This window comes from Streptomyces sp. NPDC052721, assembly GCF_040678315.1.
In the GTDB taxonomy this organism is placed as follows: domain Bacteria; phylum Actinomycetota; class Actinomycetes; order Streptomycetales; family Streptomycetaceae; genus Streptomyces.
On record NZ_JBFATL010000026.1, the window covers coordinates 1 to 57,671 of the forward strand.

Below are 57,671 nucleotides of genomic sequence, written 5' to 3' on the forward strand. Positions count from 1 at the left end.
GCCGTCGGCGGAGCCGGCCCCGGCGACGTCGAGGCACTTGCCGGCGAGGCCGGTGATCGTGCCGGTGGCGGCCTGCGCGGGGGAGGCGGCGAACAGCCCGGTGGACAGGGTGAGAGCGGCGACCGCCAGCGCGGCGGACGCGGACGCGGGGAAGGTCCTGGCTCTGGGCATGGTGGGGGCACCCTTTCGTGGGGTGGGGTGGTCGCCCGGCGAAACTAGAGGTACAGACCACTTCCGTCAAGGTGTGAAGTAAGAAGTGAGGGAAGGGAGTTGCCGCACCCGCGACCGGCGCGGACGCTGGCCGGAAGTCGGCACCCGCCGCAGCGGTGGGTCCTAAGCTCGGTAGCGCTTGACGATCTCGGTGATTCTCGGTGATCTCGGTGAAGGGGCCTGAACTGCAGTGGAGGACAAGCGCGTTGTCGTCGTGACCGGCGGCGGCTCGGGCATCGGGCAGGCCACGGCCCGGCTGCTGGCGGAGGCGGGTCACCAGGTGGTCGTCTCCGGCCGCCGGGCCGAACCCCTGGAGCGCCTCGCGCGGGAGACGGGCGCGCTGGCGCATCCGTCCGACGTCGGGGACCCCGACGCGGCCGAGGGACTGGTCCAGACGGCCCTGGCCGCGTACGGCCGGCTCGACGGGCTGGTGCTGAACGCGGGCATCGGGCGCGGCGGAGCCGTGGGCGACATGTCGCTGCGGGACTGGGACGAGGTGATGCGCACCAACGTGACCGGTCCGCTCCTCCTGCTGCGCGCCGCGATCCCGCACCTGCTGGAGTCCCGGGGAGCGGTGGTCGCCGTCGCTTCGGTGTCCGCGCTGCGCAACGGCACGAGCAACGCGCCGTACGCCACCTCCAAGGCCGCCCTGCTCCAGCTGTGCCGTTCCGTCGCCGTCGACTACGGGCGTCAGGGGGTGCGGGCCAACATCGTGTGCCCCGGGTGGGTGCGCACCGAGATGGCCGACCGGCGCATGGCGCGCTTCGCCGCGGAGGCGGGACTGCCGGGCGGCGGGGTGGAGGCCGCCTACGCGGAGGCCACCAGGCTGCTGCCGCAGGGGCGCCCGGGTGAGCCGCGGGAGGTGGCCGAGGCGATCGGCTGGCTGCTGTCCCCGGCGGCGTCGTACGTCAACGGCGCGGTGCTCACCGTGGACGGCGGCGCGACGGCCCTCGATCCCGGAACACTCGCCTTCGACTACCGGATCGCACCCCGCAGCGGCGAGACCGGCTCCGACGCTCCCCACTGACCAGGCTTCGGAACGGCTGGGGCCGGTCTTCAGCGCGGGTACGGGGCACGGAGACCGATCTCGTCCAGGGGTTCGCGGACACCGTACGGGAGCTCGTCGCGGACACCGCGCCGGAATGCCGAGGAGACCACCCCTGAGGCCGCCGGCCGGCAGGGTAGCGGTTGCCCCCTTCGGGACCGCCTACCCTTGACGCATGACCAGCAGCAGCGACCGGAGCCCGGCAGTGGACGTTCAAGGATCCAAGAGTTACGAAATCCGCACCTACGGGTGCCAGATGAACGTCCACGATTCCGAGCGATTGGCCGGGCTGCTCGAAGAGGCCGGGTACGTGCGGGCCCCCGAGGGCTCGGACGGCGACGCCGACGTTGTCGTCTTCAACACCTGCGCGGTCCGCGAGAACGCCGACAACCGGCTCTACGGCAACCTCGGCCGGCTCGCGCCGAAGAAGGCCTCGCGCCCCGGGATGCAGATCGCGGTCGGTGGCTGTCTCGCGCAGAAGGACCGGGACACCATCGTGAAGAAGGCGCCCTGGGTGGACGTCGTCTTCGGCACGCACAACATCGGCAAGCTGCCCGTCCTGCTGGAGCGCGCCCGCGTCCAGGAGGAGGCGCAGGTCGAGATCGCCGAGTCCCTGGAGGCCTTCCCCTCCACGCTGCCGACCCGCCGCGAGAGCGCCTACGCGGCCTGGGTGTCGATCTCCGTCGGCTGCAACAACACCTGCACCTTCTGCATCGTCCCGGCCCTGCGCGGCAAGGAGAAGGACCGCCGCCCCGGCGACATCCTCGCGGAGATCGAGGCGCTGGTCGGCGAGGGTGTCTCCGAGATCACACTGCTCGGCCAGAACGTCAACGCCTACGGATCCGACATCGGCGACCGCGAGGCCTTCAGCAAGCTGCTGCGCGCCTGCGGCACCATCGAGGGCCTGGAGCGGGTCCGCTTCACCTCCCCCCACCCGCGCGACTTCACCGACGACGTCATCGCCGCCATGGCCGAGACGCCGAACGTGATGCCGCAGCTGCACATGCCGCTCCAGTCCGGCTCGGACACGGTCCTGAAGGCGATGCGCCGCTCGTACCGCCAGGAGCGCTACCTGGGGATCATCGAGAAGGTGCGGGCCGCCATCCCGCACGCGGCGATCACCACCGACATCATCGTGGGCTTCCCCGGCGAGACCGAGGAGGACTTCGAGCAGACGCTGCACGTCGTCCGTGAGGCCCGCTTCGCGCAGGCCTTCACCTTCCAGTACTCCAAGCGTCCCGGCACCCCGGCCGCGACCATGGAGAACCAGATCCCCAAGGAGGTCGTCCAGGAGCGCTACGAGCGGCTGGTCGCCCTCCAGGAGGAGATCTCCTGGGAGGAGAACAAGAAGCAGGTCGGCCGCACGCTGGAGCTGATGGTCGCGGAAGGCGAGGGCCGCAAGGACGGCGCCACCCACCGTCTCTCCGGCCGCGCCCCCGACAACCGCCTCGTCCACTTCACCAAGCCGGACCAGGAGGTGCGCCCCGGCGACGTCGTCACCGTCGAGGTCACGTACGCCGCCCCGCACCACCTCCTCGCCGAGGGGCCCGTCCTCGGCGTGCGCCGCACGCGCGCGGGGGACGCCTGGGAGAAGCGCACCGCCGCGGCGGCCGCCAAGCCGGCCGGCGTCATGCTCGGTCTGCCGAAGATCGGCGTCCCGGCGCCGCTGCCGGCGACCACCGGAAGCGCCTGCGGCTGCGACTGAGGTCCTGGCACACTGCGGGGCGGGAAGGAGCACCACGTGTTGCCGTACAGCGTCGAGTTCACCGAGCGGGCCGCCCGCGTACGTGACAGCCTGCCCGCCGACCGGCGGGACGTGCTGGAGCGGGGACTGGCCATCCTGGTGACCGACCCCCGGCACAAGCTCTCCCACCCCGTCGGTGGCGACGAGGCGACCCGGGAGATCGCGCTCTCCCGCAACCTCTTCGTCGAGTACGTGATCAGCGACGGCAAGCTGGTGGTGCTCGTCCTGACGGTGATCGACCTGACGGACGTGCTGATCGAGGAGTGACACGCGCCCCGCTCGCGGGGTTACGCTGCCGATCATGCTTGTCGCCGCCGCAATCTGCCCCTGCCCACCACTGCTCGTGCCCGAGGTCGCCGCGGGTGCCGCACCGGAACTGGACGCCGCCCGCGCGGCCTGCACGGACGCGCTCGGCGTGCTCGCCGCCGCCCGCCCCGACCTGCTGGTGGTCGTCGGCACCGCCGAGGAGAGCGGACGCGGCCCGTTCCCGCAGGGCACCCCGGGCACCTTCCGCGGATTCGGGGTCGACCTGGACGTACGCCTGGGGCCGGCCGGTCACCCCGCCCCGGAGCGCCGGCTGCCGGCCTCGCTGGCCGTCGGCGCCTGGCTGCTGGAGCGGACCGGCTGGTCCGATGCCCCCATCGAGGGACTCGGCGTCGCGGACACGCTGGAGCCGGAGCGGTGCGCCGAGACCGGACGGGAGCTGGCCGGCCGGGCCGGCCGGGTGGCCCTGCTGGTGATGGGGGACGGCAGCGCCTGCCGCACGCTCAAGGCGCCGGGCTACCTGGACGAGCGGGCGGCCCCCTTCGACGCGGACGCCGCCCGGGCACTCGGCGCGGCGGACCTGGCCGCCCTGCGGGCACTGGACCCCGCCCTGGCCCACGAACTGAAGGCCGCCGGCCGCGCGCCCTGGCAGATCCTGGCCGGCGCGGCCGAGAACGCGAACCTCAGCGGAGCACTGCTGTACGAGGACGCGCCGTACGGCGTGGGGTACATGGTCGCGACCTGGTCCTGAGCCCGGGCCGAGGGGGCTGGGCGGCCGTACGACTGCTGCACGCGCGCCTGCGGGCGCTGGGCGTGCTGGGTGCGCGGGTCACGGCCCCGCCTCCTGCGCGCTGACGTACGGTCCGCTTGCGCGGGAGCGGGGCTGATCCAGGGCGCCGTCACCGCGCGGGCAGGCGGAACCCCGGCTCTCGGGGGACACCGCACGCCGCCGGGGCGCCCCGCAGGTCACGGGACGCCCCGGGCGCGTAGTCACCAGGAACGACCGTCGGCTCCTCATGAAGCCGGTGGCGGGCCCTCCGGGTGGGTCGGACGGGTCGGGGTCATCGGGTCGTGGGGCGCCGCCTCGGGGCCGCTCTTGTGCGCGAGGCGGTCCATCGCCTCCTTGGCCTTGCCCGTGCCCGCCTGGATCTTGTCGCTGTACTTGCCCTTGGTCCGCTCGTCGACGGCTTTCGCGGCCTTGTCGATCCCGTGCTGGACCTTGTCCCCGTGCTGCCGCGCGAGGTCCGACACCTTGTCCTTGGCCGGGCCCAGCTTGGCCTTCATGTTGTCCAACAGACCCATGGTCCACCTTCCCTCGCGGGACAGTTACCTGCGGGCGTCCTCGCCGGCCTCGCTGTCGGCGGCCTCGCCTGCGGACTGCTGCCGGGGGATCCCGGCACCCTCGGACGCGTCGTCCGTACCGGAGTCCGAGCGCACGGTCACGTCCTCGTGTCCGTCACCGGACGCGTCCTTCGCCTCCGCCGAACCGGTTCCCCTCGACTCCGCCGTCTCCGCCTGCTCCGCCTCGGTTTCGTCCGGCTCCGTGTCGGCGCTCACCGCCGTGGCCGGCGCCTCCGGAGTCGCCTTCGATCGGCCGAGAAGCCGTGCAAACACGCCCATATCCACTCCATACGGTACTCGTGCGGGCGAATTCCCGCGTCACCCGGTGCGTAAGGTTGCTCCGCCCGGGTCACCGCCCCCGGCGGCCCGGCGTGCGGTACCTCGCACGGGCAACGACCCGGGACGTACACCGTCACGTAACTCGTTCGAGACCTCACCGGGAGGTTTGCGAGACTGGTGCGGTGAGCAGTGCACCCCCCGCCCCCCGCGTCATCGCCGTCGTCGGACCCACCGCGGCCGGAAAGTCCGATCTCGGCGTCTTCCTGGCCCAGCAGCTCGGCGGCGAGATCGTCAACGCCGACTCCATGCAGCTGTACCGAGGGATGGACATCGGTACCGCCAAGCTGACGCGCGAGGAGCGCGGCGGCATCCCGCACCATCTGCTGGACATCTGGGACGTGACGGTCACCGCGTCGGTCGCCGAGTACCAGAAGCTGGCCCGCGCGCGGATCGACGCACTGCTCGCCGAGGGCCGCTGGCCCATCCTGGTCGGCGGATCCGGTCTGTACGTCCGGGGCGCCGTCGACAACCTGGAGTTCCCCGGCACCGACCCGGAGGTCCGGGCCCGCCTGGAGGAGGAGCTGGCGCTGCGCGGCTCGGGTGCGCTGCACGCCCGTCTGGCCGCCGCCGACCCCGAGGCCGCCCGCGCGATCCTGCCGAGCAACGGCCGCCGTATCGTCCGCGCCCTGGAAGTGATCGAGATCACCGGCCAGCCCTTCACGGCCAACCTGCCCGGTCACGACTCCGTCTACGACACCGTCCAGATCGGGGTCGACGTGGCTCGTCCGGAACTGGACGACCGCATCGCGCGTCGGGTCGACCGCATGTGGGAGGCGGGCCTCGTGGAGGAGGTGCGCACACTGGAGGCGCAGGGCCTGCGCGAGGGGCGCACGGCGTCGCGCGCGCTCGGCTACCAGCAGGTGCTCGCGGCACTCGCCGGGGAGTGCACCGAAGCGGAAGCGCGGGCCGAGACCGTCCGTGCCACCAAGCGCTTCGCGCGCCGTCAGGATTCATGGTTCAGGCGCGATCCCCGGGTGCACTGGTTGAGTGGGGCCGCGGAGGATCGCCGGGAACTTCCGCAGCAGGCCCTGGCGTTGGTCGAACGACCGGTTACAGCCTGATCACGTCATGGCATCGGGATGCGCCGCCGGTCATCGCGGCCTCGGGCGCCGTGCCATCATCGAGCTTCGATCGACCAAGTGGAGCCTAGTTGGGAGGGCGCGTGGCGATGGAGGCCGGCCCTCGCGACACCGCACGAAGCACCGAGCACGTCACCACAGAGGGTGACGATCCCCGCCGGGGCGGCCCGCGTCCTGACGGGGACCGCCCACGGGTGAACGGACTCGCCGACAGCCGTCCGCGCGAGAACGGCGTGCTCGACGCCGCTGTCCCCGACGACGGCCTCTGCGAGGACCGTCTGACGGAAACCGGTCTGTCGGGCGACCGGCTCGCCGAGGACCGGCTCTCTGGCGATCACCTTGCCGGGGAGCGTCGCACCAAGGTCCGCCTGTCCGAGGCCGGCCAGTACGACGACCGCGTGTCCGAGGCCGACCTCCCCGGTGACCGTCGCTCCGAGACCGGCCTGTCCGGCGACGGTCTCTCCGGGGACCGCCGCACCGAGGACCGCTCGACCGGAAAAGGCCTCTCCGACGACCGTCCGTCCGAGACCGGCCTCTCCGAGGACCGCTTCTCCGAGGACCCTCTCGCCGATGACGGCCCCGACGACCCCGTGGGCGGTGTGACCGCCGACGGACCGGCGCCCGAGGAGATGTACCCGAGCGGGCCGGAGGTCGAGGTCGAACTGCGCCCGCAGCGCCGGCTGCGCATCTGGCAGCTCGCCCCCATCGTGGGCCTGGCCGCCATCGGCTCCCTGATGTTCGCCTTCCCGCTCGCCTTCGACTTCGGCGACAGCGGCGCGGTCATCGCCATGCTCGGCCTGCTGATCTGCTCCTGCGCGGCGGGCTGGGGCATGATGGCCGCCCGCCGGGTGGGCTACACCTGGCCGGGACTGCCCCCGCGCGGCTCCGGCCGCCGCCCCGACTGGCGGGTGGTGCTCGGGTACGTGCTCCTGGTGGTCGTGGTCGTCGTGCTCGCGGTGTGGCGCGTCGCGCGCCTGCGCTAGACCCGCGGAGGCGGGCACTGTCGTACCCACCCCGTACGATCGAGGAATGAGCACACGGATCGCCTTCCTCAAGGGGCATGGCACCGAGAACGACTTCGTGATCGTCCCGGACCCCGAGAACGCCCTCGACCTGTCCCCGGCCGCCGTCGCCGCCCTGTGCGACCGCCGGGCGGGCATCGGAGGCGACGGCGTGCTGCACGTCGTACGGTCCGCGGCTCACCCGGAGGCCCAGGGGATGGCCGCCGAGGCCGAGTGGTTCATGGACTACCGCAACGGCGACGGCTCGGTCGCCGAGATGTGCGGCAACGGCGTCCGTGTGTTCGCGCGCTACCTCCAGCACGCCGGGCATGTGGCCGAAGGCGACCTCGCGATCGCCACGCGCGCGGGCGTGAAGACCGTCCACATCGCGAAGGACGGTGACATCACCGTCGGCATGGGCCGCGCCCGCCTCCCCGAGGGGCAGGTCACGGTCACCGTCGGTGAGCGCAGCTGGCCCGCGCGCAACGTGAACATGGGTAACCCGCACGCGGTGGCCTTCGTGGCCGACCTGGCGCACGCCGGCGACCTGTACACCGCGCCGCCGGTCAGCCCGGCGGCCACCTATCCGGACGGTGTGAACGTCGAGTTCGTGGTCGACCGCGGCGCCCGCCACGTCGCCATGCGCGTGCACGAGCGCGGCTCCGGCGAGACCCGCTCGTGCGGCACGGGCGCGTGCGCCGTCGCCGTGGCCACCGCCCGGCGGGACGGCACCGACCCGGCCGTCACCGGCACCCCGGCGACGTACACCGTCGACGTGCCCGGAGGCCGTCTCGTCATCACCGAGCGGCCCGACGGCGAGATCGAGATGACCGGCCCCGCCGTGATCGTCGCCGAGGGCGAGATCGACGCCGAGTGGCTGGCTCACGCGTTCGGCTGACCCGCGACGCTAAACCTCGTTTCCGTCGCTCGAATGGGTGATCCGTTTCACGCTCGGCGAGAGGCGGTCTGTCGCACGTGGTGGCCTCGATAGCATCAAGCACCGGCACGGACGGGGGAACGTCGCCAACCCTGAGCCGCGTACGCCCTGGGGCCCCGTCCGCCGGTCCACGAGCCGGAGGTGCCCATGAGTGCGGAGGCCACGAATCCTGCGACCGCTGGCCCGGTAGCGCCCCCAGCGCCACAAGCGCTCACAGCGTCCGTGGCGCCCGCGGCGGCGCGCAGAAAGTCCCGGCCCCGGATCGATCTGCGCCGACTGGGCCGGGCCGCGCTGCTCGGCCCAGCCGCCCGCGGCAAACTGCCCGACGCGATCAGCCATGTCGTGGAGGCGCACCGCGCCCACCACCCCGACGCCGACCTCGAACCCCTGCGCCGCGCCTACGTCCTGGCGGAGTCCTCGCACCGCGGTCAGATGCGCAAGAGCGGTGAGCCGTACATCACGCACCCCCTCGCCGTGACCCTCATCCTCGCCGAACTCGGCGCAGAGACCACCACGTTGACGGCCTCTCTGCTGCACGACACGGTCGAGGACACCGAGGTGACGCTGGACCAGGTACGGGAACAGTTCGGCGAGGAGGTTCGTTATCTGGTCGACGGCGTCACGAAACTGGAGAAGGTCGACTACGGAGCCGCCGCCGAGCCGGAGACCTTCCGCAAAATGCTCGTCGCCACCGGCAACGACGTGCGCGTGATGTCGATCAAACTCGCCGACCGCCTGCACAACATGCGCACCCTCGGGGTGATGCGCCCCGAGAAACAGGAGCGGATCGCCAAGGTCACCCGTGACGTTCTCATCCCGCTCGCCGAACGCCTCGGCGTGCAGGCCCTGAAGACCGAGCTGGAGGACCTGGTCTTCGCGATCCTCCACCCCGAGGAGTACGAGCACACCAGAGAACTCATCGCCGAGAACGCCGCCCGCCCCGGCGACCCCCTCGCCGAGGTCGCCGACGAGGTGCGCGGGGTGCTGCGCGAGTCCGGGATCCCGGCCGAAGTCCTCATCCGCCCCCGGCACTTCGTCTCCGTCCACCGCGTGGCCCGCAAACGCGGACAGCTGCGCGGCACCGACTTCGGCCGCCTGCTGGTGCTGGTGAACGAGGACGCGGACTGTTACGGCGTCCTCGGTGAACTGCACACGTGCATGACGCCGGTGGTCTCGGAGTTCAAGGACTTCATCGCCGTACCGAAGTTCAACCTCTACCAGTCCCTGCACACCGCCGTCGCCCGACCCGACGGCCAGGTGGTCGAAGTCCTCATCCGCACCCACCAGATGCACAAGGTCGCGGAGGCCGGTGTCGTGGCCCTCGGCAACCCGTACGCGCCTGCCGCCGACACCCCCCCGTCCGACGCCTCCACGGGGAACGCTTCCACGGCCCACGGCGCCGCCTCCGACGCACCGGCCGACGGTGAGCGCGTCGACCCCACCCGCCCCGGCTGGCTCTCCCGCCTCCTCGACTGGCAGCAGGCCGCCCCCGACCCCGACACCTTCTGGTCCACCCTGCGCGAGGACCTCGCCCAGGACCGCGAGATCACCGTCTACCGCCCCGACGGCGGCGCGCTCGGCCTGCCCGAGGGCGCCACCTGCGTGGACGCCGCCTACGCGCAGTACGGCGAGGACGCGCACGCCTGCATCGGCGCCCGCGTCAACGGCCGGCTGGCCACCCTCAGCACGGTCCTGCGCGACGGCGACACGGTCCAGCTCCTGATGGGCCAGGACCCGGCCTCCGAACCCTCCCGCGAGTGGCTGGAGCACGCGCACACCCCGGCCGCCCGCATCGCCATCCAGCGCTGGCTGGCGACCCACCCCGCCGGCGGCACCGACCCGGCGGACCCGGACACGCCGGGCGACAGCCGCGCCGAGGCCGTGCGGGCCGCCGCCGGGCCCACCGCCGAGCCCCGCACGGCGTCGGCACGGGCCGGGGAGGCCCTTCCGGCCGGCCCCGAGGCCACCACCGGCCGCTCCGCAGCCGCCACCACCGCCCGCCCCGCAGATCCCTCCGCCCCCCGCCCCCCGGCTGCCCCGGGCGCTGCGCCGGCGTCTCCCGCCGACGGCGCCCCCGCCGCGCGCCTCCGGCGCGCCGACGTCCTCGTGGACCGGCCCGGTGCCGCCGTACGGCTCGCCGGGTGCTGCACGCCCGTACCGCCGGACGAGATCACCGGGTTCGCGGTGCGCGGGGGAGTGGTGACCGTGCACCGCGTGGAGTGCACGGCGGTGGCGCACATGAAGAGCAGGGGGCGCGCGGAGATCGACGTGCGCTGGGGGGACACCGCCGAGTGCCGGGTCACCCTGGTCGCTGAATCGTTCGGCCGCCCCCATCTCCTCGCCGACCTCACCGAGGCGATCGCCCTGCAAGGCGTTGAGATCGTCTCCGCCACGGTCGAACCGCCCAGCCAGCAGCGGGTGCGCCACACCTACACCCTCCAGCTGCCCGACGCGGCCCACCTCCCGGCCCTGATGCGCGCCATGCGGGACGTACCGGGGGTGTACGACGTGAGGAGGGCGCAGCACCAGCCACGGGCGTCCTGACGACGGCGTCCACGGGCGTCCTGACGACGGCGTCCGGCTTACCCGTTCGGGTGGGCCGGTCGCGCGTCGCCGCCGCGGAGCGGGCAGCCACTGGTAGCGGTGGTCCATGCTGCTCACCCCCCGCTCCCGGCCCCGGACCGCCGGTCCCCGGACCACGCCCAAGGTGTCCCGGCACCGGAAGGCGGCCCTGCTCGCCTCCGCCGTCTCCGTCTGCCTCCTGGCCGCCGCGGCTCCGCCCGAACCGCTCGGCGTCGGCGACCGGCTGTTCCCGTACCTGGGCAACCCGGGCTACGACGTCACCTCGTACGACCTGTCCCTGACCTACCCCGGTACCAACGACAAGCCGCTCCAGGCCGTCACCACCATCGACGCCCGGACCACCGACGACCTGGAGCGCCTCAACCTCGACTTCGCGCACGGCACCGTGCGGTCGGTCGAGGTCGACGGACGTCCCGCGGACTTCACCAGCGCCGGCGAGGACCTGGTCGTCACCCCGGAGCAGCCCCTGGCCGAGGGCAGTCCGGTCCGGATCACCGTGCGCCACACCAGTGACCCCGTCTACGGCAAGGACCAGCAGGGCGGCTGGGTGCGCACCTCCGACGGCCTCGCCATGGCGAACCAGGCCGACGCCGCCCACCTGGTCTTCCCGTGCAACGACCACCCGTCCGACAAGGCGATGTTCACCTTCCGGATCACCGCGCCGAAGGGCTACACCGCCGTCGCCAACGGCCTGCCCGCCGGCGCCGACCGGGTCGGCACCACCACCACCTGGACCTACCGCACCCGGCACCCCATGGCCACCGAACTCGCCCAGGTCTCGATCGGCCGCTCGGCCGTGCTGCACCGCGAGGGACCCCATGGACTGCCCGTGCGTGACGTCGTACCCGCGAGCGACCGCAAGGCCCTCGAACCCTGGCTCGCGAAGACGCCCGACCAGATCGCCTGGATGGAGAGCAAGGTCGGCCGGTACCCGTTCGAGACGTACGGCCTGCTCATGGCCCAGGCCTCCACGGGCTTCGAACTGGAGACACAGACCCTCTCGCTCTTCGAGAAAGAGCTGTTCACCGAGCCCGCCTACCGCCGGTGGTACATCGAGTCGATCATGGTGCACGAGCTGTCCCACCAGTGGTTCGGGGACAGCGTCACCCCCCGCAGCTGGTCCGACGTCTGGCTCAACGAGGGCCACGCCACCTGGTACGAGGCGCTGTACGCCGAGGAGACGGCGCACCGGCCGCTGGAGGACCGGATGAAGACCGCCTACGGCTCCTCCGACCGCTGGCGCCGGGACGGCGGCCCGCCCGCCCGGCCCAAGCCGCCCGTCCCCGGCCAGAAGATCAGCATCTTCAGGCCCAGCGTCTACGAGGGCGCCGCCCTCGTGCTCTACGCCCTGAGGCAGGAGATCGGCCGGCCGGCCTTCGAGCGGCTGGAGCGGATCTGGGTCCGGGAGCACCGGGACGACACCGCCACCACCGCCGACTTCGTCCGGCTGGCCTCGGCCACCGCCGGCCGCGACCTGAGCGGCTTCTTCAAGGCCTGGCTGTACGGCGAGAAGACCCCGCCGATGCCCGGCCACCCGCACTGGAAGCGGTCTGCACCGGCCCAGCCCGCCCCGCCCCGTGTCCGGCGATGACCCCGTGACGCCCGGCGATAACCCGGTGACGAGACGTGCCGTACCGTGCGACCATCAAGGGGTGGGCGCGCACGGGACACGGGAATCTCCCGGGGTGGTCGTGCGTTGGACATCATGAGCGGTGCGGGCGACCGCCCGTCGTGCCGAGGCCGTGACGCCGACGCCGTGACGGCAGTCCCACCGACGTATCTCATCGACGTAAGGATCCAATGACCTCCTCTTCTTCCCCTTCCCAGGACACCAAGCGCCTCGCGCACGCCTATCCCGAGGGTCTTCGGGCCGATGCCCTGATGGAAGAGGACGTCGCCTGGAGCTACGAGATCGACGGCGATCGGGACGGCGACCAGTTCGACCGCTCCGAGCGCGCGGCCCTGCGCCGCGTGGTGGGCCTGTCCACCGAGCTGGAGGACGTCACCGAGGTCGAGTACCGCCAGCTCCGCCTGGAGCGGGTCGTGCTCGTCGGCGTGTGGACCACCGGCACGGCGCAGGACGCCGACAACTCCCTCGCGGAGCTGGCAGCTCTCGCGGAGACCGCGGGCGCGCTCGTGCTCGACGGCGTCATCCAGCGCCGCGACAAGCCCGACGCGGCCACCTACATCGGCTCCGGCAAGGCCGCCGAGCTGCGCGACATCGTCATCGAGACGGGCGCGGACACCGTCATCTGCGACGGTGAGCTGAGCCCCGGCCAGCTGATCCAGCTGGAGGACGTCGTCAAGGTCAAGGTCATCGACCGTACGGCCCTGATCCTGGACATCTTCGCCCAGCACGCCAAGTCCCGTGAGGGCAAGGCGCAGGTCGCGCTCGCGCAGATGCAGTACATGCTGCCGCGGCTGCGCGGCTGGGGCCAGTCGCTGTCCCGGCAGATGGGTGGCGGTCGCGGCGGCCTCGCCACGCGTGGCCCCGGTGAGACCAAGATCGAGACGGACCGGCGCCGGATCCGCGAGAAGATGGCCAAGATGCGCCGGGAGATCGCGGAGATGAAGACCGGCCGCGAGATCAAGCGCCAGGAGCGCCGGCGCAACAAGGTGCCCTCCGTCGCCATCGCCGGCTACACCAACGCCGGCAAGTCCTCCCTGCTCAACCGCCTCACGGGCGCCGGTGTCCTGGTCGAGAACGCGCTGTTCGCGACCCTGGACCCGACCGTCCGCCGGGCCGAGACCCCGAGCGGCCGGCTGTACACCCTGGCGGACACCGTCGGCTTCGTCCGGCACCTGCCGCACCACCTGGTCGAGGCGTTCCGCTCCACCATGGAGGAGGTCGGCGACTCCGACCTGATCCTGCACGTGGTGGACGGCTCGCACCCGAACCCGGAGGAGCAGCTCGCCGCCGTACGCGAGGTGATCCGGGACGTCGGCGCCACCGACGTGCCCGAGATCGTCGTGATCAACAAGGCGGACGCGGCCGACCCGCTGACCCTCCAGCGGCTGCTGCGGGTCGAGAAGCGCTCGATCGCCGTCTCGGCACGCACCGGCCAGGGCATCGAGGAGCTGCTCGGCCTGATCGACAACGAGCTGCCCCGCCCCTCGGTCGAGATCGAGGCGCTCGTGCCGTACACCCATGGCAAGCTGGTCGCCCGCGCCCACACCGAGGGCGAGGTGATCTCCGAGGAGCACACCGCGGAGGGCACCCTGCTCAAGGTCCGGGTGCACGAGGAGCTGGCGGCGGACCTCGCGCCGTACGTACCGGTCTCCGCGGCCTGACCACACCCCGTCACAAGGGCCCGCCACCCCACTGGGGTGACGGGCCCTCGTCATGCCCACCGCCTGCTCACCGTCCGGCGAACTGCTTGCTCACCGACTCGTACACGCTCTTGGCCACCTCACCCAGCCGGGGACCGGCCAGCCAGCCGGAACGCACCGGGCCGATGGACGTGTTCGACACCAGCGCGGGCTTGCCGTCCGCGCCCGCCTCCACCCAGCCGCCACCGGAGGAGCCACCGGTCATCGTGCAGCCGATCCGGTACATCGTCGGGTCGGACTGCTCGATGGAGAGCCGGCCCGGCTTGTCCTGGCACTGGTACAGCAGCTGACCGTCGTAGGGCGCCGCCGCCGGGTAGCCGGACGCCGTGATGCTCTTCACCTGGGGCACGGCAGGCGCGTCGAAGTTCACCGGCAGCGCCCCGCCGACGGTCTCCTCCAGCGACTTGCCGCCGCTGCCCTGCTCGGGCGTCACATGGATGACGGCGAAGTCGTACGACGCGCCGTCACCGCCCGTCTCGCCCCCCTTGCTGATCCACTGCTGCGAGGTCTTCGCCGCGTCGGCCCACCACACGCCGTACGGCGCGATCTCGGACCGGCTGGCGCTCTCCAGCTCGGCCGCCGACCTGCCCTGGTCGTTGTACGACGGCACGAAGGCGATGTTGCGGTACCAGCCGCCCTTCTTGCCGGCGTGCACACAGTGACCCGCCGTCCAGATGAGGTTGGACTTGCCCGGGTGCGCCGGGTCCGTCACCACCGTGGCGGAGCAGACCATGGTGCCGTCGGGGGCGTCGAAGAGCAGCTTGCCCGAGGTGGCCGCGCTGGTGTGGTACGGCGGGGTGACCGCGCGTGCCCGCACCGGCTGCGGCGTCGGGTCCGTCACGCCCTGGTCACCGGAGATGTCGTTGTCGTCGACGCCCTGGTCCGGGTCGTCGGCGTCACGCATCCGGTCCGGGTCCCACAGGCCCTTGATGATCGGGTTGATGAAGTCGTTGGCCTCGCGCAGCCAGTCGTCCCGGTTCCAGTTCTTCCAGGCGCCGTTCTTCCACTTGTCGATGTCGATCCCGTGTTCCTTGAGCCTCTGCCTCAGGTCGCCCGGGATCGTTATCTTGCCGTCGCCGGTACTCACCGCGGACGGCTTGCCGTCGGCGCTGTCGTCACCGTCGGCGCCGCATGCGGTGGCGGTCAGCGCCAGCACCGACACGAGGGCGACCGCCGTCAGCGAGGTGGAGGTTCGGCGACCGCTCCTCCCTCGCCGAGCGGTGAACGACGGCCGTATGGATCGCATGTTCTTGACTCCCCCTGCTGTGAAAGGAACTCGGCGCTTCGGCCCCGACACCGGCGGCGAACTCATGGAAGGTTCATGCCGGTCTCACGACCTTCTGGGAACGGCATCACACACTATGCCGTCGCCGTGGGGGAGTTCTGACGGGAGGGCAACGGTTCCGTCACAGGCTGCCTGAACAGGGAACGAGCGTCGGCCGGTCCGAGACCCGCCTCCTGGTCCACGGTGATCCGAGCCGGCCGATGGCCTGTCACCCGACGCCCTCCGCCGATCCGTCCACGGGTGGCTCCTGCCCACTGCGGCCGTGCGGCGGGACGCGCTGTCCGGTGTGGGGGCGGAGGGGCTCGTCCCCGTGCCGCCCGGCCAAGGATCTCCAGGCGAGCCCGTAACCGCCCGAACGGTCCGCTGTTGTAGCCGGTGGGGCCTGCTGCCAGTGTCCGGTCCCCGAGGATCAACTCGCCTTTGAGCAGCGGGGAGGACAGCGCGCCGTGGCCGTTACGGAGTCGATGGCTGGAGGCACGTCCGGCGAAGCGCGGGCCGTGCACGAGGGAATCCTCAGGCGCCAGTCGGCGCGTGAGTCCTCGGCACGCACCTATGCCCGGGCCCTGCCCATCGTGCCCGTCCGGGCGCGAGGACTCACCATCGAGGGCGCCGACGGCCGCCGTTACCTGGACTGCCTCTCCGGCGCCGGCACCCTCGCCCTCGGCCACAACCACCCGGTCGTGCTGGAAGCCATCCGCCGGGTCCTCGACTCGGGCGCCCCCCTCTCCGTCCTCGACCTCGCGACCCCCGTCAAGGACGCCTTCGTCACCGAGCTGTTCCGCACACTCCCGCCCGGCCTGGCCGACCGAGCCCGCGTCCAGTTCTGCGGACCGGCCGGCACCGACGCCGTCGAGGCCGCCCTCAAACTGGTCAGGACCGCGACCGGCCGCACCGGCATCCTCGCCTTCACCGGCGCCTACCACGGCATGACCGCCGGCGCCCTGGCCGCCTCCGGCGGTGCCCCCGACGTCCAGGTCGCCCGCCTGCCCTACCCGCAGGACTACCGCTGCCCCTTCGGCATCGGCGGCCCGCACGGCGCCGAACTCGCCGCCCGCTGGACCGAGTCCCTCCTCGACGACCCCCGATCCGGTGTCCCACTGCCGGCCGGGATGATCCTCGAACCCATCCAGGGCGAAGGCGGAGTGATCCCCGCTCCGGACGACTGGCTGCGCCGTATGCGCCGGCTCACGGCGGACCGGTCCATCCCGCTGATCGCCGACGAGGTCCAGACGGGAGTCGGCCGCACCGGCGCCTTCTGGGCGGTCGACCACAGCGGCGTCACCCCCGACGTCATGGTCCTGTCCAAGGCCATCGGCGGCAGCCTCCCGCTGGCCGTGATCGTCTACCGTGACGATCTCGACGTCTGGCAACCCGGCGCCCATGCCGGCACCTTCCGCGGCAACCAGCTCGCCATGGCCGCGGGCACCGCCACCCTCGCCTACGTCCGCGAGAACGCCCTCGCCGAACGCGCCGCCGCCCTCGGCTCCCGCATGCTGAACCAACTCGCCGAACTCACCCGCGCCTTCCCCTGCGTGGGAGACGTCCGAGGGCGCGGCCTCATGATCGGGGTCGAGCTGGTGAACCCGGACGCCGACCACACCGCTTCTCGCCCGGCACCCCTTGCCGGTGACGTCGGTGCCGTCGGTGACGCGGGTGGCGTTCCTGACGTCGGTGACAGTGGCATGGGCGGCATCAGTGGCACGGCGGCCCGGCCGGAGCCCACCCGCACGCCGCGCCCGGCCGCCCCCGAACTCGCCGCCGCAGTGCAGCGGGAGTGCCTCCAGCGCGGACTGATCGTCGAACTCGGCGGCCGGCACGCGTCCGTGGTCCGGCTGCTTCCGCCCCTCACGATCAGCGACGAACAGGCGACGGCCGTACTCGACCGGCTGACCGACGCGGTGGCGGCGGCCGCCCGCCACCACCCATCCCAACGCCCACACCAGCAACGCAAGCCCTGCCCGGCCCAGGGCGCGGGCTGAACACCACCCGCGCCGGACCCGGCCCCCGGCGCCGGCCTTCGCGCGCACACCGCTTTCCATCCTCGTTCAGCCCCCTTTCCGGGCATCCAGGCCGATGCCCACCGCCGACCACAACCGCAGAGCCATCCCGCCCCCACCGACCGCCGACCACGAAGGAACGGCGCCCGAGCGGACGACGGAACGAGCCCGCACCCCCTCACTCCAGCCTCAGAGGAGCGTCATGAACGCCACCCCCACCCCCGACGACCGGGGAGGCTCCGGCGCCCCGTCCTTCGCCGCACCGCTCACCGAGTCGGTCCCGCAGCAGAAGAACCGCGACACGCATCCCGTCCGGCGGACTGCTCCCGGAGCCGATCCGCTGGAGGACCCCGATCCCCGCGCCGCGGCCCAGGCCGCCGCCGTCGAGAACCTCCTGCGGTGCTGGGCCCGCGAGACCGGCCTCACCGCTCCCACAACCGGCAGCCTGCGCATTCCGCTGCCCGCCAGCGGCGCCACCCTGATCGCGCCGGTCCACCACTGGTCCCCGACGGGCTGGCACCGGTTCGGTCTCCCGCGCCTGGCCGACGCGCCCAGCACGGCGCCACCGATCGACGCCGTCGCCCTCGCGGCGCTCCTGGCGAGGGAATCCGCCACCGGGCCGGCCGACACCGACGCCCTCCCGCCCCGCACCGCCCCGGGCTCCGGTGACGGCACCAGTCCCACCAGCAGCACCAGTCCCACATGCACCGGCCCGCGTTCTGGCACCAGCGTCGGCGACCCAGCCGACGGCCCCGACCTCGTGGCCAGAGTCGCCGACTCCGTCCGCCGCACCGCGGCCTTCCTCCAGCACCGGCGCGAACACCCCGCCGACACCCCCGACCTCTTCCTCAGCGCCGAACAGGCCCTCCTGCTCGGACACCCGCTGCACCCGACCCCGAAGAGCCGGGAAGGCCTGACGGAAGCGGAAGCCGAGCGGTACTCACCGGAGGTGCGTGGCTCCTTCGCCCTGCACTGGCTGGCCGTCGCCCCCTCTCTCCTCGCGACCGAATCGGCCTGGACCGAGCGCGGCCGTCCCGTGCCCGCCGGCCATCTCGTCCGTCGCCTCGCCGGCACCGGGCTGCCGCTGCCCGACGGTTACACCGCCCTGCCACTGCACCCGTGGCAGGCCCGCGAGGTCCGACACCGTGCGCCCGTGGCCGCGCTGCTCGACTCCGGACTCCTCCGCGACCTCGGTCCCCTAGGTACTCCCTGGTATCCCACCTCCTCCGTACGCACCGTGCACCGGTCCGGTGCCCCCGCGATGCTCAAGCTCTCGCTGGCCCTGCGCATCACCAACTCCCGCCGCGAGAACCTCCGCAAGGAACTCCACCGCGGGGTCGAGGTGCACCGGCTCCTGCGTACCGGTCTCGCCCGCCAGTGGCACACCGCGCACCCCGGCTTCGACATCGTCCGCGACCCGGCCTGGCTCGCCGTCGACGGCCCGGACGGCCTGCCCGTGCCGGGACTCGACGTGGTGATCCGGCACAACCCGTTCACCCCGGCCGACGACGTCGGCTGCGTCGCCGGACTCGTCGCCCCTCGCCCGTTCCCCGAGCCGCCCGCCGGCACCGCGCCGCACCACCCCACGCGGCCCATGCGGTCCCGCCTGGCCCAACTCGTCGCACGCCTCGCCGCACGCACCGGCCGACCCGTCGGCGCCGTCGCCGTCGAGTGGTTCCTGCGCTACCTGGACCAGGTCGTTGGGCCCGTTCTCTGGCTGGACAGCGAGGCCGGCATCGCCCTCGAAGCGCACCAGCAGAACACGCTGGTCCTGCTGGACGGCGAAGGCTGGCCCGCCGGCGGCCGTTACCGCGACAACCAGGGGTACTACTTCCGCGAGTCGCGGCGAGCCGAACTGACCGCCCGGTTGCCCGGTATCGGCGAGCACAGTGACACCTTCGTCCCGGACGAGGTCACCGACGAACGCTTCGCCTACTACCTCGCCGTCAACAACGTGCTCGGTCTGATCGGTGCCTTCGGCTCCCAGCGCCTCGCCGACGAGCGGCTGCTGCTCGCGGCCTTCCGCCGCTTCCTCACCCGCCTCGCCTCGGGGCCCGCCCCGCTGCGCACCTCCCTGCCCGGCCGCCTGCTCGACTCACCCGTCCTGCGCTGCAAGGCCAACCTGCTGACCCGGCTGCACGGTCTCGACGAACTCGTCGGCCCGGTCGAGACCCAGTCCGTCTACGTCACCATCGCCAACCCCCTTCATTCGTGAGCGAAGTACCTCTGCGCACCACCTGAGCGGACCGCCCTCAGCGAGCCGCACACCGTCTCCCGCACATCCGAGGAACATGACCCACCTCGTTTCCTGAGAGGAGCGCGCCGTGCCCCCCACCGACGCGAGCGCCGGAACCGGCCCCGTCCCCGCCCACCCGGACAGCCCCGCCCCCCGCACGGCCACCGCGGGGCTCCGGAACTCTCCCTTCGGGCGGTTCACCGTCGAGGACGACGACCCGGACGGCGAGGACACGCTGGAGCTGTGCCTGCCCGCGGAGTACGTCGCCCTCTGCGCCGGGGCGACGACCGGCCTCCTCGGCCGACTCGCCACGTGGGGCCCGGTGGCGATCCCCGCCGGCTCCTTCCAGCTCATGCCTGTACGCCTTGATCAGGACCTCCCGCTCGTCCACCGCTGGATGAACGACCCCGCCGTCGCCGAGTTCTGGGAGCTGGCCGGGCCCCGGAACCGGACGGAGGACCACCTACGGGCGCAACTCCACGGCGACGGGCGCAGCGTGCCGTGCCTCGGCGTACTCGACGGCACCCCGATGAGCTACTGGGAGATCTACCGTGCGGACCTGGATCCACTGGCCCGTCACTATGCGGTCCGTCCGCACGACACCGGGATCCACCTCCTCGTCGGCGAGGCCGCCGACCGAGGGCGAGGGCTGGGATCCGCCCTGCTCCGAGCCGTGGCCGACCTCATTCTGGACCGGCGTCCCACGTGCGCACGTATCGTGGCGGAACCCGATCTTCGCAACACCCCCTCCATCGCCGCGTTCCTGAGCGCGGGCTTCCGGTTCGCGGCGGAGGTCGACCTGCCCGGCAAGCGGGCCGCCCTCATGATCCGGGACCGAGTCCTGCGCGATGTGCTGTAGCGCCTCGTGACCGTGCGCTCACAGATGGATACGAGTGGCGGATCCGTGGTGTTCCCGCGTCGAAGTAAAAGTTCGTGGGCGACCGCACCGCCCCGACGCCGGGACCGTTGCGACCCGGTGCCGACCATCAGCCCCCGTCCGCCCCAGCCCCGACGCAGAAGCCCCGGACCCGCTCCCCACCCCACCCAAGGAGCCCCGCTCGTGAGCCCTCCCTCGACCCTCGCCACGACCCCCCGTTTGTCAGTGCAGGGTCGTAGGGTGGTCGGGCTATGACGAAGCCCTCCCTCCCCGAACTCCTGCATGCCGCCGTCGCAGCCGTCGGCGGCACGGAGCGCCCCGGCCAGGTGACCATGGCCGAAGCGGTCGCCGAGGCGATCGACGACGGATCCCATCTGCTGGTCCAGGCCGGCACCGGCACCGGAAAGTCGCTCGGCTATCTCGTGCCCGCACTCGCGCACGGGGAACGGGTGGTCGTCGCGACGGCCACGCTCGCCCTGCAGCGCCAGCTCGTCGAACGGGATCTGCCGCGCACGGTCGACGCCCTGCACCCGCTGCTGCGCCGCCGCCCGGAGTTCGCGATGCTCAAGGGCAGGTCGAACTACCTGTGCCTGCACCGCTTGCACGAGGGCATGCCGCAGGACGAGGAGGAGGGGCTCTTCGACCAGTTCGAGGCCGCAGCGCCCACCAGCAAGCTGGGCCAGGATCTGCTGAGACTGCGGGACTGGGCCGACGAGACGGAGAACGGCGACCGGGACGATCTCACGCCGGGCGTCTCGGACCGTGCCTGGGCTCAGGTCTCCGTGTCGTCGCGGGAGTGCCTGGGCGCGTCGAAGTGCGCGTACGGCGCCGAGTGCTTCGCGGAGATGGCCCGTGAGCGGGCCAAGCTCGCCGAGGTGGTGGTCACGAATCACGCGCTGCTGGCCATCGACGCCATCGAGGGTGCCCCGGTGTTGCCCCAGCACGAGGTGCTGATCGTGGACGAGGCGCATGAACTTGTCTCCCGTGTCACCGGCGTCGCCACCGGCGAACTCACGCCCGGCCAGGTCAACCGCGCGGTGCGCCGTGCCGCCAAGCTGGTCAACGAGAAGGCCGCCGATCAGCTCCAGACCGCCGCCGAAGGCTTCGAGCGGCTTATGGAACTCGCGCTGCCGGGCCGCCTGGAGGAGATCCCGGAAGATCTCGCCTATGCGCTGATGGCGCTGCGGGACGCCGCCCGCACGGTGATCTCCGCGATCGGTGCGACGCGCGACAAGTCCGTCCAGGACGAGGACGCGGTCCGCAAGCAGGCGCTGGCTTCGGTGGAGACGGTGCACGACGTGGCGGAGCGGGTCGTGAACGGCTCGGAGTGGGACGTCGTCTGGTACGAGCGGCACGACCGCTTCGGCGCGTCCCTCCGTGTCGCCCCGATGTCGGTCTCCGGTCTGCTCAGGGAGAAGCTGTTCGCCGACCGGACCGTGGTCCTCACCTCGGCGACGCTCAAGCTGGGCGGCGACTTCAACGGCGTCGGCGCCTCCCTGGGGCTCGGCCCGGAGGGCGTGGAGGGCGAGGACCTGCCGAAGTGGAAGGGCGTCGACGTCGGCTCGCCCTTCGACTACCGCAAACAGGGCATCCTGTACGTCGCCAAGCATCTGGCGCGCCCCGCGCGTGACGGCGAGCGCTCCGACATGCTGGACGAGCTGACCGAGCTGATCCAGGCGGCCGGCGGGCGCACCCTCGGCCTGTTCTCGTCCATGCGGGCCGCTCAGCTCGCCGCGGAGGAGCTGCGTTCCCGGATCCCCGAGTTCCCGATCCTGCTCCAGGGCGAGGAGACGCTCGGCGAACTGATCAAGAACTTCGCGGCCGACCCGAAGACGTGTCTCTTCGGCACGCTGTCGCTGTGGCAGGGCGTCGACGTACCGGGCACCAGCTGCCAGCTGGTCGTCATGGACAAGATCCCGTTCCCGCGCCCCGACGATCCGCTGATGAGCGCACGCCAGAAGGCGGTGGAGGAGGCGGGAGGCAACGGTTTCATGGCGGTGGCCGCGACCCACGCGGCGCTGCTCATGGCCCAGGGCGCCGGCCGTCTCGTCCGGGCGTCCGGCGACCGGGGCGTGGTTGCCGTACTGGACCAGCGGCTGGCCACCGCGCGCTACGGCGGCTATCTGAAGGCGTCACTGCCGGACTTCTGGTACACCACGGACCGCAATCAGGTTCGCAAGTCGCTCGCGGCGATCGACGCGGTGGCGAAGCAGGCGGAGGCGCAGCCGGCGGCGGCCAAGTGATCGCGGGGTATCCCGACCGTCGCCGGTCGGGGTACCCCGCGATGCAATCCGGCCCCCACGTCGCCCGGAGACGTACATAAGGCCGCCGGGCATACGCAGGGCCCCGGAACCGGCGCAGGGGTTCCGGGGCCCGGTCAGGGAGCGGGCCGGCCGGCCCGCCCGCCGCGGCCGTCACACGCGGCGCAGCACGGCGACGACCTTGCCGAGGATGGTCGCGTCGTCGCCGGGGATCGGCTCGTAGGCCGCGTTGTGCGGGAGGAGCCATACGTGGCCGTCCTCGCGCTTGAAGCGCTTGACGGTGGCTTCGCCGTCGAGCATGGCGGCGACGATGTCGCCGTTCTCGGCGACCGGTTGGCGGCGGACGGTGACCCAGTCACCGTCGCAGATCGCGGCCTCGATCATCGAGTCGCCGACGACCTTGAGGACGAACAGTTCGCCGTCACCGACGAGCTGGCGGGGGAGGGGGAAGACGTCCTCGACGGACTCCTCCGCGAGGATCGGGCCACCGGCGGCGATGCGGCCGACCAGCGGGACGTACGACGCGGCGGGCTTGCCGGCGGTGTCCGTGGGCTGCACGCTGACGGCCTGGTCGGATCCGCGCACCTCGTACGCGCGCGGGCGGTGCGGGTCACGGCGCAGGAAGCCCTTGCGCTCCAGTGCCATCAGCTGATGGGCGACCGATGAGGTGCTGGAGAGGCCGACGGCCTGGCCGATCTCCCGCATCGACGGCGGGTAACCGCGCCGCTGTACGGAGTCCCTGATGACCTCGATCACCCGGCGCTGCCGGTCGGTGAGTCCGGAGCTGTCCGCCCGGATGCCTGGAGGTCGGCCCGGCAGGGAGCGCTTGTGTCCCTCGGGATTCGTGGCTTCGTTCATCGCGTGTACCGGCTCGACTCGGCCCATGGAGCGGTCCTGGGCGGTGATGGTGGCACTGTCTGCGGTGGTGGTCACGTCGGCCCCTCTCGATGGTCTCCCTGCTGGACAACGGTAGTTGCTTTCGAAAGGTTGCGCCAAACACACGTTCGAGTGAAAAAGTGCGTTTCGCCTGACGCGATCACGTGTCTGGGTGTATTGCTAACGCGACACTTGGCGGACAAAAGCGCCCATTGTTGTACTCTTCACCGCCGAGGCGTGCCGGCCTCGTGGGCCGTGCCCCAGTCTGCCATCCGGAACCCCGTAGTCCGGGATGCGGGGCCCTTTCTGTGCGGGAGTGCCACGCCTTCTCCCTGTGGCGCCCACGGTATCCCCGCAGGCGTCGCGGCGACACTGCTCGGCGCCCGCGTGTCCTCGCAGGCCGGCGGCGGCGCTCCGGGCCGCTCTTCCGGCGCGACACGCGTATCTGCCTCGCTGTGTGACCCAATCCCCACATCTAGTGGTTGGATGGCTACCGCAGCCCAGAAGTTGTGGTCCCCCGGTCTGAGACGCCTCGACGATCCCCTATGCTTAGGGCTGCTTCGCGGGGCCTGTGGGTCCTGTGATGCCGATGAGTCTGCTGTGAGGAGGGTTGGAGAACATGCACTGCCCCTTCTGCAGGCATCCCGACAGCCGTGTGGTCGACAGTCGTACGACCGACGACGGCACGTCCATCCGCAGGCGCCGCCAGTGCCCCGACTGCTCCCGTCGTTTCACGACCGTGGAGACGTGCTCGCTCATGGTGGTCAAGCGGTCCGGAGTCACCGAGCCCTTCAGTCGCACCAAGATCATCAACGGGGTGCGCAAGGCGTGCCAGGGGCGGCCGGTCACCGAGGACGCGCTCGCCCAGCTCGGCCAGCGGGTCGAGGAGGCGGTGCGTGCGACCGGAAGTGCCGAGCTGACCACCCACGACGTGGGTCTGGCCATACTCGGCCCGTTGCAGGAGCTCGACCTCGTCGCCTATCTGCGGTTCGCCTCCGTCTACCGGGCGTTCGACTCGCTCGAGGACTTCGAGGCCGCCATCGCGGAGCTGAGGGAGGCGACGGGAGACCCCGCCGCGGACGAGGAAGACGCGGGAGCGGGGAGCCAGGAAGACGAGCGCGGGCCCGGCAGGACCACTCAGGTCCCCGTGCCCGCCCGCGCCGCCGACTGACCGAAGGGCCGGAAGCCGGGAGGAGACCCGGGTTCCGGCCGGCAGGCGGCGAACGAAGACCTGTTGCGGGTGGCAGCTGAGGGCGCCCGCAACGCAAGACGGAAACACGTGCCCATGGGAACAAATGGGCACTTCAGGGCGTTTTTGCCCGTACAGGGAGGCGGCATGACAGAGACGGCGAGTGGTCCGGCACGAGGTTCCCGAGCCAAGGGCGCCAAGGCCACCAAGGGACTGCGTATCGAGCGCATCCACACCACCCCCGGAGTGCACCCGTACGACGAGGTGTCGTGGGAGCGCCGTGACGTCGTCATGACCAACTGGCGCGACGGCTCGGTCAACTTCGAGCAGCGTGGCGTCGAGTTCCCCGACTTCTGGTCGGTGAACGCGGTCAACATCGTCACCAGCAAGTACTTCCGGGGCGCCGTCGGCACCCCGCAGCGCGAGACCAGCCTCAAGCAGCTGATCGACCGCATCGTGAAGACGTACCGGAAGGCCGGTGAGGACTACAAGTACTTCGCCTCGCCCGCCGACGCCGAGATCTTCGAGCACGAGCTGGCGTACGCCCTCCTGCACCAGATCTTCAGCTTCAACAGCCCCGTCTGGTTCAACGTCGGCACCCCGCAGCCCCAGCAGGTCTCCGCCTGCTTCATCCTGTCCGTCGACGACTCCATGGAGTCGATCCTCGACTGGTACAAGGAAGAGGGCATGATCTTCAAGGGCGGCTCCGGCGCCGGCCTGAACCTCTCCCGCATCCGCTCCTCCAAGGAGCTGCTCTCCTCCGGCGGCAACGCCTCCGGCCCGGTCTCCTTCATGCGCGGCGCCGACGCCTCCGCCGGCACCATCAAGTCCGGTGGTGCCACCCGCCGCGCCGCCAAGATGGTCGTTCTCGACGTCGACCACCCCGACATCGAGGACTTCATCGAGACCAAGGTCAAGGAAGAGGAGAAGATCCGCGTCCTGCGTGACGCGGGCTTCGACATGGACCTGGGCGGCGACGACATCACGTCCGTCCAGTACCAGAACGCCAACAACTCGGTCCGTGTGAACGACGAGTTCATGAAGGCGGTCGAGAACGGCGGCAAGTTCGGCCTGCGCGCCCGTATGACCGGTGAGGTCATCGAAGAGGTCGAGGCCAAGGCCCTGTTCCGCAAGATCGCCGAGGCCGCCTGGGCCTGCGCCGACCCGGGCATCCAGTACGACGACACCATCAACAACTGGCACACCTGCCCCGAGTCCGGCCGGATCACCGCGTCGAACCCGTGCAGCGAGTACATGCACCTGGACAACACGTCCTGCAACCTGGCCTCGCTGAACCTGATGAAGTTCCTGAAGGACGACGGCAAGGGCAACCAGTCCTTCGAGACCGAGCGCTTCCAGAAGGTCGTCGAGCTGGTCATCACCGCGATGGACATCTCGATCTGCTTCGCGGACTTCCCGACCCAGAAGATCGGCGAGAACACGCGCGCGTTCCGCCAGCTCGGCATCGGCTACGCCAACCTCGGCGCCCTGCTGATGGCCACCGGCCACGCCTACGACTCCGACGGCGGCCGCGCCCTGGCCGGCGCCATCACCTCCCTGATGACGGGTACGGCCTACCGCCGCTCCGCCGAGCTGGCCGCGGTCGTCGGCACGTACGACGGCTACGCCCGCAACGCCGACGCCCACAACCGCGTCATGAAGCAGCACGCCGACGCCAACGGCACGGCCGTCCGCATGGACGACCTGGACACCCCGGTGTGGGCCGCCGCCACGGAGGCCTGGCAGGACGTCCTGCGTCTCGGCGAGAAGAACGGTTTCCGTAACTCCCAGGCGTCCGTCCTCGCGCCGACCGGCACCATCGGTCTCGCGATGTCCTGCGACACCACCGGTGTCGAGCCCGACCTGGCGCTGGTGAAGTTCAAGAAGCTGGTCGGCGGCGGTTCGATGCAGATCGTCAACGGCACCGTTCCGCAGGCCCTGCGCCGCCTGGGCTACCAGGAGGAGCAGATCGAGGCGATCGTCGCCCACATCGCCGAGCACGGCAACGTGATCGACGCCCCCGGCCTCAAGCACGAGCACTACGAGGTGTTCGACTGCGCCATGGGCGAGCGCGCCATCTCCCCGATGGGTCACGTCCGCATGATGGCCGCGATCCAGCCGTGGATCTCCGGCGCCATCTCCAAGACGGTCAACATGCCGGAGACGGCGACCGTCGAGGAGGTCGAGGAGATCTACTTCGAGGCCTGGAAGCTGGGCGTCAAGGCGCTCGCGATCTACCGCGACAACTGCAAGGTCGGCCAGCCGCTCTCCGCCAAGAAGAAGGAGACGGAGAAGAAGGCCGAGGAGACCGTGGCCGTCGAGCCCAAGGTCGAGAAGGTCGTCGAGTACCGCCCGGTCCGCAAGCGCCTCCCGAAGGGACGTCCCGGCATCACCACGTCCTTCACCGTCGGCGGCGCCGAGGGCTACATGACCGCCAACTCCTACCCGGACGACGGTCTCGGCGAGGTCTTCCTGAAGATGTCCAAGCAGGGCTCGACCCTCGCGGGCATGATGGACGCCTTCTCCATCGCCGTCTCCGTCGGTCTGCAGTACGGCGTGCCGCTGGAGACGTACGTCTCGAAGTTCACCAACATGCGCTTCGAGCCGGCCGGTATGACGGACGACCCGGACGTGCGGATGGCGCAGTCGATCGTCGACTACATCTTCCGCCGCCTGGCGCTGGACTTCCTGCCCTTCGAGACCCGCTCCGCGCTCGGCATCCACTCCGCCGAGGAGCGTCAGCGGCACCTGGAGACCGGTTCCTACGAGCCGGCCGAGGACGAGGTCGACGTCGAGGGCCTGGCCCAGTCGGCCCCGCGCGCCCAGGAGCTGAAGGCGGTCGCCACGCCGAAGGCAGAGGCCGAGGCGGCCAAGCCCGCGCCGCGGCAGGCGCACACCAGCGCCGAGCTGGTGGAGATGCAGCTGGGCATCCAGGCCGACGCCCCGCTCTGCTTCTCCTGCGGTACGAAGATGCAGCGGGCCGGTTCCTGCTACATCTGCGAGGGCTGCGGCTCGACCAGCGGCTGCAGCTGATGACACACCGTTCCTGAAGTAAGGGGCGCCGGCCCATGGCCGGCGCCCCTTACTCGTACGGCCCCCGGACCCTCAGGACGGGTGTGCCCTGCCCATCACCCGGGTGAAGGTGGCCGGGTCCTCGTCGAAGCCATGCACGCCGGGACGGAACGTCCACTCCTGCGAGCCGTCCCGGACGAACTCGGCGATCGTCGCGGCCGTCGACCCGAGGACCGACGCGAAGCCGTCCTCGGCGAGCACGGTGTACCCCTCACGGATGCGTACGGCGGGATTCAGTACGTGGGCGAACGTCTTGTGCCCGGGCCGCTGTTGGATGACGACACCCACCACCACGCGCGCGTAGCGGTCGCTGAGGCGGTCCAGTTCGAGTGTCATGACCTCGTCCCAGCCGAAGCCCTTGCCGTCCGTGCTGTCGCGGTTGAGGAGGATCGTGCCGTCCGGCGAGCGGCTGTCGAAGTGCACCAGATAGGCCGGATCCCCGTACGGGTCGCCCGACAGGAACGTCGCGGCGACGATGTCCAGATCAGTCGGCGGCCGACCCGCCGGACTGGGGTCCCACTTGAGCGCGACCTCGACCTTGCGGATTCCCTTACTGAAGCCGGTCACCAGGCTTTCCCTTCCCCCTGTGGCTCGGTCGACCCCAACTCCCCATCGGCCGGGGTTCCTTGCCGCCCATCGTCCCACGCGCGCGGGGGCGCGTGCGCGGGCGATCTCCGCCGGAGCGTGACCGACGCCACGCCCGGTGGCCTTACGATGGCGCGGTGCTGGTCAAGTGGATTCGCTGCACCGTGGTGGACCGCCGGGGGTTCGAGCGGGGACAGCGAAAATGGGCGGGGCTTCTGGGGGAGCCGGGTTTTCGGGGACAGGGCGGGGGCTGGAGCCGGCGGCGGGCGGGGGTGGCACACATCTTCACCTTCTGGGAGAGCCGTGCCTTCTACGACTCCTTCATGGCCCGTTCCCACGACCGCCTGGCCGCCGCCCAGTCCGGCACCTTCAAGGACGCCCAGGTCAAGTTGTTCGAGTACCGCTTCGACGTGAAGACGGGCTTCGAGCCCCGGTTCACCGACGCCGATCTGATCCGCGTGGCGCTGTGCCGGGTCCATGAGGAGCGCGTCGAGCACTTCACGCTCATGCAGGAGAAGGTCTGGAATCCCGCGATGGCGGGTTCGCCCGGCATGATCCGCGGCATGTTCGCGGAGGCTCCGGAGCAGGAGTTCCTGATCCTGTCGATGTGGCGGTCGGCGGCCGAACACGGAAAGTACCGCACGGAGCGTGTGGAGCGCCTCGCCCTGCGTGCGCAGACCGAGGCGGACGTCGCGGCGCTCTCCGGCGACATCGTCGACCTGGAGCCGTCCTGGACGGTCTGACGTGGTGGCCCGACAAACCAACGCACTGCTGCAAAACACCCCGCTACGGCGGGTCGGGAATGCGGGCCCCGGACACGGTATGCGTGTGACCTACGCCGTACAGGGCCCCTTTGAGTGCTCGACTCTCCGCGGTTCGAACTAGGGTTTTGGCATGGCACGACCACGGCGCATCGTCCTTGTCCGGCACGGCGAGTCCACGGGCAACGTCGACGACTCCGTGTACGAGCGCGAGCCCGACCACGCCCTCGCGCTGACCGAGCGCGGCTGGCGGCAGGCCGAGGAGACCGGCAAGCGGCTCCGCGAGATCTTCGGCCGGGAACGCGTCAGCGTGTACGTCTCCCCGTACCGCCGCACCCACGAGACGCTCCGCGCCTTCCACCTCGACCCCGATCTCATACGCGTCCGGGAGGAACCCAGACTGCGCGAGCAGGACTGGGGCAACTGGCAGGAGCGCGACGACGTACGCCTGCAGAAGGCCTACCGCGACGCGTACGGCCACTTCTTCTTCCGGTTCCCGCAGGGCGAGTCCGGCGCCGACGTGTACGACCGGGTCGGCGGCTTCCTGGAGAGCCTCTTCCGCAGCTTCGAGGCCCCCGACCACCCGCCGAACGTTCTTCTGGTGACCCACGGGCTGGCGATGCGGCTGTTCTGCATGCGCTGGTTCCACTGGACGGTCGCGGAATTCGAGTCGCTGTCCAACCCCGGGAACGCCGAGATGCGGATGCTCGTTCTGGGAGAGGACGGCCGGTACACACTCGACCGGCCCTTCGAGCGCTGGCGGGAACCGGTGCGGTACTGGGCGAACGGATAGAGTGGCAGGGCGATGACCGCTGACTCCTCTTCCCTCGTACGCCTGGAACGCGCCCTGGCGAGCCTGCGCGGACTGGCCGTGGGGGACGCGCTGGGCTCCCAGTTCTTCGTTCCCGTGAACTACCCCCTGCTGAAGCGCCGCGAGCTGCCCGCGGGCCCCTGGCAGTGGACGGACGACACCGAGATGGCCTGCTCCGTGGTCGCCGTTCTCGCCACCCATCACCGCATCGACCAGGACGCGCTCGCCCGCTCCTTCGCCGAGCACCACGACTTCGACCGGGGCTACGGCCCCGCGGTCAACCGGCTGCTGCGCCTCGTCCGGGAGGGCGAGGACTGGCGCCCGCTGGCCGCCGGGCTCTTCAACGGCCAGGGGTCCTGGGGCAACGGAGCGGCGATGCGGATCGCGCCGCTGGGTGCCTGGTACGCGGGCGACCCCGAGCAGGCGACCCACCAGGCGGAGATCTCGGCCTACACGACGCACCAGCACCGGGAGGCCGTGGTCGGGGCCATGGCCGTGGCCGCGGCGGCAGCCATGGTGGGCTCGCCCGACGGTCCGCCCGCCCCGGAGGCACTGCTCGACGGCGTCATCGCGCTTGTCCCGAAGAGCGCGGTCGGCCAGGGTCTGCGCCGCGCCCGCGACATGCTCGACTACGGCGACGCCGCCACCGTGGCCGCCGTCCTCGGCTGCGGGCGCCGTACGACGGCCCATGACACCGTTCCCTTCGCCCTCTGGTCCGCCGCCCGTTCTCTCGGTGACTTCGCATCGGCGTTCTGGACCACTGCCCAGGCGGGCGGGGACGTCGACACGACCTGCGCGATCGTGGGGGGCGTGCTGGCCGCAGGCAAGGCCGGGAAGCCGCCCGCGGAGTGGGTGCGACACACCGAGGACCTGCCGGACTGGGTGCCCACGGGGGGCTGACGGTCGTCGTCGGATGCCTTCCGCCGGCGTTCCGCTGGTATATGGCGGTGGCGAGCAGAAACTCTCCGTGCGTGTCGGGAACTCTGCGTGACCGTCGCCCGTTCTTCCGGTATCCGCCGTCCAGGCCGTCTGCGGTCGGGGTGCATGCGGAGCCGTGACGAGGAGGAACGGAGGAGTGGGGAGATGGCAATCGTCTCGCCGGTGCCGGTGCCGGTGCCGGAGCTGCTTCCGGCTCTGTTCTTCCTCTTTCTCGGCTTGTCCAGGGCGCTGGTGGCCGTGGTGCGGCCGACCGGATCCCCGCGTGCGCCGTCGGTCCCCCGGCGACGGTCCGGTCGGCCGCGGTATCGCGCGGCTCGGCCTGGATCAGCCGAGGTGCGGTCCCGCCGTGCCCGCGAGGGAGTCGAGGTCGTCCTTGCGCACCCTGAGCACCAGCCAAGCGGTGAGGAACGCGAGCGCGGCCATCGCCGCGGCCGGTATGAAGGCCGTGGAGATGCCATGGGCGAGCACGTCGTGGCCCCAGGGCGCGGGCAGCTGGCGCGTCTTGGCGAACTCCGCCTTCTGCTCCGGCGAGGCGTCGGCGAGGAATTTCGGCAGCTGCTTCTTCGCCTCGTCCGTGCTGGCCGATCCGAAGACGGTCGTCAGGATGGACAGCCCGAGCGAACCGCCGACCTGCTGCATCGCGTTGAGCAGACCGGAAGCCGCTCCCGCCTCGTGGGGGGCGACACCCGACACGGCGGTGACGGTGGCCGTCACGAAGTTCAGGCCCATGCCGAAGCCGAACACCAGCATGGGACCCAGCACCCCGCCCACGTAGGTGCTGTCGGGGCGGATGAAGGTCTGCCAGACCAACCCGATGACCACCAGCGCGGAACCGCCCATCATGAACGGCTTGGGGCCGAGCACCGGCAGGAGGCGCTGGGACAGGCCCGCCCCCACCGCGATCGCGGCGGTCACGGGAAGGAAGGCGAGACCGGCCTTGATGGCGCTGTAGCCGAGCACGTTCTGCACGAACAGCACGATGTAGAAGAACATGCCGAACATCGCCGCGGCCAGGCTCAGCATGATCACGTACGTGCCCCAGCGGTTCCGGTCGGCGAACATCCTGAGCGGGGTGATCGGCTCCTTCGCCCGCATCTCGGTGAAGACGAAGGCGAACAGGAGGACCACTGCCGCGCCGAAGGAGCCCAGGGTGAGGCCGTCCCGCCAGCCGTCCTCCGCGGCGCGTATGAACCCGTACACCAGCGACGCCATGCCGAGCGTGGAGGTCAGCGCGCCGGTGAGGTCGAAGCGTCCGGGATGCCGCTCGGACTCGTTGATGTACAGCGGTGCGAGCGAGGCGATCAGCACACCGATGGGCACGTTGACGAACAGCACCCACCGCCAGTCGAGCCAGTCGGTGAGCATGCCGCCCGCGAGCAGGCCGATGGCGCCACCGCCTGCGGATACGGCGGCGAAGACGCCGAAGGCCCGGTTCCGTTCGGGTCCTTCGGGGAAGGTCGTGGTGATCAGAGCCAGCGAGGTGGGCGATGCGATCGCCCCACCCACGCCCTGCAGGGCCCGTGCGGCCAGCAGTTGCCAGGGTTCCTGGGCCAGACCGCCCAGCAGCGAGGCGAAGGTGAACAGCAGGATGCCGGCCATGAACACCCGGCGGCGGCCGAGGATGTCACCGGCCCGCGCCCCGAGCAGCAGCAGACCTCCGAACGTGAGTGTGTAGGCGCTGACCACCCAAGTCAGGTCCGTGGTGCTGAACTTGAGGGCCTCTTGAATGTGTGGGAGCGCGATATTCACAATCGTCGCGTCGAGTACCACCATGAGTTGGCAAGCCGCGATGACGGTGAGTGCGATACCGGGATGCCCCTCCCGGCGGGCCGCGCCCGGTTTCTGGTCGTCCTTGAGGAGCTGAGAGGTCGTCACTGTGGGTCCCCCATAAAGACTTTAGTGAACGCTCGCGTTCACTTTCGCGTCCACGGTAGTGAGTCCCCGACAGTGAACGCAAGCGTTCACTTAATCGTGCGCCACGTCCCGCGTCCCCCCGTTGCTGCGGCGCGGCGCCACCCCCCGAACCCCCGCTCCCCTTGCATGCTGGAGAAACGCAGATGGTTACCTCGCGCTGGACGGCCGCCCCTGACCGGACGGCTTCACCTCGTCGGCGCGGTGCGGTACTGGAGCGCGCGATCCTGGACGCCACTCTGGAGCAGCTCAGCACGGTCGGCTGGAAGGGGCTGACCATGGAGGGCGTGGCGGCCGGCGCCCAGACAGGCAAGGCCGCGGTCTACCGCCGCTGGCCCTCCAAGGAGGATCTGGTCGCCGACGCCCTGGTGTCCGGACTGCCCCGGGTGGAGAAGGCCCCGGACCTCGGGAGCGTGCGCGAGGACCTGCTCACCCTGTGCCGGCAGGTACGGCAGATCATGTACTCGCGGCCCGGCGTCGCGCTGCGTTCAGTGATTCACGAGTGCGATCACATGCAAGTGGAGCGCTTCGAGAGGGTGATCTTCGGGACTGTGGTGGAGCCGACCGTCAAGCTGCTCCGCGAGGTCATCACTCGTGGAATAGAGCGAGGGGAGGTCCGCTCGGACGCGGCCAACGGATACGTCTTCGATGTCATCCCGGCCATGATGATGTACCGATCGAAGATGTGCGCGAGCGAATGGAGCGATCCGGATCTCGAAGAGATGATCGACCAGTTGATGCTCCCGCTCCTGCGGCCCTACCGGACCTGATCCGCCGCGTCGGCACTCCCGGTGCCGGCCGGACGACCGGGGTGTCGCGAGGCGATCCCCGCGGCGTACGCTAAGGGCGCCATGCCGTACGAACCACCTACTCACACCGTCGAGCGCTCCCTGCGCGCCACGACCGGAGCGAAGGTCATTGCCGGTGTCGACGAGGTGGGGCGCGGCGCCTGGGCCGGGCCCGTCACCGTCTGCGCGGCGATCACCGGACTCCGTCGACCGCCCGAGGGGCTGACAGACTCCAAGCTGCTGACGGTCAAGCGGCGCACGGAACTCGCCCTGACCCTGCAGTCATGGGTGACGGCCTACGCGCTGGGGCATGCTTCCCCGGAGGAGATCGACGACCTGGGGATGACTGCCGCGCTGCGGCTCGCAGCGGTCCGCGCCCTGGACGCCCTGCCGGTCCGCCCCGACGCCGTGATCCTCGACGGGAAGCACGACTACCTGGGCGACCCCTGGCAGGTGCGCACGGTGATCAAGGGTGATCGGTCGTGTGTGGCCGTCGCGGCGGCGTCGGTGATCGCCAAGGTCCAGCGCGACAAAATGATGGCCGAACTGGGTATCGACCATGCAGACTTCGGATTCGCGGACAACGCCGGGTATCCGTCGCCCGTGCACAAGGCCGCACTGGAGGAGTGGGGGCCCACCCCGCACCACCGATTGTCGTGGGCGTATCTTGATGCGTTGCCTCAGTGGCGGCACCTCAAGAAGGTCCGCAGCTGGGCGGACGGAAGCGTTCCGGAAATCGAGGGTCAGCTCGCTCTCGAATTCTGACGGTTCCGCTCGCACTGATGTGCCACCCGGTCATCCGCGCCGCACCAACGTTTGATAAATATCAGCCCATGCCTCTCATTCCCGAGGAGCCTCAGATTCACGAGAGTGCCCAGGGTCCCCGCGCCACTCCGGCCAGCGGCCGTACCGCGCCGACCCCTCGCCCCGTACCCGGCCCCCGCCCCGCGGCTCCGTCCCGCCCCGGTCGTCCCGGCCCTCTGCGGCCCACGCCGCCGGTGCAGCGCACGCCGCGTGACGTGACTCCGGCCAAGCCCGGCCCCTCCGGCCCGGCCGCTCCCGCCGCCACCCCGGCGAGCCCGCAGATCCAGCTCATCCCGGCCTCGGCCGAGGGCGCGCTCGACGCCGCCGAGGAGGCCGTGGACCTGCTCCTGGACTCGGGCCGTGCCCCCGGCGACGTGCTCGTGATCACCACCGGTGCCCAGCACCCGTGGGCCGAGCACGAGCTGTCCTTCGGCGAGACGTCCTACTGGGCGCAGCACGACGCGGGAGACGACGTCTTCTACGCCGATGCCGCCGTGGCCTCCCGCGCCGCGTCCCGCCCGGTGGTCGTCGTGGCCGTCAACGGAGGACCCGCCTCCGCCGCTGCCACCGCCCTTCCGCTGGCCCACTCCCGGGCCGGTGCCCTGCTGATCGTCTGCGGCGACCCGCAGCAGATCAACTCGGTGCTGGGCGCCGGCGTCTGAGCCGCGTCCGGCACCTCAGGTCACCGGGGTGCCGAGGGGGCCGCTCCGGCGGAATCCGCACGGTGCGGCTTTTGGCATGCCCGCGTGCGGGCCGCGGTGGCGCTGCTGACGGAGCGGCTCTCCGAGGGACCCACGGGAGCGGCGCACGGATGACCCGGCCGCCTGATCCGGGTCGTCACAGCGGCGGGCGCATGCCGGGCCGGACGACGCGTTCCGCCTGTGCGGCCGTGAACGAGGCCGAGGCGACCGCGGCGGGGCCGCTCCCGGAGTTGGTCCGGCTGGAATGGATCTCGTACCCCCGGACCAGCGCGCGAGCCCGCGTGTGTTCTCGGCACCGCTCGCGACAGACGACGGCGCGGCTCGGGCAGAGCGCACTGGGCACCGGCTACCGGCTGGCCGTGTGCTTTGCGCAGCCCGGCCGGCCGTTCCGTTTGTGCGGACCGGCTGGTTGTGGTGCTCGTGCAGCCCGGTCGGTGGCGCAGATCGGGCAACCCGGCTGTCGTACCGTTCGCGCCGTTCGTACAGTCCGGTAGGCGGCACGTACCGTCCTACCGCCCGCGCCGCACTGTTCGGCGAACTCAGCGAGCCGCAGCCCGGCGCAGCACCTCGGAGACCGGGCCACCGGTGCGCGGTACGAGCGGTGGGGCCTCCGCCGTGGCGAAGGGCTCAGGCGCCGAGTGCGCGTTGGGCCGGCGTCCGCCGCGCCCCTCGCCGAGCACCTGCCAGCCGTCATGCGTCAGCGTAATGTACGCCCCGCAGCGCAGCCCGTGCAGTGTGCAGGCATCGCGCAGTCCCCACATCCAGGCGCCGTCCTCCTCGGTCCAACGCGCGTCGCCCTCACGGCAGTAGAGCAGGACGGCCGTGCGCACGGGGGTGCGGCGGCGCAGGTCGTGCGGAATCACCCGGCGCAGCTGGGCCAGCAGCGCGTTGCGGAACATCCAGCCGTCGGCGGCGGCCGGACGGCGCGTGAACGAGGCGCTGGCGCGCAGTCGCTCGTCCGGGTCGAGAACCGCCACGATCGCCGTGAGCGGCTTGGGGTGATGGCGGGCATGCAGCCCGCTGACGACCTCACGGGGGTTGCGCAGCAGAGGGATTCCGGCAGCGGCCCACTCGGCCGGCTCGAGCAGGCGACTGGCGGAAGCGGCGGACGTGGACGTCGACAACGAGGCCGCCGAGGACGAGGCGAATCCGAAGGTCACGTTCCTCCCTTCGGCTACGCGCCCACACTGCGGGCGAGGTCGGATTCGGGGGAGCGCGCACCGCAGCGGAGCCCAACCGGATCACGGACGAACCGTGCGGGGAGCGGACCTCAATTCTTCCTGTCGAACTTGGCTGCGGCAACGAGCAATTGGCACCGCCGACTGTTATCTGGTGGTGCGTGGCTTATATCCTTACCCAAAGGTCCGGCTGATGACGCCTGAGGTGCCCGGTCGCCGCCTGCCGGGCCACCGTGAGGGGCTGCGCGGTCGTCCCTGAGCTGTGGAGTCCGGCGGCGGCACGCCGCTCAGCCCGGGGAGGCGAGAGCGGGCGGCGGCACGTCGGTCATCTTCGGATGGCGAGAATCGGTGGCGACGCCTCGCTCCCCCCTGGACGGCGAGACGTCATGGCGGCACGTCGGTCATCCCCGGGCGGCGAGAAGCGGTCGCGACACCTCTGTCACCCCTGAACGGCGAGGACCAGCGGAAGCACTCCGCGCGCCCCGGACTTCCGGAGCAGGCGCGCCGCGACCGCGAGCGTCCAGCCCGTCTCCGTGAAGTCGTCGACCAGCAGCACCGGGCCGTTCGCCTCGGCGAGTGCCGACGCCAGGTCGGGCAGCACCGTCAACGCGCCGTCGAGGACCTTCAGCCGCTGCGCGCTGTTGCTGCGTGGTGAGCGGGGAGCGTCCCCGGCGTACTCCACGGAGCCGAGCAGGGGGAGTCTGCCGACCTCGGCGATCCGGGCGCCCAGGGAGTGGATCAGCCGGGGCCGGCTGCGCGAGGCCACGGTGACGACGCCCACCGGCCGGGGCGGGGCGTCGGACGCACCGGAGGCCCAACCGCCGGGACCTCGGGCCCAGTCGGCCAGGACGTCCACCACAGCATGCGCCACGTCGTCGGGCACCGTGGCGTCCGGCGTCTGGGGCGCGAGCAGCGGACGCAGCCGGTTGCCCCAGCCGATGTCCGACAGCCGCCCCAGCGCCCGCCCGGGGGAGGCCTGTTCCCCGGCCGGGATGCGTCCCTTGAGGTCGATGCCGATGGCCGGGAGGCCGGTCGGCCACATGCGGCGGGGCTCCACTTCCACTCCGGCCCGGCCCAGGTCGCTCCGCGCGGCGTCGAGGGCCGCCGGGGACAGACCGGAGGTGAAGCGCGGTCCGGCACAGTTGTCGCAGCGGCCACAGGGTTTGGCGCCCTCGTCGTCCAGCTGTCGCTGCAGGAACATCATCCGGCACTCGGTGGTGGTCGCGTACTCGCGCATCGCCTGCTGTTCGGCCGCGCGCTGCCGGGCCACCCACGCGTAGCGTTCGGCGTCGTACGACCACGGCTGTCCGGTCGCGATCCAGCCGCCCTTGACGCGGCGCACCGCTCCGTCCACGTCGAGGACCTTCAGCATGGTCTCCAGGCGTGAGCGCCGCAGCTCGACCAGCGGTTCCAGGGCGGGCAGCGACAGGGGCCCGTCCGCCCGGGCGAGGACATCCAGGGTGCGCCGGACCAGATCCTCGGGGGGAAAGGCCAGCGAGGCGAAGTACTGCCAGATCGCCTCGTCCTCCTTGCCCGGCAGCAGCAGCACCTCCGCGTGGTCCACGCCGCGGCCGGCCCTGCCGACCTGCTGGTAGTAGGCGATGGGGGAGGAGGGCGAGCCGAGATGGACCACGAAACCGAGATCCGGCTTGTCGAAGCCCATGCCGAGCGCCGAGGTGGCGACCAGGGCCTTGACGCGGTTGGCGAGCAGGTCGTCCTCGGCCTGCTGCCGTTCCGCGTTCTCCGTCTTGCCCGTGTACGAGGCGACGGCGTGCCCGCGCTGCCGCAGGAAGGCGGTGACCTCCTCGGCGGCGGCCACGGTGAGCGTGTAGACGATGCCGGAGCCCGGCAGGTCGCCCAGATGGTCGGCGAGCCAGGCCATCCGGTGCGCGGCGTCCGGGAGCCGCAGCACGCCGAGGCTCAGACTCTCCCGGTCCAGCGGGCCGCGCAGGACCAGCGCGTCGGACGTGCCGCCCGTGCCGAGCTGCTCGGCGACGTCCGCGGTCACTCGCGCGTTGGCGGTGGCCGTGGTGGCCAGTACGGGGACCCCGGGTGGGAGGTCGCCGAGCATGGTGCGCAGCCGGCGGTAGTCCGGGCGGAAGTCGTGGCCCCAGTCGGAGATGCAGTGGGCCTCGTCCACGACGAGCAGGCCGGTGGCCGCGGACAGCTTGGGCAGGACCTGGTCGCGGAAGTCCGGGTTGTTCAGCCGCTCGGGCGAGACGAGCAACACGTCGACGCCGCCCGCCGCGATCTCGGCCTGGACGGCCTCCCACTCCTCGGTGTTGGCGGAATTGATGGTCCGGGCGTGGATACCGGCCCGGCCGGCGGCATCCACCTGGTTCCGCATGAGCGCGAGCAGCGGCGAGACGATCACCGTGGGCCCGCTTCCTCTGGCCCGCAGCAGCGAGGTCGCCACGAAGTACACCGCGGACTTGCCCCATCCCGTGCGCTGCACGACCAGGGCCCGGCGCCGGTCCGCGACCAGTGCCTCGATCGCCCGCCACTGGTCCTCGCGCAGCCGGGCCGCGCCCGTGGCATCCCCGACGAGCCGGGCGAGGACGGCGTCCGCCTGCGCCCGGAGATCCGCGTTGCTCGTGTGCTCCATGCGTCCCATACAACAGGACGGGACCGACAAACGGGCGGGCCCGGGCCGAGGCTGTGGACAACGCGGGACGGCTTTGTCGTGTCCCTGATTCGACTTATCCACAGGCTCAACCGGAATCTCAAGATCCGCGAGATCGTCGGCGCATGACGAATCACAGCGAAACCACCGGACCCTTCGAGAGCAACGACATCTCGGGGCAGGAGCCGTCGACCGCCCCGGCCGACCACATCACGCCGGTCACGCTGCGCACCCCGGCCGAGCTGGCCGACGCCCTGCCCTACCTCCTCGGCTACCGCCCGGAGGACAGCATGGTGCTCGTCGCCCTGCACGACCACGCGGGCCGCCGAGGCACGTTCGGCGGCCGGGCCCGGCTCGGCATCCCCGCGAACGAGGAGGACTGGGAGGCCGCCGCCCGGCAGCTGGCCCGCGGTCTCGTCACCGGCAGCGAGCGGCGCGGCACCCGGCCCGAGCGGATGGTGGCGTACGTCTGCCAGGAACCGGGCCCGGGAGAGTCCGGCCGGGACGTCAAACGAAGGCTGGAGAGGCTGGCCCACCTGATGCGCACCGAGTGCGGCAACCTCGACGTGCCGGTCATCGAGGCCCTGTGCATCTCCGAAGGCCGTTTCTGGTCGTACTGCTGCCCGGTCAAGGGCTGCTGCCCCGAGGACGGCTCACCGATGGGCCTTCCCGGCACATCCGTGCTCGCCGCGGCAGCCACTTATGCCGGCATCCAGGTGCGCGGCACACTGCGGGAGCTGCGCGCCAGGCTGCAGCCGTGGGAGACCACCGCCGCGCTGGAACAGGAGATCGCCCTGGACGCGGCCGGCATGAGCCTGGTGCCCCGCCTCCTGGACGAGACGGCCCGTCAGGAGGTGGCGGAGGAGACCCTTGACCTGGCCGAGCGGATCATTCGCCGCTACGGCACCGCGGCTTCGGTCTCCGGCACGCATCCTGCGGACGTGCGCGACGACAACCTCCTCGCGGACGACGAGGCGGCCACCTTGATCCTCGGGCTCCAGGACCGTACGACCCGTGACAAGGCCGCCGCCTGGATGGAAGGGGACGAGGCCGGTCCGGCGCTCCGGCTCTGGCGCGCCCTGGCCCGCCGCTGCGTGGGGCCCTACGGCGAGCACGCCGCCGCACCACTGACCCTCGCGGGCTGGGTCGCCTGGTCCATGGGGGATGAACTGGAGGCTCGGGAAGCGCTGGCCATGGCCCTGGCCGCCGATCCCGACTACCTCTTCGCCCGCCTGCTGCACCAGGCCTGCAACGAGGGGCTCGACCCCGAGGTGGTCCGTCGCTGCCTGCGCACGGAGAGCGCGCGGCGCACACCGACGGGCACCACGGAGCGAACGGGCCCGGCACCGCAAACCGCTCTCCCCGAACCCCCGCAGGCCCCGGCCCCGGCACCCGCAGCCGGCATCCAGGCGGACGACCCGAGCGCCGAGCCCCGCTCCCGGACGGGCAGGCAGCGACGACGCCGTGCGCGCAACTCGGACGGCGACGACGGCCGTCAGACGGCCCGCGCGAAGGGAGGCCGACGGAGGCCGACCGACACCCGTCCCCGGCCGTCCGCCACCGAGGCCTCCGGGCCCGGCACCCGCAGCCCGATCACCACGCGCACGCGTGCGGCGGCTACAGGCGACGCCACGACCGGTGGCGCCCCTGCGGACACCGGGCGTCCGCAGCCCGAGGAGAACGGATGAGCGCCGGCCGGTGGGAGCCCGGGCAAGCACCGACCCGTACGGGAACGGCCGCCGGCCCACCGGGCCTGAGCCGAGGCATCTGCGGACACCCCTCGCTGATCCACGTGGCCCTCCCCGGCCTCGCCATACCGGCCGCCGGCCCCGACCCGAGGAATCACGCCAGTCGGCCCAGACGCCGCGGTCGGCCTGCCGGGCCGACTTCTGGGTGGAGGACCGCGGTGGTGGACGCCCGGCCATGGCCCTCACGCCGGACGGCCGACCCGTGCCCCACCTGGCCGCCACCGCCGTCCGCGTCCTCGACAGCGGGCTGCTAGGCGCCGGCATGTTCGCCCCGGGCCTGCTCGGCAAGGTGCACACCGCACACCTCGCCCGGCTGCTCGGCACCCCGCCATGGACGAGGGCCGGGGACTGCGCGGCTCGCCACCAAGGAAGCGGTCCCCAACCCGTTCGGCCACTGGACCGGAGCCGTCCGCGTCCAGGAGACGACAGTCGCGGTCACCGGGCCGGCGGCGGCCGGATACGAGAAGGAAGCGGCCGGACTGCTGAACGGGCTGCTGGAAGCGGCGGAACACTCCGCTCACCGCCTGCCCGAGATGTGCGAGGGCGAACAGCGCTCCGCCGGCACCGCGTCCCGCCGCCTGCCGTCCGGCAGCCAGCGCCGCGGCCTCCGTGGCCCTGCTGCTCACCGCCCTCGCCGGTATCCGTCCCGACGCCCCGCCCGCACGGTCACCCTGCGCCCCGTCCGGACCGCCCCGCTCGGCGAACTGGGACTCAGCGGCCTGCGCGTATCGGGCACCCTCTTCACCGTGCGGATCAGCCGACTGGAACTGGCCATGGTGGAGGAGGCGGCGGACGGTCTGCACCTGGGAGCGTGACACCCACGGACGGGCGGTGACCTCCTACGACGCCACTGGATCGACGGACGGAGAGCCGGTTCCGCGCCCGTACCGGAACGAAGCGGAATCACCACCGGTGCGACCGGCGAAGGGAGTGTTTATCGTCAGGAAGACGACTATGATCGCGGCATGCCCTACGACCCGTCAGCCTTTCCGCCCTTCGCTGTCACCGTGGACCTGGTCGTGCTGACCGTACGCCGCCATTCCCTGTGCGCGCTGGCGGTCCGCAGGGGCGAGCCCCCGTTCCAGGGGCGCTGGGCACTGCCCGGCGGCTTCGTACGGGCCGACGAGGATCTGTCCCAGGCGGCGGCGCGCGAGCTGGCCGAGGAGACCGGGCTGTGCGCCCATGACCCCTCGGCCCCGGCCCAGGACAACGGAGCCCATCTGGAGCAGCTCGCCACCTACGGCGACCCCAAGCGGGACCCGCGCATGCGTGTGGTCAGCGTCGCGCATCTCGCGCTCGCGCCCGACCTGCCCGCGCCGCGCGCCGGCGGCGACGCCAGCAACGCGCGCTGGGCCCCGGTCGAGGAACTGCTCCAGCAGGGTGGCTATGGCCGAGACGGCGAACCCGTGGCACCACTCGCCTTCGACCACGCGCAGATCCTCGCCGACGGAGTGGAACGCGCCCGCTCCAAGATCGAGTACTCGTCGCTGGCCACCGCCTTCTGCCCGCCCGAGTTCACCGTCGGAGAGTTGCGCCGGGTGTACGAGGCGGTGTGGGGCGTGGCCCTCGACCCGCGCAACTTCCACCGCAAGGTCACCGGAACTCCCGGATTCCTCGTCCCGACAGGGGGTACCACCACACGCCAGGGCGGCCGGCCGGCCCAGCTCTTCCGAGCCGGCGGTGCCACCCTGCTCAACCCGCCGATGCTGCGCCCCGAGGTGTGAGTCGAGGAGCGGCGGACCCGCTGGACGGCCGGCGCACCGGCTGCCCGTACTGAGCCCCGACTCCATCGAACGGCGGACAAGATCGGGGCTAGACCACACGGCATGTTTTCGCAAGTCGTCTTATACCGGGAAAACCAGACACATAGCGCTATCTTGCTGCAGGTGATCCAGGCCTTCGGACTGACCAGCAATCCCCGCAAGGCGCATCCGCCCGCTGTCGACGACGTTTCCTTCGAAGCGCACGCCGGGCATGTCACCGCGCTCCTCGGGGCCGCCGGTGCGGGCAAGACGACGGCGCTCAAACTCATGCTTGAGCTCCAACCCGGGCGCGGCATCACCTACTTCCGAGGGCGGCCCCTGCACCGGATCGCGCATCCGTCGCGGGAAGTCGGCGTACTCCTCGGCGACGTACCGGGCCACCCGTCCCGCACGGTCCGTGGCCATCTGCGCATGCTGTGCGCGGCGTCGGGCGTTCCCGCGCGACGGGCCGACGAGGTCCTCGAAGTGGTCGGTCTCGTCAGCCTCCGCGAGGAGCGCCTCGGCACGCTGTCGCGCGGCATGGACCGCAGACTCGGCCTCGCCTGCGCCCTGCTGCCCGACCCGCACACGCTCGTCCTGGACGAACCCGCCGACGGCCTCTCCGCCCGTGAGGCCCAGTGGCTGCACAGCATGTTGCGGGCCCATGCCGCCCAGGGCGGCACGGTGCTGTTCACCACGGCCGACACCAAGGAGGCCGCGCGCACCGCCGACCGGGTCGTCACGCTCGACTCCGGCAAAGTCGTCGCGGACCAGGAAGCAAGGGTGTTCGCCCGTACCCGGCTACGCCCCCGCGTGGCCGTCCGCAGCCCCCACGCCGCACGCCTCGCGGCCCTGCTCGCCAAAGACGCGCGCACCGCTCGCCGCTCCGTCGAGGTCGTACGCGAGGGCGGCAACCGCCTGTCGGTGTACGGCACCACGACCGCCGACGTCGGCGAGATCGCGTTCCGTCACGGCATCCTCGTCCATCAACTGGCGGACGAGGTCGGCGACATGGGGCCGGGGGCAGGCACGGAGATCGGTGAAGGGGTCTGCTCCACCGAGCCCCTCCCGGTTGTCCCGGATGCACCGTCGGCGGACCGGGCGGCCTGGCCGGACCACGGCCCGGCGGAACCGGAACCGGCGGCGCCCGACGCCCCCTACGGAGAGCCGGAGCAGGCCTCGGCGGGCCCTTCGTGGGCGCGTCGCCGACGTACCGTGTCGGGCTGCTCAGCGCCGGAGTCCGCCCCGGGCTCCCCGCTGGAACCCGGCTCGGCCGCGCCCGGCGACTCACCGGAGAACCCGGGCGAAGCCGTGGACGAGGTGCCGACGGCGCCCGAACACGCGAGGCCGGTGTCCGAGGAGGCCGCGACGCTTGCCCTCCACGCGGCGGACCCGCGCGCCACGGAGCCGCCGGTGGAGTCACGCGCTCCGGCGGCCGATGCGGCAGCGGCCGAATCCGGCGCGACGACCCCCGACGGGTCCGCGCCCGAGCCGGACACCGCCGCGCCGGTGCGCTCGTCGGTCGACACGACCATCACCGCGCGGCCGGCGGGGCAGCGGGAACACACCATCGACTCCTCGGCGCCGGAGCCGGAGAGGGCCATGGGTGGCCTGTCCCTGGTCGGTGAAGGCCGATCGGCCCCTGTGCTCGCGGCACGGGAGCGCGTGTGGACCGCTGACGGCGAGCGGACTGCGCCCGGCCACGGCCTTGATGAAGGCAGCGCGGCAGAACGTCCGCTGATCATGTCCGGTGCCAGGACGCACGACGCGTCGTCGGCCGGTGCAGCCGACGACGCCACCCGCGACCACGACGCAGTCACCGCATCCGGCGAGGAGAAAACGGCCGCTGCCGACGCCGGTGATGCGCCCGGCGGCCGGTCCACCGACGCGGCGGCCACCCCGGACACCGGCCTCGGCGGAGTCGCCTCGGCTTCCGAACCGCAGACAGGAAGGACCCGAACCCCCACAGCGACCGTCGCCGGCACCCGTACTCTCCTCCCCGGAGCCAGGAATCCGGGCGTCCGGCAGCAGCAGACCGGCCACGCCGCCAGGTCCGACGGTGTCCGCCCCTTCCCCGCCCCCTCCCCCCTCCCACCCCCCATCTCCGTCCGCCCCGCCCGCAGCCCCCTCCGCCCCCTGCGCTACGAGATCCGGCGCGCCGCCGGAATCGGCACCGGTTTCCTCACCTGCGGTGCCGTACTGGTGGTGTCCGCGCTCACCGCCGTACTCCTGGCGCGCCTCGGTCACACCCCGCAGGCGCGGCTGTTCGCGGCGTGGCCACGGGAACTGCCGCTGCCGCCCGCAGCGCTCGGGGCGGGACTGCTCGGTGCGCTGGCCTTCGGGGACGAGTTCCGCCACCCCGCCCTGGCGGCGGATCGCGGCACCGTGCCCCGCCGGCTGGGGCTGCTCACCGCGAAACTGCTCGTCTCCGGAGCCACCGCGGTGCTGCTCGCCTTCCTCACCGTGGGCTGCGACGCCGAAGTGCTCTACATCGTCTACGGACGGGAGCTGACGCAAGTTCCCGCGGAGTGGCTTTCGCTGACCGCGAGTTGGTTCGGACTGGTCGTCGGCTGCGCCTGGGCCGGTGTGCTGGCGGCCGGTGTGTTCCGGTCCACAACGGCCGGACTGGCCGCCGTGCTCGCCGTGCCCGTCCTTGTCGTGCCCCTCGTGCACAAGGCGCTGCAGGGTCCGGCCGTACGGATGGCGGCCGACTTCCCGGTGCGGATGCGGGAGGTCTTCCTGCTGCAGTGGCCCTTCGGAGGGGAGCGGTATCTGGTCGCGGTGGCGCGGGTGCTCGCTCAACCCGTAGGAGGCGCACTGACGTTGTCACTGGCGGCGCTGCTCTGCGCGTACCTGCTCACAGCGCTGCGCACCCGGCTCCGATGACAACCGTCCGTACGCTTCCGTTCTCGCTGTGTGCACAACTTCCCGAAGAAGGCTCATTTCTTTTCGATAAGGCGTCAATTGCGACGTCGTGAGCGATCACCCTTTCGTGTGCTTTTCACCAAAGACCTCAAGGGAGTTGAAGGCGGCGCCGACAAAGGATCCGTGAGTACCCTTGCGCACACCATGATGACCGCCGCCCGCTCCGCAGACTCAGGTCTGACCGGCCCGGGCGAACTCGACCGCTACCCCTACGCCGAGGCCCCGGTGGCCGACCGCGTCGGCGCGCCTGCCTGGGACGGCGGGGACCCCGAGCTGGGCCGTGTCGGCAGGCGGGCCTCGGGCAGCCGCGGACGCGGACTGCACGGCCAACTCGTCCAGCAGCTGGGACAGATGATCGTCTCCGGTGACCTGGGCGCCGACCGCCCGCTGGTGCCGGAGGAGATCGGCCAGCGTTTCGAGGTCTCCCGCACCGTCGTCCGCGAGTCCCTCCGCGTCCTGGAGGCCAAGGGCCTGGTCAGCGCCCGTCCCAACGTCGGCACGCGCGTGCGTCCCGTCAGCGACTGGAACCTTCTCGACCCGGACATCATCGAGTGGCGGGCCTTCGGGCCGCAGCGCGACGACCAGCGCCGGGAACTGAGCGAGCTGCGCTGGACGATCGAGCCGCTCGCCGCCCGTCTCGCCGCCGGGCACGGGCGCGAGGAGGTGCAGCAGCGTCTCTGCGACATGGTAGAGATCATGAGCCACGCGCTGGCCCAGGGCGACGCGCTCACCTACTCGCGCGCCGACACCGAGTTCCACTCGCTGCTGATCCAGATCGCGGGCAACCGCATGCTGGAGCACCTGTCCGGCATCGTCTCGGCGGCGCTCCAGGTCTCCGGTGGCCCGGTCACCGGCTGCGACCGGCCGAACGAGGCGTCCCTCGCGCAGCACGCGCGGATCGTCGACGCGCTCGGCACCGGCGACGGCACGGCGGCGGAGACGGCCATGCGGCAGCTCCTCACCGTCCACCCCGAGGTGGAGCGCGTGGTCCCCGCCCCGCGCGAGCACTGACCTCGCGAGGAACGCGGTGCGGTCGCCGGTGTGCGGCGTTCTCGTGGTACTCGTGGCGGCAGCAGGCCCGGGTACCGGCCGCCGCCGGACCCCGCCGGACCATCTGGAGTCCGGCCGGGTCCGGCGGTGACGGGAAGCCCTGGCCGTGGGTGCGACCGGTCCGAAGGCCAAGGGTGATCTCATTTGCACATGTCTGACCACCTTTGACCGCTTATGGGGTGTGACTCGGGCCACGCAGATTGGGCGTAACGCTCGTGGAGACAGCGCGATGACCTAAGAGGTGATAGCCGCGGAGGGAATACGGACGCCGAACCAGGCGCTGTGCATCTTCCCGGCCCCCGCCCGCGCCGTCGGCCCATCCCCAGGCCGGTGGTCGGCTCCTGTCCGCAGTGGACGGTGCCGGAAGCCGTTTTCCAACGTTCCGAGAGGTTGTTCGTGTCGGCCAGCACATCCCGTACGCTCCCGCCGGAGATCGCCGAGTCCGTCTCTGTCATGGCGCTCATTGAGCGGGGAAAGGCTGAGGGGCAGATCGCCGGCGACGATGTGCGTCGGGCCTTCGAAGCTGACCAGATTCCGGCCACTCAGTGGAAGAACGTACTGCGCAGCCTCAACCAGATTCTTGAGGAAGAGGGTGTGACGCTGATGGTCAGTGCCGCAGAGCCCAAGCGCACCCGCAAGAGCGTCGCAGCGAAGAGCCCCGCCAAGCGCACCGCCACCAAGACGGTCGCGGCGAAGACGGTGACCACCAGGAAGGCCACCGCGACCACGGCCGCCCCCGCAGCGCCCGCGGCTCCGGCCGCAGCCGATTCTGCCGAAGAAGCCGCACCCGTCAAGAAGGCCGCCGCCAAGAAGGTGACCGCCAAGAAGACGGTCGCCAAGAAGGCCGTAGCGAAGAAGACGGCCGCCAAGAAGACCACGGCCAAGAAGGACGACGTCGAGCTTCTCGAGGACGAGGTTCTCGAGGACACCAAGGTCGCCGACGAGCCGGAGGGTGCCGAGAGCGCCGGCTTCGTCCTGTCCGACGAGGACGAGGACGACGCGCCCGCGCAGCAGGTCGCCGCAGCCGGTGCCACCGCCGACCCGGTCAAGGACTACCTGAAGCAGATCGGCAAGGTCCCCCTGCTCAACGCCGAGCAGGAGGTCGAGCTGGCCAAGCGCATCGAGGCGGGTCTGTTCGCCGAGGACAAGCTGGCGAACTCCGACAAACTCGCCCCGAAGCTCAAGCGCGAGCTGGAGATCATCGCCGAGGACGGCCGCCGCGCCAAGAACCACCTCCTGGAGGCCAACCTCCGTCTGGTGGTCTCCCTGGCCAAGCGCTACACCGGTCGCGGCATGCTCTTCCTGGACCTCATCCAGGAGGGCAACCTCGGTCTGATCCGCGCGGTCGAGAAGTTCGACTACACCAAGGGCTACAAGTTCTCCACGTACGCCACCTGGTGGATCCGTCAGGCGATCACCCGCGCCATGGCCGACCAGGCCCGCACCATCCGTATCCCGGTGCACATGGTCGAGGTCATCAACAAGCTCGCGCGCGTGCAGCGCCAGATGCTCCAGGACCTGGGCCGCGAGCCCACCCCGGAGGAGCTGGCCAAGGAGCTCGACATGACCCCGGAGAAGGTCATCGAGGTCCAGAAGTACGGCCGTGAGCCCATCTCGCTGCACACCCCGCTGGGCGAGGACGGCGACAGCGAGTTCGGTGACCTCATCGAGGACTCCGAGGCCGTCGTCCCGGCCGACGCGGTGAGCTTCACGCTCCTGCAGGAGCAGCTGCACTCCGTCCTGGACACCCTGTCCGAGCGCGAGGCGGGCGTCGTCTCCATGCGCTTCGGTCTCACCGACGGTCAGCCGAAGACCCTCGACGAGATCGGCAAGGTGTACGGCGTGACGCGTGAGCGCATCCGCCAGATCGAGTCCAAGACCATGTCGAAGCTGCGCCACCCGTCGCGTTCCCAGGTGTTGCGCGACTACCTCGACTAGGTCGAGGTCGTACGACGGCGAAGGCGCGGCTCCCCTAGCGGGAGCCGGGCCTTCGTGCTGCGCGCTGTGGTGGTGTGGATGACTCTGGGTGTCCCAGGAGGACCCAGAGTGAGGAGCATGCATGCGCCGTTCCGTTGTGCGGGCACTGATCCGGCCACTGGCCCTGGCGGCCACCGTGACCGCGATACCCCTGGTGAGCGCGTCTCCCGCCGTCGCCGACAGCGTAGTGGTCGGAGGGTTCCCGATCGACGTCTCCCAGGCTCCGTGGACGGTGGCGCTGGCTAGCCGTGACCGGTTCGGAGGTACGCGGGCGGGCCAGTTCTGCGGCGCTGTGGCCGTCGGGCGCACCACCGTGGTCACCGCGGCCCACTGTCTGTCCGAGGAGGTCCTCGGGACACCGCCGAACCGTGTGCGCGACCTCAAGGTCATCGCGGGCCGCACCGACCTGCTGTCGAAGCAGGGCGAGGAGATCGCCGTGCGGGAGATCCGGCTCAACCCCGCGTACGACGTCACGACCAACTCAGGGGACTTCGCGGTCCTGGGGCTCGCCGGACCGCTGCCGCGGAGTGCGGTCGTCGCCATGGCGGGCGCGGGCGATCCGGCGTACGCACCGGGCACGCAGGCCCTGGTGTCCGGGTGGGGGGACACGACCGGCGGAGGGGCGTACGCACGCCGGCTCCATGCCGCACGCGTACGCGTACTGCCCGACGAGATGTGTGCCCGCGCCTATCCGGGCGGCCCCGACGGCGCCTACCGGGCCGCCACCATGCTGTGCGCCGGTGAGGCCGGCGGAGGCCCCGACGCCTGCCAGGGGGACAGCGGCGGGCCGCTGGTGGCCGGGGATCGGCTGATCGGCCTCGTGTCGTGGGGGAGCGGCTGCGGGCGGCCGGGGCTCCCCGGCGTCTACACGCGCGTCTCGGAGATCGTACGAGCGCTGCGGCCGGCCGCCGGGACCCAGCCTTCCGGTCGCTCGTGAGCGCGCGTCTGAGGGTATGAGCACGGGCGGCCGCTCCTGCTGAGGAGCGGCCGCCCGTTCACCGGCCTGTGCCGGGGCTGGCTCGTCGTGGTGCGAGATTCAGCGCTCTTCGTCGGAAGCGTTGTTTGGAACGGACGTCAGCCGCTCCGTCTCGTCCTGTATCTCAGCGGCGATCTTCTTGAGTTCCGGCTCGAACTTGCGCCCGTGGTGGGCGCAGAAGAGCAGTTCTCCGCCGCTGAGCAGGACGACGCGCAGGTATGCCTGGGCGCCGCAGCGGTCGCAGCGATCGGCGGCCGTCAACGGGCTCGCGGGGGTCAGAACAGTAGTCACGTCGCCTCTTCTCTAGCTCGACGAGCTGTCGTACCAGGGTCAACATCCAACCAGCCCGAAAACGTTCCCGCTCGTGGCTTTTCCTCGAAAAAATCTTTCCGGGGCTGCTGTCTGCTGCCGGTTGGCGGCGAATGTGCCGTATTGCGTCTCTTGTATGCGTACGGGTTCGCGCTGTCTTGCTGTCTCGGTCCTCTCGGCCGGGTTGCCGGTTGTTCATGAGGACGTGCCCGGAGCCTAAATGGTTCATGCCTCGAAGGGAACGTGATGTGTGCTTCACTCCATCGAGGGATCGAACAAGCATACGAGTGTGGACTAGGGTGAGTTGCCGACGAGGGTGGCGTTACACCGGCTCTACCAGGGCTCGGTACCCTCTGTGCGGCGACCGAAGCCGCCCCCTTACCCAAAAGGGGGCCACCTGAAATTCAGCGAGGAGCGAACCGCGTGACCGCCGATACGTCCGTGCCGTCCACAGCGCTGCTGGCAGGAGCAGACCGGGACGGTTCCAACTACACCGCGCGGCACCTGCTCGTCCTTGAGGGTCTTGAGGCCGTGCGCAAACGCCCCGGCATGTACATCGGCTCGACCGACAGCCGCGGTCTGATGCACTGCCTGTGGGAGATCATCGACAACTCGGTGGACGAGGCCCTCGGCGGCTACTGCGACCACATCGAGGTGATCCTCCACGACGACGGCTCCGTGGAGGTGCGCGACAACGGCCGCGGCATCCCCGTGGACGTGGAACCGAAGACCGGCCTGTCCGGCGTCGAGGTCGTCATGACCAAACTGCACGCCGGCGGCAAGTTCGGCGGCGGCTCCTACGCGGCCTCCGGCGGCCTGCACGGCGTCGGTGCCTCCGTGGTCAACGCCCTCTCGGCCCGCCTCGACGTCGAGGTGGACCGCAGCGGCCACACTCACGCGATCAGCTTCCGGCGCGGCGTGCCCGGAGCCTTCGCCGCCGAGGGTGCCGACGCGAAGTTCGAGGCCAAGAGCGGTCTGCGCAAAGCCAAGAAGATCCCCAAGACGCGCACCGGCACACGCGTGCGTTACTGGGCCGACCGGCAGATCTTCCTCAAGGACGCCAAGCTGTCCCTGGAGAACCTGCACCAGCGCGCCCGGCAGACCGCGTTCCTGGTGCCCGGCCTGACCATCGTCGTCCGTGACGAGTTCGGTCTCGGCGAGGGCGGCAGCAAGGGCGAGGAGTCGTTCCGCTTCGACGGCGGTATCAGCGAGTTCTGCGAGTACCTGGCGAACGACAAGGCCATCTGCGACGTCCTCCGCTTCTCGGGCAGGGGCACCTTCAAGGAGACCGTCCCGGTTCTGGACGAACACGGTCAGATGACCCCCACCGAGGTCACCCGTGAGCTGGGCGTCGATGTCGCGCTGCGGTGGGGCACGGGCTACGACACGACCCTCAGGTCGTTCGTCAACATCATCGCCACCCCCAAGGGCGGCACCCACGTCACCGGCTTCGAGCAGGCCCTCACCCAGACGCTGAACGACGTACTGCGCGCCAAGAAGCTGCTGCGTGTGGCCGAGGACAACATCGTCAAGGACGACGCCCTGGAGGGCCTCACCGCCGTCGTCACGGTCCGGCTGGCCGAGCCGCAGTTCGAGGGGCAGACCAAGGAGGTCCTCGGTACCTCGGCGGCCCGCCGCATCGTGAACAGCGTGATCAGCAAGGAACTGAAGGCGTTCCTCACCGCCACCAAGCGTGACGCCGCCGCCCAGGCCCGGGTGGTCATGGAGAAGGTCGTCGCGGCTGCCCGCACCCGGGTCGCGGCCCGTCAGCACAAGGACGCCCAGCGCCGGAAGACGGCCCTGGAGTCCTCGTCCCTGCCGGCCAAGCTCGCCGACTGCCGCAGCGACGACGTCGACCGCAGCGAACTGTTCATCGTCGAGGGTGACTCCGCGCTCGGCACGGCCAAGCTGGCGCGGAACTCCGAGTTCCAGGCCCTTCTGCCGATCCGCGGCAAGATCCTCAACGTGCAGCGGTCGTCGGTGACCGACATGCTCAAGAACGCCGAGTGCGGCGCGATCATCCAGGTCATAGGAGCTGGCTCGGGCCGTACTTTCGACATCGACCAGGCCCGCTACGGCAAGATCATCATGATGACCGACGCCGATGTGGACGGATCCCACATCCGCTGCCTGCTCCTCACGCTGTTCCAGCGCTACATGCGGCCCATGGTCGAGGCCGGCCGGGTCTTCGCCGCCGTGCCGCCGCTGCACCGCATCGAGCTGATCCAGCCGAAGAAGGGGCAGGAGAAGTACGTCTACACGTACTCCGACCGTGAGCTGCGCGACAAGCTCATGGAGTTCCAGAGCAAGGGCATCCGGTACAAGGACTCCATCCAGCGCTACAAGGGTCTGGGCGAGATGGACGCCGACCAGCTGGCCGAGACCACGATGGACCCGCGCCACCGCACGCTGCGCCGCATCAACCTCTCCGACCTGGAGGCCGCCGAACAGGTCTTCGACCTGCTCATGGGCAACGACGTGGCACCCCGCAAGGAGTTCATCTCCAGCTCGGCGGCGACGCTGGACCGGTCGCGCATCGACGCGTAGCCGCTGCGCTGGGTTTGGCCGACGGGGGCTTTCCGCCGACGAGGGTGGTGGCCCGGGGTGAGGGCTTCCCCGGGGCAGGCGTTCCGTGTGGGCGGCCGTTGCCGGGAGGGCGGTGGCGTAGGCGGGGCTCGCTTGAAGCGGGCCCCGCCGGGCAGGCGGGCCGGGGGCGGGGAAGAGTCAGGGTTTGCCGGGTGGCAGCCGAGCGGACGCCTGCCAGGGCGTGCCGGGATGCGGCGGGGCGGGACGGTGTGAGTGGTCGGCGCGGAGGGCAGGGTGTCCGCTGTTTCCAGCCCGCCAGCCCGCCAGCCCGCCAGCCCGCCAGTCCGCCAGTCCGCCGCTGGCCGTCCGTCGGTCGTCGTACCCATGGGCACCCGCCTGCCCTGACCCGCCTGCCCTGCACCATCGCCCACCACCTTGCATCCCACCCCTTACAGCCACCCACCATCCGCCCCCGAAGGTCTCTCCACCCCTGGGTGGAGGCGGGCCGGTTCCAGGTTCCACCCGTGATCCACCCCGGGTCCGATCCCCTGGCCTGCGGACTTCCGTAGCTTCAAAGGCGTCGGCAGCACTCGCTTCCGCACCGCCCTCTCGCCCACGGAGGTCCAGATGCCCGGGCTCGTCAACGCGCTGGTGACCGTTGCCGTGGTCGCCATAGTGATCGCACGGCAGTTCCGCGCCCGGGCGATCGACACGGACCGGCGCTGGTGGCTGCTGCCTGTGCTCCTGGCCGTCGTCTCACTGCGCGAGCCCGGCATCCTCGACGCCCACCACCGTGCCGAATCCGCTGGACTGCTCGTGGTCGAGCTGTTCATCGGCCTGGTCACCGGCGTCGGCTGGGGCTGGACCACCCGTGTCTGGACCGCGCCGGACGGCGTCGTATGGACCAAGAGCAGCAAGGCGAGCGGCGCCGTATGGATCGTGGGCATAGCCCTGCGAGTCGGCGTCTTCGCCCTCGGCTCCGCTTTCGGCGTGCACCAGGACAGCTCCGCGCTGATGCTCGGCCTCGCCGGCACCCTGTTGGTCCGCGGCGGGATCCTGGCCTGGCGGGCCCACTCCGTCGGAGACGCGAGCCGTCCCGCCCCCAGCCGCCCCGCCCCGGCGTACGGTGACGACGAGCGGTCGGCGTGGAAGGAGCGCGTGTGACAGAGAACGCCTGGACACGCTGGCCGTCACGCGAAGCGCTCGGCCGCACGGGAACCACCCGCCCCCGGCGCATGCTCGTCTGGGCCGTCCGACTGCTCGTGCTGGCCATGCTCCTGTGGGGTGCCTTCCGCCAGAGGGACGTCGGTCTCTGGGAAGCACTCGCGGCAGCGGCGGTGATCCTCTTCGCCGCACTCGTCTCCTGGGCCTTCTTCCGGACCACCTACGAGCACCGGCTGGTGCCCTCCCTCGCGCTCATGGGCGTGCTCCTGGGCATCGCGGTCGCCGCTGAGGCCACGGGATTCACAGGGCCGGCCCTCGTGATCTGGTGCGGCTGTGGAGTCGGCGCGCTGGAGCGGCTGCCGCTAGGGGCTGCGGTCCCCGTCGCGTCGGTGGCGCTGGCCTCGTACTCCGCGTTCACCAACGATGTCTGGCTGACCACGGCCGCCACCGTGGCCGGTATGGCCCTCGCCGGGTACGTCCTGCGGCTGGACGCGGAAGCCCGGGGCAGTGCGCAGCGGCTTCTCGCCCAGGAGCGCGCCGCCCGCGCGGCCGAGGCCGAGTCCGCGGCACTGGCCGAGCGTGCCCGCATCGCACGGGAGATCCACGACGTGCTGGCGCACAGCCTTTCGGCGCAGCTCGTGCAGCTGGAGGCGGCCCGGCTGCTGATCGAGAACGGCGCGGAGTGGGAGCGGATCCTGGAGCGGGTGGTGGCCGCCCGTGGCATGGCCCGCGACGGCCTCGCCGAGACCCGGCAGGCGCTGTCCGCGCTGCGGGGCGAGCTGACCCCGCTGGAGGAGTTCCTGGCCGAACTCGTCAGCACGGCCGACGGCGCGGAGGTCACCGTCACAGGTGAACGCAGACCCCTGCCGGCCGAGGCGTCCCAGGCCGTGCGACGGGTTGCCCAGGAGGCACTCACGAACGTCCGCAAGCACGCGCAGGGCGCCAAAGTGACCCTGTGGCTCGACTACAGCGAGCACGAAGTGACGCTGAACGTACGGGACTCGGGCGGCGTAGCGGGCGAACTGTACGGATCCGGGGGCGGGTACGGTCTGCTCGGCATGCGTGAGCGCGCCGAACTGCTGGGCGGTTCGCTGGACGCGGGACCGGACGAGGAGGGGTTCGTGGTGACGCTGAAGGTGCCCGTATGACGCAGCCGGAGGGGGAGAGGAAGCCCGCACGGGTAGTGGTGGCCGACGATCAGACCGTGGTCCGTGAAGGCATCGTGATGTTGCTCGGGCTGTTGCCCGGCGTGGAGGTCGTCGGGGCCGCGGGAGACGGGGAGGAGGCGGTGCGGCTGGTCGGGGAACTGGTTCCGGATGTCGTGCTGATGGACCTCAGGATGCCCCGCTGCGACGGCGTGGAGGCCACCCGGCGGATCCGTGCCCAGTACCCGGGCACGCAGGTCGTGGTGCTCACCACCTACGCGGACGACGATTCGCTGTTCCCCGCGCTCAAGGCCGGCGCGCGGGGTTACCTGACCAAGGACGCGGGCGGTGACGAGATCGTCCGTGCCGTGCACAGTGTGCTCTCGGGGGACGCGGGGCTGTCGCCGAGTGTCCAGCGGCGGTTGCTGGAGCGGCTGTCGCAGGCCGAGCCCATGCCGGTGCCCGCGGCCGGCGAGGTGCCCGACGGGCTGACCACGCGCGAGACCGAGGTCCTGGTGCTGATCGGCGAAGGTCTCAGCAATCAGGAGATCGCCCGTCGGCTGCATGTCTCGACCGCGACCGTGAAGACTCACATCAACAACCTCTTCGCCAAGACGGGCCTCAAGGACCGGGCGCAGGCCGTGCGGTACGCCTACAGCAAGGGGCTGGTGCGGCCACCCATCGGGTGAATCACCTGATGGGGTGAAGAGCCGGAGGAAGAAGAGTCACGGATCTTCCCGTTCTGTCCATCCTTGGGCATGCAGTCAAGCAACAGTCGTCCTCGTGGAGTCGGGGACGGTCCCGAGAGATCGGCCGGGAACCAGGAAGACGGCGGCGCGGCCTCCCGTGACGCGACGTACGAGGACCCTTGGTACGACGCGTTGCCCTCGGGCTGGGGCGAGCTGGACGGTGCGGGCATGCCGGCGCCGGCCGTGCCGCCCGCGCGCGCTGAGCCCGACGCGGCGGCGCGCGCCCGCGATGTGTACGTCGTGGTGCAGCGGAGTGAGGCGTTCCAGGAAGTGCGCGGCAGGTACCGGCGGTTCGTGGTGCCGGGGGCCGCGGCCTTCCTGGCGTGGTACGTGGCGTACGTGGTCGCCGCGACGACCGCGCCGGGACTCATGGCCCGGCCCGTGGTGGGGGCGGTGAACGTGGCGATGCTCGCGGGGCTCGGGCAGTTCCTCACCACCTTCCTGTTCACCTGGGCCTACTCCCGGCACGCGCGGCTGCGTCGGGACCGGGCCGCGCTGGAGCTGCGCTGGGACACCCAGGAACTGGCCCGCGGAGCGCAGGGAGGGGCCCCATGACCGGTGACCATCAGATTCTGGCGCTGCTGTTGTTCAGCGGGTTCGTGGCGGTCACCCTCGGGATCACGACGTGGGTGAGCCGAAGACGGCACGGTTCGGCGGAGGAGTTCTACGCGGGCGGGCGGCTGTTCTCCCCGATGGAGAACGGTTTTGCCATCGCGGGCGACTACATGTCGGCGGCTTCCTTCCTGGGGATCAGCGGGCTCATCGCGCTGTACGGGTACGACGGGCTGCTGTACGGGGTGGGATTTCTCGTCGCGTGGCTGGTCGTGCTGTTCCTGGTGGCCGAACTGGTGCGCAACTGCGGGCGCTTCACGCTGGCCGACGTGGTGGCCGCCCGGATGAGCGAGCGGCCGGTGCGGATCGCCGCGGGAACGTCCTCCGTCATGGTGTCCGTGCTGTATCTGGTGGCGCAGATGGTCGGCGCGGGCAGTCTGGTGGCGTTGCTGCTGGGGCGGTCGGGCGGCGCGGCCCAGGCCTGGACGGTCATCGGTGTCGGCGCGCTCATGGTGATCTATGTGTCGTTGGGAGGGATGCGGGCCACCACCTGGATCCAGATCGTGAAGGCGGTCCTGCTGCTGAGCGGGACGGTCGTGCTGACCGTCCTGGTTCTGCTGCGCTTCCACGGCGATGTCGACCGGCTGCTGCTCACGGCGGCGGAGCGCAGCGGCCATGGGAGGGCGTTCCTGGCGCCGGGGTTGAAGTACGGCGGGGACTGGAACGCCCGGTTCGACTTCATCAGCCTGGGGCTCGCGCTGGTGCTGGGCACGGCGGGCCTGCCGCACATTCTGTCCCGCTTCTACACCGTGCCGACCGCGCGGGCCGCCCGCCGCTCCGTGGTGTGGTCCATCGGTCTGATCGGCAGCTTCTACCTGATGACGATCGTCCTCGGCTTCGGGGCGGCGGCGGTGGTGGGGACGCAGGCCGTGCGTGGGTCCAACGCGGCCGGGAACACGGCGGTGCCCCTCCTCGCCCTCGACCTGGGCGGCGGAGCGGGCTCGACCGGGGGCACCGTGCTGTTCGCGGTGGTCGCCGCCGTGGCGTTCGCCACGATCCTCGCGGTGGTCGCGGGCATCACGCTCGCCTCTTCGGCCTCGGTGGCCCACGATCTGTACGCGTCACTGCGCCGGCGGCGCGGCAAGCCCCGCAGCGAGGTGGCCGTGGCACGGTGCGCGGCGGTCGGCATCGGCGTCGTGGCGATCGGGCTCGGCCTGCTGGCCCGCGATCTCAACGTCGCCTTCCTCGTCGGCCTCGCCTTCGCGGTCGCCGCCTCGGCGAACCTGCCGGTCCTGCTCTACTCACTGTTCTGGCGCGGCTTCACCACGCGGGGCGCGGTGTGGGCGGTGTACGGCGGGCTGCTCCCGGCGGTCGGGCTCGTGCTGTTGTCCCCGGTGGTGTCCGGCAGCCCGGAATCCCTGTTCCCGGGTGTCGACTTCCAGTACTTCCCGCTGGAGAACCCGGGCATCGTCTCCATCCCGCTCGGCTTCCTCGCCGGCTGGCTGGGGACGGTCACCTCGGACGAGGTCCCGGACGAGGCCAAGTACGCCGAGACGGAGGTGCGTTCGCTGACCGGGGCCGGAGCCGTGTAGCCGGCCGCGGCCCCGCTACGGCGCCACCCAGGCGTACCGGTGTTCCGGGCGGCCGGTGTCGCCGTACTTCAGGGAGAGGCGGAGACGGCCCGCCTGTTCCAGGTGGCGGAGATAGCGCTGGGCGGTGGAGCGGCTCAGGCCCGTCCGGGCGGCCACCTCGTGGGCCGACAGAGGATGGTCGGCGCCGTGCAGTACACCGCAGATGAGGTCGGTCGTGGGCTCGGAGTGGCCGGTCGGCAGGCCGGGTGCGGAAGGCGCGGGGGCGGTGCGCAGGGCACCGAAGATCCGGTCGACCTGTTCCTGGCCCGTCAGGCCTCGGCCGCCCACCCGGTCCACCGTGCGGCGCAGGGCGGCGTAGGAGTCCAGGCGGGTGCGCAGCGCGGCGAAGGTGAACGGCTTGACCAGATAGTGCAGGGCGCCCAGGCGCATCGCCTGCTGCACGGTCGTCA

44 protein-coding genes and 2 pseudogenes (1 of these 46 running past the window's edge) are annotated in these 57,671 nt (G+C 71.3%); 35 read left to right on the forward strand and 11 right to left on the reverse strand.

Going from position 1 to position 57,671, the window contains the following annotated elements; translation table 11 throughout:
- Positions 1–171: pseudogene (locus tag AB0L21_RS23735) on the reverse strand (chitinase); the annotation flags it as partial.
- Between the two features lie 229 nt (positions 172–400).
- Between AB0L21_RS23735 and AB0L21_RS23740 the strand changes: the two are divergent.
- The 4 genes from AB0L21_RS23740 (at position 401) to AB0L21_RS23755 (ending at position 4,014) form a co-directional block, all read left to right on the forward strand.
- Entirely contained in the window at positions 401–1,237 is an 837-nt protein-coding gene (locus AB0L21_RS23740) for an SDR family oxidoreductase (RefSeq protein WP_365709463.1), read from the forward strand.
- 193 nt (positions 1,238–1,430) lie between these two features.
- Positions 1,431–2,960: a tRNA (N6-isopentenyl adenosine(37)-C2)-methylthiotransferase MiaB gene (miaB, locus tag AB0L21_RS23745; RefSeq protein ID WP_356122499.1), complete on the forward strand. Its 1,530-nt coding sequence runs from the start codon at positions 1,431–1,433 to the stop codon at positions 2,958–2,960.
- 36 nt (positions 2,961–2,996) lie between these two features.
- Positions 2,997–3,266 (forward strand): hypothetical protein, encoded by a 270-nt coding sequence (locus tag AB0L21_RS23750; protein WP_365709459.1) that lies wholly within the window; start codon positions 2,997–2,999, stop codon positions 3,264–3,266.
- A gap of 34 nt (positions 3,267–3,300) precedes the next feature.
- Positions 3,301–4,014, forward strand: coding sequence for a class III extradiol dioxygenase subunit B-like domain-containing protein (locus AB0L21_RS23755; protein ID WP_365786230.1), 714 nt, complete (start codon positions 3,301–3,303; stop codon positions 4,012–4,014).
- A 263-nt stretch (positions 4,015–4,277) separates the two neighbouring features.
- On the opposite strand, the gene AB0L21_RS23760 is transcribed toward AB0L21_RS23755, so the two are convergent.
- The gene (locus tag AB0L21_RS23760) at positions 4,278–4,565 is read right to left on the reverse strand and encodes an antitoxin (RefSeq protein WP_365709455.1); all 288 of its coding nucleotides are present in this window, start codon (positions 4,563–4,565) and stop codon (positions 4,278–4,280) included.
- Positions 4,566–4,589: 24 nt separating this feature from the next.
- Positions 4,590–4,883 (reverse strand): hypothetical protein, encoded by a 294-nt coding sequence (locus tag AB0L21_RS23765; protein ID WP_365709453.1) that lies wholly within the window; start codon positions 4,881–4,883, stop codon positions 4,590–4,592.
- A gap of 182 nt (positions 4,884–5,065) precedes the next feature.
- On the opposite strand from AB0L21_RS23765, the gene miaA reads away from it, so the two are divergent.
- The 6 genes from miaA to hflX all read left to right on the forward strand — a co-directional run bounded on the left by miaA (position 5,066) and on the right by hflX (position 13,834).
- Positions 5,066–6,004 carry a tRNA (adenosine(37)-N6)-dimethylallyltransferase MiaA gene (miaA, locus tag AB0L21_RS23770; RefSeq protein ID WP_365709451.1) on the forward strand — a complete coding sequence of 313 codons (939 nt, stop codon included), beginning with the start codon at positions 5,066–5,068 and terminating at the stop codon, positions 6,002–6,004.
- A gap of 461 nt (positions 6,005–6,465) precedes the next feature.
- Positions 6,466–7,005, forward strand: a complete 540-nt coding sequence (locus tag AB0L21_RS23775) for a hypothetical protein (RefSeq protein WP_365786322.1) — start codon at positions 6,466–6,468, stop codon at positions 7,003–7,005.
- A 46-nt stretch (positions 7,006–7,051) separates the two neighbouring features.
- Positions 7,052–7,921: a diaminopimelate epimerase gene (gene dapF, locus AB0L21_RS23780; RefSeq protein WP_365705582.1), complete on the forward strand. Its 870-nt coding sequence runs from the start codon at positions 7,052–7,054 to the stop codon at positions 7,919–7,921.
- A 186-nt stretch (positions 7,922–8,107) separates the two neighbouring features.
- Positions 8,108–10,504: an HD domain-containing protein gene (locus AB0L21_RS23785; protein WP_365786232.1), complete on the forward strand. Its 2,397-nt coding sequence runs from the start codon at positions 8,108–8,110 to the stop codon at positions 10,502–10,504.
- 106 nt (positions 10,505–10,610) lie between these two features.
- Positions 10,611–12,134 carry a M1 family metallopeptidase gene (locus AB0L21_RS23790; RefSeq protein WP_365786234.1) on the forward strand — a complete coding sequence of 508 codons (1,524 nt, stop codon included), beginning with the start codon at positions 10,611–10,613 and terminating at the stop codon, positions 12,132–12,134.
- A gap of 209 nt (positions 12,135–12,343) precedes the next feature.
- Positions 12,344–13,834: a GTPase HflX gene (hflX, locus tag AB0L21_RS23795; RefSeq protein WP_365705589.1), complete on the forward strand. Its 1,491-nt coding sequence runs from the start codon at positions 12,344–12,346 to the stop codon at positions 13,832–13,834.
- A 67-nt stretch (positions 13,835–13,901) separates the two neighbouring features.
- On the opposite strand, the gene AB0L21_RS23800 is transcribed toward hflX, so the two are convergent.
- The gene (locus tag AB0L21_RS23800; protein WP_365786236.1) at positions 13,902–15,119 is read right to left on the reverse strand and encodes a hypothetical protein; all 1,218 of its coding nucleotides are present in this window, start codon (positions 15,117–15,119) and stop codon (positions 13,902–13,904) included.
- 503 nt (positions 15,120–15,622) lie between these two features.
- On the opposite strand from AB0L21_RS23800, the gene AB0L21_RS23805 reads away from it, so the two are divergent.
- The 4 genes from AB0L21_RS23805 (at position 15,623) to AB0L21_RS23820 (ending at position 22,511) form a co-directional block, all read left to right on the forward strand.
- The gene (locus AB0L21_RS23805; protein WP_365786238.1) at positions 15,623–17,137 is read left to right on the forward strand and encodes a diaminobutyrate--2-oxoglutarate transaminase family protein; all 1,515 of its coding nucleotides are present in this window, start codon (positions 15,623–15,625) and stop codon (positions 17,135–17,137) included.
- A 220-nt stretch (positions 17,138–17,357) separates the two neighbouring features.
- Positions 17,358–19,370 (forward strand): IucA/IucC family protein, encoded by a 2,013-nt coding sequence (locus AB0L21_RS23810; RefSeq protein ID WP_365786240.1) that lies wholly within the window; start codon positions 17,358–17,360, stop codon positions 19,368–19,370.
- 109 nt (positions 19,371–19,479) lie between these two features.
- On the forward strand, positions 19,480–20,250 hold the full coding sequence (locus AB0L21_RS23815; protein WP_365786242.1) for a GNAT family N-acetyltransferase: 771 nt from the start codon (positions 19,480–19,482) through the stop codon (positions 20,248–20,250).
- 269 nt (positions 20,251–20,519) lie between these two features.
- On the forward strand, positions 20,520–22,511 hold the full coding sequence (locus tag AB0L21_RS23820; protein WP_365786244.1) for an ATP-dependent DNA helicase: 1,992 nt from the start codon (positions 20,520–20,522) through the stop codon (positions 22,509–22,511).
- A 171-nt stretch (positions 22,512–22,682) separates the two neighbouring features.
- Here AB0L21_RS23820 and lexA read toward each other — a convergent pair whose 3' ends face one another.
- On the reverse strand, positions 22,683–23,462 hold the full coding sequence (lexA, locus tag AB0L21_RS23825) for a transcriptional repressor LexA (RefSeq protein ID WP_358936707.1): 780 nt from the start codon (positions 23,460–23,462) through the stop codon (positions 22,683–22,685).
- Between the two features lie 562 nt (positions 23,463–24,024).
- Between lexA and nrdR the strand changes: the two genes are divergently transcribed.
- Together nrdR and AB0L21_RS23835 are read left to right on the forward strand one after the other, a co-directional pair.
- Entirely contained in the window at positions 24,025–24,576 is a 552-nt protein-coding gene (gene nrdR, locus AB0L21_RS23830; RefSeq protein ID WP_365705603.1) for a transcriptional regulator NrdR, read from the forward strand.
- Positions 24,577–24,741: 165 nt separating this feature from the next.
- A complete protein-coding gene (locus tag AB0L21_RS23835; protein WP_365786246.1) occupies positions 24,742–27,627 on the forward strand; it encodes a vitamin B12-dependent ribonucleotide reductase in 2,886 nt (961 codons plus the stop codon).
- Between the two features lie 72 nt (positions 27,628–27,699).
- Here AB0L21_RS23835 and AB0L21_RS23840 read toward each other — a convergent pair whose 3' ends face one another.
- Positions 27,700–28,233: a TerD family protein gene (locus tag AB0L21_RS23840; protein ID WP_365705609.1), complete on the reverse strand. Its 534-nt coding sequence runs from the start codon at positions 28,231–28,233 to the stop codon at positions 27,700–27,702.
- Positions 28,234–28,388: 155 nt separating this feature from the next.
- Between AB0L21_RS23840 and AB0L21_RS23845 the strand changes: the two genes are divergently transcribed.
- The 3 genes from AB0L21_RS23845 (at position 28,389) to AB0L21_RS23855 (ending at position 30,723) form a co-directional block, all read left to right on the forward strand.
- Positions 28,389–28,994, forward strand: coding sequence for a YdbC family protein (locus AB0L21_RS23845; RefSeq protein ID WP_365705611.1), 606 nt, complete (start codon positions 28,389–28,391; stop codon positions 28,992–28,994).
- Positions 28,995–29,145: 151 nt separating this feature from the next.
- The gene (locus AB0L21_RS23850) at positions 29,146–29,805 is read left to right on the forward strand and encodes a histidine phosphatase family protein (RefSeq protein WP_365705613.1); all 660 of its coding nucleotides are present in this window, start codon (positions 29,146–29,148) and stop codon (positions 29,803–29,805) included.
- A gap of 12 nt (positions 29,806–29,817) precedes the next feature.
- A complete protein-coding gene (locus AB0L21_RS23855; RefSeq protein WP_365705615.1) occupies positions 29,818–30,723 on the forward strand; it encodes an ADP-ribosylglycohydrolase family protein in 906 nt (301 codons plus the stop codon).
- 363 nt (positions 30,724–31,086) lie between these two features.
- Here the strand turns inward: AB0L21_RS23855 and AB0L21_RS23860 are convergent, their stop codons facing one another.
- Positions 31,087–32,637 carry an MFS transporter gene (locus AB0L21_RS23860; protein ID WP_365786248.1) on the reverse strand — a complete coding sequence of 517 codons (1,551 nt, stop codon included), beginning with the start codon at positions 32,635–32,637 and terminating at the stop codon, positions 31,087–31,089.
- 182 nt (positions 32,638–32,819) lie between these two features.
- On the opposite strand from AB0L21_RS23860, the gene AB0L21_RS23865 reads away from it, so the two are divergent.
- The 3 genes from AB0L21_RS23865 to AB0L21_RS23875 all read left to right on the forward strand — a co-directional run bounded on the left by AB0L21_RS23865 (position 32,820) and on the right by AB0L21_RS23875 (position 34,927).
- Positions 32,820–33,443, forward strand: a complete 624-nt coding sequence (locus AB0L21_RS23865) for a TetR/AcrR family transcriptional regulator (RefSeq protein ID WP_365705619.1) — start codon at positions 32,820–32,822, stop codon at positions 33,441–33,443.
- 81 nt (positions 33,444–33,524) lie between these two features.
- Positions 33,525–34,226 carry a ribonuclease HII gene (locus AB0L21_RS23870; protein WP_365705621.1) on the forward strand — a complete coding sequence of 234 codons (702 nt, stop codon included), beginning with the start codon at positions 33,525–33,527 and terminating at the stop codon, positions 34,224–34,226.
- A 68-nt stretch (positions 34,227–34,294) separates the two neighbouring features.
- Positions 34,295–34,927, forward strand: a complete 633-nt coding sequence (locus AB0L21_RS23875; protein ID WP_365705623.1) for a hypothetical protein — start codon at positions 34,295–34,297, stop codon at positions 34,925–34,927.
- 578 nt (positions 34,928–35,505) lie between these two features.
- Here the strand turns inward: AB0L21_RS23875 and AB0L21_RS23880 are convergent.
- Positions 35,506–36,126, reverse strand: coding sequence for a hypothetical protein (locus AB0L21_RS23880; RefSeq protein ID WP_365705624.1), 621 nt, complete (start codon positions 36,124–36,126; stop codon positions 35,506–35,508).
- A gap of 457 nt (positions 36,127–36,583) precedes the next feature.
- Entirely contained in the window at positions 36,584–38,749 is a 2,166-nt protein-coding gene (locus AB0L21_RS23885; RefSeq protein ID WP_365786250.1) for a RecQ family ATP-dependent DNA helicase, read from the reverse strand.
- A 143-nt stretch (positions 38,750–38,892) separates the two neighbouring features.
- Between AB0L21_RS23885 and AB0L21_RS23890 the strand changes: the two genes are divergently transcribed.
- From AB0L21_RS23890 to AB0L21_RS23920, 7 genes and pseudogenes are all read left to right on the forward strand, one after another.
- Complete coding sequence (locus AB0L21_RS23890) at positions 38,893–40,455, forward strand: DUF4192 domain-containing protein (protein ID WP_365786252.1); 1,563 nt, start codon at positions 38,893–38,895, stop codon at positions 40,453–40,455.
- Positions 40,456–40,612: 157 nt separating this feature from the next.
- Positions 40,613–41,330 (forward strand): annotated as a pseudogene (locus AB0L21_RS23895) (glycogen debranching protein); the annotation flags it as partial.
- Between the two features lie 150 nt (positions 41,331–41,480).
- Entirely contained in the window at positions 41,481–42,239 is a 759-nt protein-coding gene (locus tag AB0L21_RS23900; protein ID WP_356336680.1) for an NUDIX hydrolase, read from the forward strand.
- 162 nt (positions 42,240–42,401) lie between these two features.
- Positions 42,402–45,143 carry an ATP-binding cassette domain-containing protein gene (locus AB0L21_RS23905; RefSeq protein ID WP_365786254.1) on the forward strand — a complete coding sequence of 914 codons (2,742 nt, stop codon included), beginning with the start codon at positions 42,402–42,404 and terminating at the stop codon, positions 45,141–45,143.
- A 162-nt stretch (positions 45,144–45,305) separates the two neighbouring features.
- A complete protein-coding gene (locus tag AB0L21_RS23910) occupies positions 45,306–46,193 on the forward strand; it encodes a FadR/GntR family transcriptional regulator (protein ID WP_365705632.1) in 888 nt (295 codons plus the stop codon).
- Positions 46,194–46,628: 435 nt separating this feature from the next.
- Complete coding sequence (locus AB0L21_RS23915; RefSeq protein WP_365705635.1) at positions 46,629–48,170, forward strand: RNA polymerase sigma factor; 1,542 nt, start codon at positions 46,629–46,631, stop codon at positions 48,168–48,170.
- A 121-nt stretch (positions 48,171–48,291) separates the two neighbouring features.
- Positions 48,292–49,146, forward strand: coding sequence for a serine protease (locus tag AB0L21_RS23920; protein WP_365786256.1), 855 nt, complete (start codon positions 48,292–48,294; stop codon positions 49,144–49,146).
- A gap of 99 nt (positions 49,147–49,245) precedes the next feature.
- Here the strand turns inward: AB0L21_RS23920 and AB0L21_RS23925 are convergent, their stop codons facing one another.
- Positions 49,246–49,476 (reverse strand): hypothetical protein, encoded by a 231-nt coding sequence (locus tag AB0L21_RS23925; RefSeq protein ID WP_365705639.1) that lies wholly within the window; start codon positions 49,474–49,476, stop codon positions 49,246–49,248.
- A 441-nt stretch (positions 49,477–49,917) separates the two neighbouring features.
- Between AB0L21_RS23925 and AB0L21_RS23930 the strand changes: the two genes are divergently transcribed.
- The 6 genes from AB0L21_RS23930 to AB0L21_RS23955 all read left to right on the forward strand — a co-directional run bounded on the left by AB0L21_RS23930 (position 49,918) and on the right by AB0L21_RS23955 (position 57,222).
- Positions 49,918–52,041: a DNA topoisomerase IV subunit B gene (locus tag AB0L21_RS23930; protein WP_365786258.1), complete on the forward strand. Its 2,124-nt coding sequence runs from the start codon at positions 49,918–49,920 to the stop codon at positions 52,039–52,041.
- 606 nt (positions 52,042–52,647) lie between these two features.
- The gene (locus AB0L21_RS23935; RefSeq protein ID WP_365786260.1) at positions 52,648–53,184 is read left to right on the forward strand and encodes a DUF1453 domain-containing protein; all 537 of its coding nucleotides are present in this window, start codon (positions 52,648–52,650) and stop codon (positions 53,182–53,184) included.
- Positions 53,181–54,332 carry a histidine kinase gene (locus AB0L21_RS23940; RefSeq protein WP_365786262.1) on the forward strand — a complete coding sequence of 384 codons (1,152 nt, stop codon included), beginning with the start codon at positions 53,181–53,183 and terminating at the stop codon, positions 54,330–54,332. The genes AB0L21_RS23935 and AB0L21_RS23940 overlap by 4 nt, the downstream gene beginning before the upstream one ends.
- Positions 54,329–55,018 carry a response regulator transcription factor gene (locus AB0L21_RS23945; RefSeq protein ID WP_365786264.1) on the forward strand — a complete coding sequence of 230 codons (690 nt, stop codon included), beginning with the start codon at positions 54,329–54,331 and terminating at the stop codon, positions 55,016–55,018. The genes AB0L21_RS23940 and AB0L21_RS23945 overlap by 4 nt, the downstream gene beginning before the upstream one ends.
- A 69-nt stretch (positions 55,019–55,087) precedes the next feature.
- On the forward strand, positions 55,088–55,633 hold the full coding sequence (locus AB0L21_RS23950) for a DUF485 domain-containing protein (protein WP_365786266.1): 546 nt from the start codon (positions 55,088–55,090) through the stop codon (positions 55,631–55,633).
- On the forward strand, positions 55,630–57,222 hold the full coding sequence (locus tag AB0L21_RS23955) for a cation acetate symporter (protein ID WP_365786268.1): 1,593 nt from the start codon (positions 55,630–55,632) through the stop codon (positions 57,220–57,222). Before AB0L21_RS23950 ends, AB0L21_RS23955 begins: the two co-directional genes overlap by 4 nt.
- 15 nt (positions 57,223–57,237) lie before the next feature.
- Here the strand turns inward: AB0L21_RS23955 and AB0L21_RS23960 are convergent, their stop codons facing one another.
- On the reverse strand, positions 57,238–57,671 hold the 3' portion of the coding sequence (locus tag AB0L21_RS23960) for a response regulator (RefSeq protein ID WP_365786270.1). Its footprint extends 259 nt past the window's final position; the window shows 434 of its 693 coding nt (coding positions 260–693); its start codon lies beyond the right edge, outside the window — the gene reads right to left on this strand; it ends in the stop codon at positions 57,238–57,240.

Excerpts from the sequence above, each read along its gene's own strand:
- miaB (WP_356122499.1), top strand. The coding sequence starts at position 1,431 with ATGACCAGCAGCAGCGACCGGAGCCCGGCAGTGGACGTTCAAGGATCC.
- AB0L21_RS23755 (WP_365786230.1), top strand. The coding sequence starts at position 3,301 with ATGCTTGTCGCCGCCGCAATCTGCCCCTGCCCACCACTGCTCGTGCCC.
- AB0L21_RS23760 (WP_365709455.1), bottom strand. The coding sequence starts at position 4,565 with ATGGGTCTGTTGGACAACATGAAGGCCAAGCTGGGCCCGGCCAAGGAC.
- AB0L21_RS23765 (WP_365709453.1), bottom strand. The coding sequence starts at position 4,883 with ATGGGCGTGTTTGCACGGCTTCTCGGCCGATCGAAGGCGACTCCGGAG.
- dapF (WP_365705582.1), top strand. The coding sequence starts at position 7,052 with ATGAGCACACGGATCGCCTTCCTCAAGGGGCATGGCACCGAGAACGAC.
- AB0L21_RS23785 (WP_365786232.1), top strand. The coding sequence starts at position 8,108 with ATGAGTGCGGAGGCCACGAATCCTGCGACCGCTGGCCCGGTAGCGCCC.
- AB0L21_RS23790 (WP_365786234.1), top strand. The coding sequence starts at position 10,611 with ATGCTGCTCACCCCCCGCTCCCGGCCCCGGACCGCCGGTCCCCGGACC.
- hflX (WP_365705589.1), top strand. The coding sequence starts at position 12,344 with ATGACCTCCTCTTCTTCCCCTTCCCAGGACACCAAGCGCCTCGCGCAC.
- AB0L21_RS23800 (WP_365786236.1), bottom strand. The coding sequence starts at position 15,119 with ATGCGATCCATACGGCCGTCGTTCACCGCTCGGCGAGGGAGGAGCGGT.
- AB0L21_RS23805 (WP_365786238.1), top strand. The coding sequence starts at position 15,623 with ATGGCTGGAGGCACGTCCGGCGAAGCGCGGGCCGTGCACGAGGGAATC.
- AB0L21_RS23810 (WP_365786240.1), top strand. The coding sequence starts at position 17,358 with ATGAACGCCACCCCCACCCCCGACGACCGGGGAGGCTCCGGCGCCCCG.
- AB0L21_RS23820 (WP_365786244.1), top strand. The coding sequence starts at position 20,520 with ATGACGAAGCCCTCCCTCCCCGAACTCCTGCATGCCGCCGTCGCAGCC.
- nrdR (WP_365705603.1), top strand. The coding sequence starts at position 24,025 with ATGCACTGCCCCTTCTGCAGGCATCCCGACAGCCGTGTGGTCGACAGT.
- AB0L21_RS23835 (WP_365786246.1), top strand. The coding sequence starts at position 24,742 with ATGACAGAGACGGCGAGTGGTCCGGCACGAGGTTCCCGAGCCAAGGGC.
- AB0L21_RS23850 (WP_365705613.1), top strand. The coding sequence starts at position 29,146 with ATGGCACGACCACGGCGCATCGTCCTTGTCCGGCACGGCGAGTCCACG.
- AB0L21_RS23855 (WP_365705615.1), top strand. The coding sequence starts at position 29,818 with ATGACCGCTGACTCCTCTTCCCTCGTACGCCTGGAACGCGCCCTGGCG.
- AB0L21_RS23865 (WP_365705619.1), top strand. The coding sequence starts at position 32,820 with ATGGTTACCTCGCGCTGGACGGCCGCCCCTGACCGGACGGCTTCACCT.
- AB0L21_RS23870 (WP_365705621.1), top strand. The coding sequence starts at position 33,525 with ATGCCGTACGAACCACCTACTCACACCGTCGAGCGCTCCCTGCGCGCC.
- AB0L21_RS23875 (WP_365705623.1), top strand. The coding sequence starts at position 34,295 with ATGCCTCTCATTCCCGAGGAGCCTCAGATTCACGAGAGTGCCCAGGGT.
- AB0L21_RS23885 (WP_365786250.1), bottom strand. The coding sequence starts at position 38,749 with ATGGAGCACACGAGCAACGCGGATCTCCGGGCGCAGGCGGACGCCGTC.
- AB0L21_RS23890 (WP_365786252.1), top strand. The coding sequence starts at position 38,893 with ATGACGAATCACAGCGAAACCACCGGACCCTTCGAGAGCAACGACATC.
- AB0L21_RS23900 (WP_356336680.1), top strand. The coding sequence starts at position 41,481 with ATGCCCTACGACCCGTCAGCCTTTCCGCCCTTCGCTGTCACCGTGGAC.
- AB0L21_RS23920 (WP_365786256.1), top strand. The coding sequence starts at position 48,292 with ATGCGCCGTTCCGTTGTGCGGGCACTGATCCGGCCACTGGCCCTGGCG.
- AB0L21_RS23935 (WP_365786260.1), top strand. The coding sequence starts at position 52,648 with ATGCCCGGGCTCGTCAACGCGCTGGTGACCGTTGCCGTGGTCGCCATA.
- AB0L21_RS23945 (WP_365786264.1), top strand. The coding sequence starts at position 54,329 with ATGACGCAGCCGGAGGGGGAGAGGAAGCCCGCACGGGTAGTGGTGGCC.
- AB0L21_RS23950 (WP_365786266.1), top strand. The coding sequence starts at position 55,088 with ATGCAGTCAAGCAACAGTCGTCCTCGTGGAGTCGGGGACGGTCCCGAG.
- AB0L21_RS23955 (WP_365786268.1), top strand. The coding sequence starts at position 55,630 with ATGACCGGTGACCATCAGATTCTGGCGCTGCTGTTGTTCAGCGGGTTC.